General features: G+C 49.9%; 54 protein-coding genes (1 of these 54 running past the window's edge). 26 read left to right on the forward strand and 28 right to left on the reverse strand.

What is annotated here, in order from left to right:
• Positions 1-70 precede the first annotated feature (70 nt).
• Positions 71-1,078 (forward strand): proprotein convertase P-domain-containing protein, encoded by a 1,008-nt coding sequence (locus C2M35_RS08270; RefSeq protein ID WP_158677945.1) that lies wholly within the window; start codon positions 71-73, stop codon positions 1,076-1,078.
• On the opposite strand, the gene C2M35_RS08275 is transcribed toward C2M35_RS08270, so the two are convergent.
• The 12 genes from C2M35_RS08275 to C2M35_RS08330 form a co-directional block, all read right to left on the reverse strand.
• Positions 1,075-4,284, reverse strand: a complete 3,210-nt coding sequence (locus C2M35_RS08275) for an HD domain-containing phosphohydrolase (RefSeq protein ID WP_105265064.1) — start codon at positions 4,282-4,284, stop codon at positions 1,075-1,077. The genes C2M35_RS08270 and C2M35_RS08275 overlap by 4 nt on opposite strands.
• A gap of 117 nt (positions 4,285-4,401) precedes the next feature.
• On the reverse strand, positions 4,402-5,193 hold the full coding sequence (locus C2M35_RS08280; protein WP_158677946.1) for a substrate-binding periplasmic protein: 792 nt from the start codon (positions 5,191-5,193) through the stop codon (positions 4,402-4,404).
• A gap of 180 nt (positions 5,194-5,373) precedes the next feature.
• The gene (gene asd, locus C2M35_RS08285) at positions 5,374-6,483 is read right to left on the reverse strand and encodes an aspartate-semialdehyde dehydrogenase (protein WP_105265066.1); all 1,110 of its coding nucleotides are present in this window, start codon (positions 6,481-6,483) and stop codon (positions 5,374-5,376) included.
• A gap of 242 nt (positions 6,484-6,725) precedes the next feature.
• Positions 6,726-9,425, reverse strand: a complete 2,700-nt coding sequence (locus tag C2M35_RS08290; protein WP_105265067.1) for a TonB-dependent receptor plug domain-containing protein — start codon at positions 9,423-9,425, stop codon at positions 6,726-6,728.
• Between the two features lie 96 nt (positions 9,426-9,521).
• Positions 9,522-11,123, reverse strand: coding sequence for a hypothetical protein (locus tag C2M35_RS08295; protein WP_105265068.1), 1,602 nt, complete (start codon positions 11,121-11,123; stop codon positions 9,522-9,524).
• A 253-nt stretch (positions 11,124-11,376) separates the two neighbouring features.
• On the reverse strand, positions 11,377-12,690 hold the full coding sequence (locus C2M35_RS08300) for a tetratricopeptide repeat protein (RefSeq protein WP_105265069.1): 1,314 nt from the start codon (positions 12,688-12,690) through the stop codon (positions 11,377-11,379).
• A gap of 46 nt (positions 12,691-12,736) precedes the next feature.
• The gene (locus C2M35_RS08305; protein ID WP_105188932.1) at positions 12,737-13,342 is read right to left on the reverse strand and encodes an energy transducer TonB; all 606 of its coding nucleotides are present in this window, start codon (positions 13,340-13,342) and stop codon (positions 12,737-12,739) included.
• Positions 13,343-13,352: 10 nt separating this feature from the next.
• Positions 13,353-13,763 carry an ExbD/TolR family protein gene (locus C2M35_RS08310; RefSeq protein WP_105201368.1) on the reverse strand — a complete coding sequence of 137 codons (411 nt, stop codon included), beginning with the start codon at positions 13,761-13,763 and terminating at the stop codon, positions 13,353-13,355.
• A gap of 48 nt (positions 13,764-13,811) precedes the next feature.
• Positions 13,812-14,339, reverse strand: coding sequence for a MotA/TolQ/ExbB proton channel family protein (locus C2M35_RS08315; protein WP_105188934.1), 528 nt, complete (start codon positions 14,337-14,339; stop codon positions 13,812-13,814).
• A 3-nt stretch (positions 14,340-14,342) separates the two neighbouring features.
• The gene (locus C2M35_RS08320) at positions 14,343-15,662 is read right to left on the reverse strand and encodes a MotA/TolQ/ExbB proton channel family protein (protein ID WP_442792753.1); all 1,320 of its coding nucleotides are present in this window, start codon (positions 15,660-15,662) and stop codon (positions 14,343-14,345) included.
• A 61-nt stretch (positions 15,663-15,723) separates the two neighbouring features.
• The gene (locus C2M35_RS08325) at positions 15,724-16,479 is read right to left on the reverse strand and encodes a DUF3450 domain-containing protein (RefSeq protein WP_105201370.1); all 756 of its coding nucleotides are present in this window, start codon (positions 16,477-16,479) and stop codon (positions 15,724-15,726) included.
• 255 nt (positions 16,480-16,734) lie between these two features.
• A complete protein-coding gene (locus tag C2M35_RS08330; protein ID WP_233998006.1) occupies positions 16,735-17,127 on the reverse strand; it encodes a DUF3592 domain-containing protein in 393 nt (130 codons plus the stop codon).
• A 272-nt stretch (positions 17,128-17,399) separates the two neighbouring features.
• Between C2M35_RS08330 and C2M35_RS08335 the strand changes: the two genes are divergently transcribed.
• On the forward strand, positions 17,400-18,329 hold the full coding sequence (locus tag C2M35_RS08335) for a coiled-coil domain-containing protein (protein ID WP_105265071.1): 930 nt from the start codon (positions 17,400-17,402) through the stop codon (positions 18,327-18,329).
• Between the two features lie 248 nt (positions 18,330-18,577).
• Here the strand turns inward: C2M35_RS08335 and C2M35_RS08340 are convergent, their stop codons facing one another.
• Positions 18,578-19,849, reverse strand: a complete 1,272-nt coding sequence (locus C2M35_RS08340) for a sugar MFS transporter (RefSeq protein ID WP_105201372.1) — start codon at positions 19,847-19,849, stop codon at positions 18,578-18,580.
• 234 nt (positions 19,850-20,083) lie between these two features.
• Between C2M35_RS08340 and C2M35_RS08345 the strand changes: the two genes are divergently transcribed.
• A complete protein-coding gene (locus C2M35_RS08345; RefSeq protein WP_105201373.1) occupies positions 20,084-20,533 on the forward strand; it encodes a hypothetical protein in 450 nt (149 codons plus the stop codon).
• Between the two features lie 75 nt (positions 20,534-20,608).
• Here C2M35_RS08345 and C2M35_RS08350 read toward each other — a convergent pair whose 3' ends face one another.
• The 3 genes from C2M35_RS08350 to C2M35_RS08360 form a co-directional block, all read right to left on the reverse strand.
• The gene (locus C2M35_RS08350) at positions 20,609-21,106 is read right to left on the reverse strand and encodes a YcgN family cysteine cluster protein (RefSeq protein WP_105201374.1); all 498 of its coding nucleotides are present in this window, start codon (positions 21,104-21,106) and stop codon (positions 20,609-20,611) included.
• A 48-nt stretch (positions 21,107-21,154) separates the two neighbouring features.
• Complete coding sequence (locus C2M35_RS08355; protein WP_234000039.1) at positions 21,155-22,144, reverse strand: lytic murein transglycosylase; 990 nt, start codon at positions 22,142-22,144, stop codon at positions 21,155-21,157.
• Positions 22,145-22,235: 91 nt separating this feature from the next.
• Positions 22,236-22,517 (reverse strand): YcgL domain-containing protein, encoded by a 282-nt coding sequence (locus C2M35_RS08360; protein WP_105214042.1) that lies wholly within the window; start codon positions 22,515-22,517, stop codon positions 22,236-22,238.
• 181 nt (positions 22,518-22,698) lie between these two features.
• Between C2M35_RS08360 and minC the strand changes: the two genes are divergently transcribed.
• Genes minC through minE form a run of 3 tightly spaced genes read left to right on the forward strand, consistent with a single transcriptional unit; the run spans position 22,699 to position 24,486 of the window.
• On the forward strand, positions 22,699-23,409 hold the full coding sequence (minC, locus tag C2M35_RS08365; protein ID WP_105201376.1) for a septum site-determining protein MinC: 711 nt from the start codon (positions 22,699-22,701) through the stop codon (positions 23,407-23,409).
• 5 nt (positions 23,410-23,414) lie between these two features.
• Positions 23,415-24,224 carry a septum site-determining protein MinD gene (minD, locus tag C2M35_RS08370; RefSeq protein WP_105201377.1) on the forward strand — a complete coding sequence of 270 codons (810 nt, stop codon included), beginning with the start codon at positions 23,415-23,417 and terminating at the stop codon, positions 24,222-24,224.
• A gap of 1 nt (position 24,225) precedes the next feature.
• Positions 24,226-24,486 carry a cell division topological specificity factor MinE gene (gene minE, locus C2M35_RS08375; RefSeq protein ID WP_105201378.1) on the forward strand — a complete coding sequence of 87 codons (261 nt, stop codon included), beginning with the start codon at positions 24,226-24,228 and terminating at the stop codon, positions 24,484-24,486.
• 69 nt (positions 24,487-24,555) lie between these two features.
• Here minE and C2M35_RS08380 read toward each other — a convergent pair whose 3' ends face one another.
• Positions 24,556-25,731: a tetratricopeptide repeat protein gene (locus C2M35_RS08380; protein WP_105265072.1), complete on the reverse strand. Its 1,176-nt coding sequence runs from the start codon at positions 25,729-25,731 to the stop codon at positions 24,556-24,558.
• A 249-nt stretch (positions 25,732-25,980) separates the two neighbouring features.
• Between C2M35_RS08380 and C2M35_RS08385 the strand changes: the two genes are divergently transcribed.
• Positions 25,981-26,460 carry an acyloxyacyl hydrolase gene (locus C2M35_RS08385; RefSeq protein WP_105265073.1) on the forward strand — a complete coding sequence of 160 codons (480 nt, stop codon included), beginning with the start codon at positions 25,981-25,983 and terminating at the stop codon, positions 26,458-26,460.
• A gap of 174 nt (positions 26,461-26,634) precedes the next feature.
• Here C2M35_RS08385 and C2M35_RS08390 read toward each other — a convergent pair whose 3' ends face one another.
• The 4 genes from C2M35_RS08390 to C2M35_RS08405 all read right to left on the reverse strand — a co-directional run bounded on the left by C2M35_RS08390 (position 26,635) and on the right by C2M35_RS08405 (position 31,200).
• Positions 26,635-27,252 carry a DUF1294 domain-containing protein gene (locus C2M35_RS08390; RefSeq protein WP_105265074.1) on the reverse strand — a complete coding sequence of 206 codons (618 nt, stop codon included), beginning with the start codon at positions 27,250-27,252 and terminating at the stop codon, positions 26,635-26,637.
• 13 nt (positions 27,253-27,265) lie between these two features.
• Positions 27,266-28,408, reverse strand: a complete 1,143-nt coding sequence (gene rnd, locus C2M35_RS08395; RefSeq protein ID WP_105258697.1) for a ribonuclease D — start codon at positions 28,406-28,408, stop codon at positions 27,266-27,268.
• Between the two features lie 47 nt (positions 28,409-28,455).
• Complete coding sequence (gene fadD / locus C2M35_RS08400; RefSeq protein ID WP_105265075.1) at positions 28,456-30,120, reverse strand: long-chain-fatty-acid--CoA ligase FadD; 1,665 nt, start codon at positions 30,118-30,120, stop codon at positions 28,456-28,458.
• 213 nt (positions 30,121-30,333) lie between these two features.
• Positions 30,334-31,200: an alpha/beta fold hydrolase gene (locus C2M35_RS08405; protein ID WP_105265076.1), complete on the reverse strand. Its 867-nt coding sequence runs from the start codon at positions 31,198-31,200 to the stop codon at positions 30,334-30,336.
• An 81-nt stretch (positions 31,201-31,281) separates the two neighbouring features.
• On the opposite strand from C2M35_RS08405, the gene C2M35_RS08410 reads away from it, so the two are divergent.
• Positions 31,282-32,574: an alkaline phosphatase gene (locus C2M35_RS08410; RefSeq protein ID WP_105214060.1), complete on the forward strand. Its 1,293-nt coding sequence runs from the start codon at positions 31,282-31,284 to the stop codon at positions 32,572-32,574.
• A gap of 27 nt (positions 32,575-32,601) precedes the next feature.
• Here the strand turns inward: C2M35_RS08410 and C2M35_RS08415 are convergent, their stop codons facing one another.
• The 3 genes from C2M35_RS08415 to C2M35_RS08425 all read right to left on the reverse strand — a co-directional run bounded on the left by C2M35_RS08415 (position 32,602) and on the right by C2M35_RS08425 (position 37,751).
• Positions 32,602-34,752: an EAL domain-containing protein gene (locus tag C2M35_RS08415; RefSeq protein ID WP_105265077.1), complete on the reverse strand. Its 2,151-nt coding sequence runs from the start codon at positions 34,750-34,752 to the stop codon at positions 32,602-32,604.
• Between the two features lie 399 nt (positions 34,753-35,151).
• Entirely contained in the window at positions 35,152-35,838 is a 687-nt protein-coding gene (tsaB, locus tag C2M35_RS08420; RefSeq protein WP_105258698.1) for a tRNA (adenosine(37)-N6)-threonylcarbamoyltransferase complex dimerization subunit type 1 TsaB, read from the reverse strand.
• 2 nt (positions 35,839-35,840) lie between these two features.
• Positions 35,841-37,751: an ATP-dependent DNA helicase gene (locus C2M35_RS08425; RefSeq protein ID WP_105201389.1), complete on the reverse strand. Its 1,911-nt coding sequence runs from the start codon at positions 37,749-37,751 to the stop codon at positions 35,841-35,843.
• 168 nt (positions 37,752-37,919) lie between these two features.
• Between C2M35_RS08425 and C2M35_RS08430 the strand changes: the two genes are divergently transcribed.
• The 11 genes from C2M35_RS08430 to C2M35_RS08480 all read left to right on the forward strand — a co-directional run bounded on the left by C2M35_RS08430 (position 37,920) and on the right by C2M35_RS08480 (position 46,806).
• Entirely contained in the window at positions 37,920-38,321 is a 402-nt protein-coding gene (locus C2M35_RS08430; protein WP_105201390.1) for a hypothetical protein, read from the forward strand.
• Between the two features lie 486 nt (positions 38,322-38,807).
• On the forward strand, positions 38,808-39,707 hold the full coding sequence (hisG, locus tag C2M35_RS08435) for an ATP phosphoribosyltransferase (RefSeq protein ID WP_105258699.1): 900 nt from the start codon (positions 38,808-38,810) through the stop codon (positions 39,705-39,707).
• Positions 39,708-39,713: 6 nt separating this feature from the next.
• A complete protein-coding gene (gene hisD, locus C2M35_RS08440) occupies positions 39,714-41,009 on the forward strand; it encodes a histidinol dehydrogenase (RefSeq protein ID WP_442792752.1) in 1,296 nt (431 codons plus the stop codon).
• A 26-nt stretch (positions 41,010-41,035) separates the two neighbouring features.
• Positions 41,036-42,106, forward strand: a complete 1,071-nt coding sequence (hisC, locus tag C2M35_RS08445) for a histidinol-phosphate transaminase (protein WP_105265092.1) — start codon at positions 41,036-41,038, stop codon at positions 42,104-42,106.
• A gap of 26 nt (positions 42,107-42,132) precedes the next feature.
• Positions 42,133-43,194 (forward strand): bifunctional histidinol-phosphatase/imidazoleglycerol-phosphate dehydratase HisB, encoded by a 1,062-nt coding sequence (hisB, locus tag C2M35_RS08450; RefSeq protein ID WP_105265078.1) that lies wholly within the window; start codon positions 42,133-42,135, stop codon positions 43,192-43,194.
• Positions 43,191-43,781: an imidazole glycerol phosphate synthase subunit HisH gene (gene hisH, locus C2M35_RS08455; RefSeq protein WP_105265079.1), complete on the forward strand. Its 591-nt coding sequence runs from the start codon at positions 43,191-43,193 to the stop codon at positions 43,779-43,781. The genes hisB and hisH overlap by 4 nt, the downstream gene beginning before the upstream one ends.
• A 9-nt stretch (positions 43,782-43,790) precedes the next feature.
• Positions 43,791-44,525, forward strand: coding sequence for a 1-(5-phosphoribosyl)-5-[(5-phosphoribosylamino)methylideneamino] imidazole-4-carboxamide isomerase (locus C2M35_RS08460; RefSeq protein WP_105265080.1), 735 nt, complete (start codon positions 43,791-43,793; stop codon positions 44,523-44,525).
• Positions 44,507-45,286, forward strand: coding sequence for an imidazole glycerol phosphate synthase subunit HisF (gene hisF, locus C2M35_RS08465; protein WP_105265081.1), 780 nt, complete (start codon positions 44,507-44,509; stop codon positions 45,284-45,286). Before C2M35_RS08460 ends, hisF begins: the two co-directional genes overlap by 19 nt.
• A complete protein-coding gene (gene hisIE, locus C2M35_RS08470; RefSeq protein WP_105265082.1) occupies positions 45,277-45,885 on the forward strand; it encodes a bifunctional phosphoribosyl-AMP cyclohydrolase/phosphoribosyl-ATP diphosphatase HisIE in 609 nt (202 codons plus the stop codon). Before hisF ends, hisIE begins: the two co-directional genes overlap by 10 nt.
• Positions 45,886-46,028: 143 nt before the next feature.
• Positions 46,029-46,535: a hypothetical protein gene (locus C2M35_RS08475; RefSeq protein WP_105188961.1), complete on the forward strand. Its 507-nt coding sequence runs from the start codon at positions 46,029-46,031 to the stop codon at positions 46,533-46,535.
• A 73-nt stretch (positions 46,536-46,608) separates the two neighbouring features.
• Positions 46,609-46,806 (forward strand): hypothetical protein, encoded by a 198-nt coding sequence (locus tag C2M35_RS08480; protein WP_105214073.1) that lies wholly within the window; start codon positions 46,609-46,611, stop codon positions 46,804-46,806.
• Positions 46,807-46,809: 3 nt separating this feature from the next.
• On the opposite strand, the gene C2M35_RS08485 is transcribed toward C2M35_RS08480, so the two are convergent.
• Both C2M35_RS08485 and C2M35_RS08490 read right to left on the reverse strand, forming a co-directional pair.
• Positions 46,810-47,586 carry a class I SAM-dependent methyltransferase gene (locus C2M35_RS08485; protein ID WP_105265083.1) on the reverse strand — a complete coding sequence of 259 codons (777 nt, stop codon included), beginning with the start codon at positions 47,584-47,586 and terminating at the stop codon, positions 46,810-46,812.
• A 71-nt stretch (positions 47,587-47,657) separates the two neighbouring features.
• Positions 47,658-48,545: a LysR substrate-binding domain-containing protein gene (locus tag C2M35_RS08490; RefSeq protein WP_105265084.1), complete on the reverse strand. Its 888-nt coding sequence runs from the start codon at positions 48,543-48,545 to the stop codon at positions 47,658-47,660.
• Positions 48,546-48,673: 128 nt separating this feature from the next.
• Between C2M35_RS08490 and C2M35_RS08495 the strand changes: the two genes are divergently transcribed.
• Positions 48,674-49,654, forward strand: a complete 981-nt coding sequence (locus C2M35_RS08495; protein WP_105265085.1) for a TDT family transporter — start codon at positions 48,674-48,676, stop codon at positions 49,652-49,654.
• A gap of 111 nt (positions 49,655-49,765) precedes the next feature.
• Here the strand turns inward: C2M35_RS08495 and C2M35_RS08500 are convergent, their stop codons facing one another.
• On the reverse strand, positions 49,766-50,326 hold the full coding sequence (locus C2M35_RS08500) for a fasciclin domain-containing protein (protein WP_105201401.1): 561 nt from the start codon (positions 50,324-50,326) through the stop codon (positions 49,766-49,768).
• Positions 50,327-50,500: 174 nt separating this feature from the next.
• Between C2M35_RS08500 and C2M35_RS08505 the strand changes: the two genes are divergently transcribed.
• A complete protein-coding gene (locus C2M35_RS08505; protein WP_105201402.1) occupies positions 50,501-51,337 on the forward strand; it encodes a glycosyltransferase family 25 protein in 837 nt (278 codons plus the stop codon).
• Positions 51,338-51,457: 120 nt separating this feature from the next.
• Here the strand turns inward: C2M35_RS08505 and C2M35_RS08510 are convergent, their stop codons facing one another.
• The gene (locus C2M35_RS08510) at positions 51,458-53,230 is read right to left on the reverse strand and encodes a M61 family metallopeptidase (protein ID WP_105265086.1); all 1,773 of its coding nucleotides are present in this window, start codon (positions 53,228-53,230) and stop codon (positions 51,458-51,460) included.
• Between the two features lie 192 nt (positions 53,231-53,422).
• Between C2M35_RS08510 and C2M35_RS08515 the strand changes: the two genes are divergently transcribed.
• The 5 genes from C2M35_RS08515 to C2M35_RS08535 form a co-directional block, all read left to right on the forward strand.
• The gene (locus C2M35_RS08515; RefSeq protein ID WP_105201404.1) at positions 53,423-53,749 is read left to right on the forward strand and encodes a hypothetical protein; all 327 of its coding nucleotides are present in this window, start codon (positions 53,423-53,425) and stop codon (positions 53,747-53,749) included.
• Between the two features lie 25 nt (positions 53,750-53,774).
• Positions 53,775-55,118 carry a nucleotide 5'-monophosphate nucleosidase PpnN gene (gene ppnN, locus C2M35_RS08520; RefSeq protein ID WP_105201405.1) on the forward strand — a complete coding sequence of 448 codons (1,344 nt, stop codon included), beginning with the start codon at positions 53,775-53,777 and terminating at the stop codon, positions 55,116-55,118.
• A gap of 14 nt (positions 55,119-55,132) precedes the next feature.
• Positions 55,133-55,936, forward strand: a complete 804-nt coding sequence (locus C2M35_RS08525) for a 5'-3' exonuclease H3TH domain-containing protein (RefSeq protein WP_234000038.1) — start codon at positions 55,133-55,135, stop codon at positions 55,934-55,936.
• A gap of 60 nt (positions 55,937-55,996) precedes the next feature.
• Positions 55,997-56,389: a DUF3192 domain-containing protein gene (locus tag C2M35_RS08530; RefSeq protein WP_105201407.1), complete on the forward strand. Its 393-nt coding sequence runs from the start codon at positions 55,997-55,999 to the stop codon at positions 56,387-56,389.
• Between the two features lie 308 nt (positions 56,390-56,697).
• Positions 56,698-57,671, forward strand: the 5' portion of a protein-coding gene (locus C2M35_RS08535; protein WP_105214090.1) for an isocitrate dehydrogenase. 34 nt of this gene lie beyond the right edge of the window; only the first 974 of its 1,008 coding nucleotides appear in the window; its start codon is at positions 56,698-56,700; its stop codon lies off the right edge, out of view.

Genomic DNA, 57,671 nt, shown 5'->3' on the forward strand with positions numbered 1-57,671 from the left:
TATCTCTAGAGCGTAAATCAACAAGAGAAAATAGGGATTGTATTAATGTTCGAAAACCCGGAGCTTTATTGTGGCTAATCTTTCAACCCTGATCCGCTATCCACTGATAGCAACCGCAACCCTAGCTTGTATGCTGGCAAGCGACGCTGACGTTTATGCGGCACACAATATCGATATCAATGACAGCTATGCCCTACACACCACAGGCTCGTCAATCGGCTCACAATGGCAACTTAGCAATCCTCTTTTTTCAAACAACCCATTGCGTCTCGCCTCTCGCACCCAACTGCCCTATGCGGCAAAAAGCATAGATACCTTGGTTGGTGAGAGCATATCCGGTGGTACACCAACGGCCAATGCCGCTGCCAAAAAGGATAAGCTGGACCCTAAATTTAATTTGCAGTGTGCCAGTTCGGTGCTCACCATCAACGCCGGTGATACCGCCACATTCAACTGTAACAGCCGTATCCTTGATGGTTTTAGCGGTTCCTTGCGACTGTCACTTGCTTCTTCGTTACCTGGGGCCAAACTATCGCACCGCGAAATCAACGCCGGCATGCCCTTTACCCTGGAAGTGCCAACCAAAAACAAAACCCAATGGGGCGATTATGTCTTTACCCTCACCGCCCACCAGGATAGCCAGTTAAAACAGCAGTCGGTGACCTTAAAGATTCTGCCTCCAGGCGTGCAACCCTACAGTTTTAACAACGACGAGCCGATGAGCATAGTCGACAATGGTGCCGTTGCTCAAGAAAGCGAGATCTTTGTGCCGCAACAGATGAGCACCTTTTCATTGGCCGTGGAATTGGCGGTACGCCATACCTGGCGCAGCGACCTGTCCATCCAATTGGTGTCACCAAGCGGCAATGTGCATAGCCTGCATAACCGTAATGGCGGCTCAGGTGATGACATAAATCAAATCTATAAAATAGACACCTTTAACGGCGAAAATGCATACGGCCCCTGGCGCCTGCGTATTATCGACAAGGCCCCAGGTAATGTTGGTGAGCTGCGCAACTGGAAACTGCATTTAGACGGCTTCAGCAGCCTGCCTCCTGGACAGCGCCTACTGCGCTAATCGCTCAGGTAGTCATTAATATCTATGGCATCAATTTGCTCGGGCAGTAAAAACTGCTCCGCATAGGCCAAATAAACGTTTTCGGTTAGGAACAAATTAAACAGATCCCGATCGATATGCTCATCGGCCACCATCCTCTTCATGATCTTAAGCGCCTGGGACAAGGTTTTCGCCTGCTTGTAAGGCCTGTCATTGGCCGTTAATGCCTCGAAGATATCGGCAATGGCCATGATCTTTGCCGGTATCGACATTTGCTCGGCGCGCAGTCCTCGCGGGTACCCCTTGCCATCGAGTTTCTCATGATGACCACCAGCATATTCAGGTACCCGAGCCAGCTCCTGGGGTAAAGGCAAGGTTTCTAACATGCGAATGGTGGTGGTGATATGCTCGTTAATAATGTATCTGTCCTCATCGGTTAAGGTACCGCGCGTGATACTCAAATTGGTGAGCTCGCCGAGGTTTTGCTTATTTTCCGGAACCTTCATATTAAAGCCAAAACCCTTGTCGCGAGCGGCGATATCGCGTTGGCGTTTATAAATGTGCTCAGGTTTATCGCCTAACACGGCTTCAAAGCCCGGAGTAAAGGGGGCAAAGTCTTCCATATGACGTTGCTCCGCCGGTGACAATCCCACTCGATCGCTTAGCGTGCGATACCAGGTGCGCTCACTGATCTTGTGTAAACGGGCGATATCTTCCTCGGCCATAGCCTCGCCGCCAATATTGCAGCGGGCGATAAACTCGAAATCATCCATGATCTCTCGACGCTGGCCTTGCCACTTTGACGCCAGTTTCTTTTTGTCCTCTGGAGATGCTTGTAATGCGTGTAAATAGCTTATTTCGGCGTCACGTAACAGCACCTCAAAACGCATACGTAATTCATGAATGCGGTTGTAGATACACTCAAGCTTTGAGCCCTTATCAACTATGTGCTCGGGCGTGGTGATCTTGCCGCAATCATGAAGCCAGGCTGCCACTTCAAATTCGCGCCATTGCTCCTGGGAGCGAAAGCGAAAGTCGGCGAACACCTGGGTTTGACTCTCATGAGCGTGGCGCGCCAGCATCAGAGCCAGCTCCGGCACCCGGGCACAGTGGCCGCCGGTATAAGGAGATTTTTCATCTATGGCCTGGGCTATCAACTGTATAAAGGAGTCAAGCAATTCTTTTTGCCCGGCCTCGAAGTCACAAATGGACTCGGACATATTGACCAGAGATTGCGACAGCTGGTGGATTTCTTCTATGTGTGAGGAGACATAATGCACTTCGTTATAGTTGCGATGACTGATCTTTTGGTTTTCTTCGATCAATCGTTGGATCGGGCTGGCCATGGCTCGGGCCAATTGGGTGATCAGCAGAAGCACCAGAGCTAACACCGCGAGAGTGATGATAATAGCGTTACGCACATAGGTGTTGAGCTGAGCAAAGGCCTGACGCTCGCTCACCAAAAATGCCAGATACTCACGGCTGTTGCTCTTCATCAAGCCAGTGATGGCGCTAACATATATCAGGTGTTGTTCGCCGTTAAGGCTAATGCTGTGCAACTTATTATGGCTGTTAACGTCTTTTGCCAGGGCAAGTATTTTTGGCGATGGTACCTGGGTTAAGGCCTGGGTACCTTGGTGATCTTGGCCGTCAAAGCGCAGCCATTTTTGCTCTAAAGCGGTTAGAATTCGCGGTTCCAGCCCTGCTTGCGCCTTATCTATCAGGGGAATGAGCTCGGCCAAGTCCCGGCGCACAAAATGATGTAAACCAAACTCGGTTCGGCCCTTAAACTCTTCCACTTCGGCACTGCGATGCAGGGTATCGATAAAAAAGTACTTTTCGATATATTGCAGCACCACTTTTAGGTCGAACACTGCATCCACCTCACCGCGCTCCAGGGCACGCATGGCCGTCAGCGTATCCTTGTATTCGATAAACTGCGCCTGCGGCAACTGTTGACGTAGGAAGCGGGTGATGGCGTAGCCTCTTTGCGCGGCAATGCGCTTTGTCGCCAACGACGCTAACTGCGGCCTTGTTGCCAGATCAAGGTTTGCGGTAGCAAACACCACTTCTGGAAGATAATAGGGCTGGGCGTAGGCACCAAACTCTAAGCGTTGTTCGGTTTTCATCAGCCCCAGCAGCATATCCAGTTGCCCCTGTTTTAACTGCTCTATCAGCTCGGGAAAGCTATAGCCATTGATCAATTCAAGCTCCAGACCGAGCATGGCGGCGATCAGCTGCAAGTGCTCCAGGCCATATCCCCTGGGTTGCCCAGACAGGTTGTATTCAAACGGCGGATAATCATCCATCACCCCTACCCTTAGGGTGCCTATGCTTTGCAATAACCTTTGCTCATCGCCTGACAGTGAGAGTGTGGCGCCTGGCGCTATAATTGGCTCTTCTTTGCCCAAACGCTGTGCCCTAAGCACGCCATTGTCGTCGAACATATAGGCTTGAGCGCCCTGCCCGTGCCCCTCGATGGCCATATATTCGGCCAGAGATGACAGCAATATATTGGTACCAAAGACATCGCCGCGCTCACTTTTAATGCTGTAGCTGCTGCCCGGCTGACGTACAAAATTAAACAGATAAGGCGGCATCTTATAGACCTTATCCCTGGTGGCGAGCTTAAACCAAGGGCGGGTACTGGCGTTGTACTTACTGCCATGAACTTCGCTGTGGCGAATGCTTAGATCACTATTGAGGTAAGAAAGCGTTTGTTCGCGTGTGCCACCGCGTGTGCCACCGCGTGTGCCCCCGCGTGTGCCCCTTTGTTCGCTGATGCTAAGCAAGACCCAGCGGTCACTGGGCGCCGCGCCCCATAGCTGGCGCAAGTTCCGGGCCGACTCTAAGTTCGACAGCTCAAGATAATCGCCGTTGGCAAACCCGATAAATAAGGAAAAGACCTTGGGATTGCCCTCCAACAAGCTACTAAAAGCCAACAATTGCTGCTTACTCAGGTGTACGGCACTGAGCTCCCGGTTACCGAAACTATGCTTTAGACTACGAGCCAGGCCCAGGGCACTTTGCTCCTGCAGCAGTGCCTGCTCGCTGCTATTAGCGGCAATACCCTGAAACTTTTCCTGGGCGCTGCTCTTGGCCAGGTTGTTACTGAATACAAACTGCAGACCAATGGCCACCAAGGCGGTGAAGGCGCAGGCCACGACAAAGGAGGTGATCAGGGTGACACGTATGGTGAAACGGGTTCGTTTGGGAGCAACATCCATAAGTTTGAGCAGTCACACGATAAAAAATTAGCTAGTTCAAGCTTAATACAAATTTGGATTTTTTCTTTAAGATCAGAGCGTCCCAAGGGGATTTGGGCTGAAATCAGGGCAAAAGGATTAGTGCGAGTGGTTTATTTGGCTTGTGCTGTATTTACCTATGATCTCCTCAAGTGCGCCGCTGGATTGCAACTGGCCTAGCAGCCTGTTGGTGTACATCATGTTTATTTTACCGTTATCGTTACGGGGAAAACGAAACTGATAGGGCGCGATATGAACCGCAAAGCTCGACTTTATCAGGCCCTTTGTCAGCTCGGGATGCTTGACGGCCAAATAATCGAATACCAGCGCCGACATCACCACCGCCTCAACACCACTGTGCTCGGCGTCCTGCAGCGCTTTAATCATATTCAAATCACTGTAAAAGTTTTTTCGCCTTAACTTGGCTTTAGCGAACAAAGGCTCCAGGCTCGGATAGGTATATTCATAGCGTCCCGCTACCAGCAGGGCCTGCTCCCGAGCTTGGGAAAATGCCACGAGCTCATCCAGGCTCTTAAACGCCTGCTCTGAATTGGCGCGCATCACCAGAATATCCTTAACCTCGGCAATAGGCTCACTCCAGTAATAGTTATCACCGTCTTTACACCAGGTTTGCGAGTCAAAAAGGAAATCCAATTGTCCTTCGGCGAGGAGTTTTAAGGAATGGCGGGCATAGGGAGTAGCAACATAGGCGTGATCGCTGGTTCGGTTCATGGCCTTAAGCATATCGGGAATAATGCCCTGCATGAGCTCACCGGTAATGCTAAAAGGCGGAAAATGTTCCGGAAAAGCGCCCTTGAGTTCATGGGCAAAACTGGTGTGAGTGGCCAGTACCACCAGCGACAAAAGCAGCGCTCTTAACACCTTAGTCATCCTTTCCTTCTTGCCTTCGAGAAAGCGCATCAATTTACCAGTCATAAACAGAGTATATCCCTATGTATCAGACTGTTACCTAGATTTATGCTAGGCGACAATGGGCCGATTGTCCACCGCCATCGGGCATTATAAGGCACTAAAAAAGCGGCGCATAGGCCGCTTTTCAGGATTCATTGTTTATCCGCAGATGATCCGCAACATGCGACGCAGCGGCTCGGCGGCGCCCCACAAGAGTTGGTCGCCTACGGTAAAGGCGCTGATGTACTTTGGCCCCATGCTCAATTTGCGAATACGGCCTACCGGAATACGCAGGGTCCCCGCCACATTTACCGGCGTAAGCTCCTTGCTCGATGTCTCGCGGTCGTTAGCAATTACCTCAACCCAGTCGTTATGGGCACCAAGGATCTCTTCAATCTCGCTGACGCTGATATCTTCGCGTAACTTGATGGTTAGCGCCTGAGCATGGCAACGCATCATGCCGACACGCACACATAAACCATCGACGGGAATAGGCTGTTTGCTGGAGCCTAGAATTTTATTGGCTTCAACCTCGGCTTTCCATTCTTCCTTGCTTTGCCCCGACGGCATGGGTACATCAATCCAGGGGATCAAGCTGCCAGCCAGCGGCACACCGAACTGGTCGCAGGCCAAGGAGCCGTCTTGCATTTTAGTCGCCACTTTTTTATCTATATCGAGAATAGCGGCACTTGGGTCTTGCACCTGGTCGGCCACCACATCATGGAGTTGCCCCATTTGCACGAGCAGCTCTTTCATGTTGCGGGCACCGGCACCGGAGGCCGCCTGATAGGTCATGGGGCTGACCCATTCGATCAAATCGCGTTCAAACAATCCGCCCAGGGCTAATAGCATTAAGGAAACGGTACAATTACCGCCGACAAAGGTTTTAACGCCCTGCTCCAGGCCTTGCTCGATCACATCCTTATTTACCGGGTCGAGCACAATAATGCTTTCATCGCTCATACGCAGTGCCGAGGCGGCATCGATCCAATAGCCCTGCCAACCCTTATCACGCAGGCTTTGGTAAACTTCATGGGTGTAGTCGCCACCCTGACAGGTCAATATGATGTCCATTTGCGCCAGCGATTCAAGATCATAGGCACTTTGCAATGGCTTAGGGGTACCGGCAATGTCCGGTCCCAACTGGCCGGTTTGCGAGGTGGTAAAAAAGGTCACGTCAATATGTGCAAAGTCCTGCTCTTGTTGCATGCGCTCAAGCAGTACGGAGCCAACCATACCGCGCCAGCCGACTAGGCCTACTTTATTCATTACTTTTTCCTTTTGAAAAATAAGTTCAACATATTGCGTGAGTCCCCTAGATCCAGAGCTAAGCTCTGAGATGAGTACAGACCTAGGTATGGGCTGACAATAACACTGCTTAGCGCTTTACTCTAGTGGCAGGACTACAACTTAAATTTATTTCATATATTGGGCGGTTTTTTACGCCTGTGACAAGGCTAGGGGCATAAAAAAACCCGGAACTTCCGGGTTTTTAATTTAAGAGTTAAGGGTTAGAACTCGTAAGAGTAACTCAAGCTAAACTCAACGCCTTCGTCCTTAGAACGAACGATAACGTCAGATTGCGTTACTTCAACGTCTTCATCTAGCAGGTTCTTCACCTTAAACTTCACTTTAGAATTAAAGTCTGGGTAGAAGGTGTAAACCAAATCCAATGAGTGGAACGGTTGCTCATAAGCATCATCACGACCATTCACACCGGCTGCCAGAATACGCTCGCCAAACACGTTGTACACCAAGGAAGCACTGTGCATGCCATCGAGTGAATCATAGTTCAGCTGCATATTGACCACGTATTCCGAGTGACCCGTCATACGCTTGGTAGGATTGGTCAAGGTACCCGCAAAGGCCGGATCAATCGAGGCTTCCGAATCACTCAAGGTGATGTTACCACTGGTGAATAGGCCATCGGTAACAAAGGTCAGATCCTGTAACCACTCCGCTTCGATACCATAGACTTCCGCGGTTTCACCGTTTACAAAGGTAGCTGAATAATCTTCATCACCAATCTTTAAGATGGTTTCGATTGGCGCATCGATATCCTTATAGAAGGCCGCCACACTTACCGAGTTACCGGCTTCGCCGTAATACTCGTAACGTAAGTCGAAGTTCTTGATTGGGCTACTCTTTAACCCGGTACGACCAAAGGTACGTATGTCCGTTAAAGGGTCATAATAGGTGACCGGTACGATTTCACGGAAATCCGGGCGAACCACGGTTTCACCGTAACCGGCACGCACCTGGTAGCTGTCGCTGCCGATATAAGTAAGTGACAGTGCTGGATACCAATCATCTTCGATAATGGTACCTGCTTCGATTTTTTCCGGATCGTAATAGGTATTAAGATCGTCGGCATCGAAGATCAGGCTCGAAGTACCGATTGAGCTTTGCTTAAACTCTTCGTAACGTACACCACCGCTGATACGCAGCCAGTGATCATAGAGCACATCGAATGAGGCATAACCGGCATCGATTTTCTGCGCGGCAATATAGTCATCCGCATCAGGCGCTGTTGGCTCGTTAAAATCAACCAGGATAGCGTTATCGTCGATAAAGCCATCGCTTAGGTATGAACTGTTATCAAGCGGACTTTGTGAGCCATCGTTGATTTCAATACCGGCGCCGGCACTGTTGTTGATGGCAAAGCTTGAGGTGTTGAAAACACGGGCACGATCAGAGAAGTCATAACCGGCTTTAAGCTCAACGTCCATTGACTCAAAGCTCAGCGGCAGCGTGAGGTTACCGCCATATGATTTAACGCGTTCTTCCATGTCGGTGTAGGACATGATCACACGGTTATCATCACCGGTAATTTCAGAGCCTGTATAGGCGCCATTGCTGTCATAACGGTCGCGGAATTCAAAGTCGACATTGGTTGGGATGTCCGTAGTCGCTTTTGACTCTGTGTATTGCCAATCCGCGCCAATGCCCCAGTAATCCATAAAGGTATGCTGGCCGATAAACTGAGTCACGTTAAGCTGACGCTCTTCGTAGTTAAACTCATGATTACGGTTAGCGATGCCGTCACCGACTATGGTGTAGGTCGAACTACCCGCCGGGCTTTGTGAAATAGCGATTTCAGACTCGTCTTCGTTATCGACGATGTACATCTGCTGTGCCGACACACTGTGCGTGCCCAAGGTGTAACCAAGACTGAAGGTACCATTGTAACGCTCGTTCTCTATGGTCACTTTTGAGTCTTTAAAGGTCTCAAAGCATGAGCTTTTAACATCGTCGGCACTTTCGAGCTTAGTACTACAATCGCTTTTTACTTCCTTGGCGATAACAGAACTAAAACGCTCTTCGAAATCCCACTCATTGGTATAACCACCAGAGAGCATAAAGCCGATGTTGCCGCCAAAGAATGACTCTTCAAAGCTATCTCCCCAATGAGCTTTAACATTGTACTCTGGGTCAAGAGATTCATCTTTTAGGGCATAATCACGGGGCAATGACTTTAGCAACATATTGTTAATTGCCGTGGCCTGCTCGGCGCGAGAAAGGTCGCCGTCAACCAGGTTATCGCGGTCAACAATATTGCCAATGCTGAAATCACCATGGTAGCGCACAATCGCGTCTTTTAACGCTTGTGGTACGCCATTTTCATTGCGGTTATAAGTGTAACCATCGTCCGCGGCCGTGTTGTAACCAACACCCAGTTCGATACCTGCGGTAAACTCGCTCGGGGCCGACTTGGTACGAATATCGATATTACCGCCACCAAAGGCTGCCGGCATATCCGGCGAATACGCCTTTTGTACCGCCATACTTTCGATAATGCTGGCCGGGAAAATATCCAAAGGAATAACGTTACGGGTTAAGTCCGGGCTTGGAATATAAGCGCCGTTTAAACGTGCACTTGAGTAACGCTCACCCAGGCCACGTACGTAAATAAATTTACCATCAACCAGGGTCAAGCCGGTTACTCGGCGCAAGGCCGAAGCCGCATCGCTATCACCTGTGCGTGATAATTGCTCGGCACCCAGAATATCGGCAACGAAGGCTTGGTTTTTACGCTCTTCGATCACCGCTGCCGCACTGCCTTGCAAACGCGTACCAACGGCAACCACTTCTTCTAGTTCTTGGTTGTCGGCGCTCTGCACTTCTTCTGCCGCCACTAGGGCGCTAGATTGTGCCAATAAGCCAAGGCCAACAGCCCAAGCTAATTTATCTAGCCTATGTTGTTTTGCCATGTTCTACATCCTAATCAGTTTATACAAAACAGGCGCCCGATGCTTGTTATGCAAGCCCCAAGGCGCCTTCGCTTAAATGTTCAAGGGGTGACTAAATTAGTCTGCAGATGCCGCTGTAAGAGCCGCTTCTACCCACTTGTACCAGCTTGAGTCTGTATCTTGATCAGATACCGCGCCGATGTAGTCAACTGAATCGAAGAAAGCACCTAGTTCGCTTAAGTCGTTCGCAGTTACAGTTACGTCTGTTGATGCTGTGTTGGTCGCAAAACCGTTGTCAGCAAGTAGCGCTACGTCATCGGTTAGGATTTGGCTAGCACCGCCGTTTTCGAACCAAGTCGCCTTGCTTTGTGCTGCAAGAGGGCCACCAACAAAGGTGTCAGAGTCAGCAAAGTTTGACGAACATGCCATTACTGAGCTGGTGAAGCTGATCTTGTCTGCTTCTTTTTCACCATCGCTTGAGAACTCGATACAGCTGGTGTTAACAGCGTTTTGCTTAACGATAACAGTATTGAATAGGCGCGCGTTGAACTGGTCGTCGAACTTAAACGCCTGTGAAGGGTCATCATCACGTACCGAGCTAGCATCAGTAGTTACTACAGTTACGTTAGCAATCGTTGGGTTAGAAGGTGCAACCTGGGCAGAAGATGAACCTTTCACACCGTCAGATTCAAAGCCGTTGTTACCCATGTTTACCACGGTACCATCGTTTAGAGTCACTGTGCCGTGCTTAACGAATAGGTACTGAGCCGCACCCTGCCAGCCAGCGTCAAAGTCGAATGAATCGTCTTGCGTGTCTGTTACTACGATGTGCTTAAGCGTTGTTGCACCACCGAAGATTTCAACACCATCGTCGAAGCCCTGGTGAATGTGAATGTAGTCAAACGCAGAGCCTGAGCCTACCGCGTTAAGCGTTAGTGAGTTAAGGTCATCACCTTCACCACCTACACGTGGACCTGAACCGGCATACCAGATTTTCGCCCACTTGATGCTACCACTTGAATCGGCATTGTTGTTACCCCCGTAGTAGCTGGTGATACCTTCAGAAGCAACGTTACAAGTACCGCCATCACGCTCAGCGTCGGTACAGTGGTCGGTGATACCCTGACCATTGATGATGATGCCACCCCAGTCCGCGTAACGTGCGCCGTTACCTGCGCTATCGAAACGATCGAAAGCGTTAGCTGAAGTGAAAGTGATTGGTTTTTCTTCTGTACCTATGGCTTGGATTTTCGCGCCACGAGCGATACGGATAATGGCTTCACCAGATTGGAACGCAAGCGTTGCACCCGGCTTAACTGTCATTGTTGGGCCGTTTGCTGGAACTTCAAAGCCATTTGAAGTATCACCATCTGCACCGATTTGTAGTGCATCAGCAAAAAGGTGAACACCACCTTCAGGCAGCTCTTCAAAGGTAATGTTGCTGGTGATAGAGATTGTTTTGCTTGCGAATGAGTCATTGTATACACAGTCATTACCGCTAGCTGTACCTTCTACCGTACCCGCAGCTGTTTCATAGCTAGCACAAAGAATTTCGTCTTCGCCAGTACCGCCAGAGTTATTATTTGAGTTGTTAACACTGTTGTCGGTATTGGTGCTGTTATCGTTAACCGTAGGGGTGATCTCAATATCGCCACCACAAGCTGCAAGTGTTACAGCAGAAGCCACAAGGCTGACTTTGAAAAAGTCTGAAAGTTTCATCATAAACTCCGTAGTTCAAAAATTTTATATTGTTAGCGCAGTTATTTAGCTGATGGTTAAGATACGGAAGGTTTATGACACTCGGGTGACACAAATTTAAAGAAATGGTTACATTATTAATTTTTATAAGTCATTGTAAAAACGAAAAAAGCCACCCTAAGGCGGCTTTGGTGTTGCGATTATATTTCAAGAAAACGTTATTTTTATTCTAAAACAAAGAAATAAAAATAAAATAATCAAACCCATTTATAGATTATAAAAGCGCTTGTTTTAATGTCTCTGCGTGTAACTTCTCGTTTTTCACGTATTTGATCCATTGTTGGGCTAAACGCTCAGAGCGCTTGTGCTTTTCAGCCTGCTCGAATGCCAAAATAGAGGCATCGAAGTTTTGCAGGTTAAATTGCGCCATCCCCAGGGCCACATAGGCGTTCGACTCAAAGTCCAGACCGCCCTTATCCAGGGCTTCACGGGCGGCATCGGCTGCCTCGGAGAACTGCTCAAGGTTGATATACACCTCAGCCATGCGCTGATCATAAATACCCGACCGCTCGGCTGCTGCGGCTTTCTCAAAGAAGCCGATGGCCTTGCGCTCTTCCTTCGCCTGTACATAGGCTTCGGCGATAAAGGCATTGTTTTTGACATTGTCTTCAACCACGCCCTTGGCCTGGGCCTGTTTCATCACCTTGGCCGCTTTGTAGGGCAAGCCGTTAAACATATAGATTTGTGCCAGGTTGCGAAGGTCGCCCTTGGTCTTTAAATAGCCCTGCTGGTACGCCGCCTCTATGGTGTCCAACTGATCTTTTTCGCGCCCTACTTCGCCGTACATACCACTTAGCTGTACCCAGTATTCCGGCTTGTTATAGAGAGCGATCATTTTTTCAAGTACGCCGACCACCATTTCCGGCTGCTGCAGCGAGTAATACAGGGCACGTTGCAAGACCAGCCAGTTTTCTTTCGGGGTTTTGCCGTCTTTTTCCGCCAGGGTAATGGCCGTGTTGATGGCACCCAGGGCGTCATCATACTTGTTCATCTGGTAGAAGGCCTGTGACTTAAGCACATAATAGCTGTCTGGCTTGGGCTTGGTATTGACCTTATCCCATCTATTCAGATAGGCAACCGAGCCTTGGTAGTCTTCATTGGCCATCGACAACTGCGCCAACGAGAACAAGGTGCTCAACTGCAACGACTCGGGAATGGCGTCTTCGGCAACCACCTGCTCAAACGCCTTAATGGCGTCGGGCAAACGGTTTTCGTTGTAATAGATAAAGCCGTAGAAGTTATACATCATGGCTTTTTCATAGGCGTTCATGCTTGATGAGCGCTCTTTCACCGAATCCAATGCCGCCAGACCGCCGGCCACATCGCCGTCATCGGCCATTTTTTGCGCCCGCGCCAGTTGGCTGTACACCTTATCGCGCAGCGCCGGTACGCGCTTGGTCTTTTGCTCGCCTTGCTCGGCATGGGCAGAGGCCAGGGCCACACCCGGGATCATGCTGGCCATGCTCGGCAGCACTAAGGTTGCCGATGTTAAGCCGGCAAAAAGAAACAGTGAGTTCAACTTGTTCATAGTAAACCTCTAAAATCGCAACCTGTGCCCCGCAGGGCACAGTTTATTAACCATTAATCTCGAAGCTGATGCGGTTTTGTACACCGCCTACTTCCACCGCTTCGCCATTGACGATGCGCGGCTTATATTTAAACTTGAGCGCGGCATCCATGGCGGCACGGTCAAAGATTGACTCGGGCTCGGCCTTAAGTACCTTGGGGTCGCGCACCGTGCCCTGCTTGGTTACGGTGAATTCAACGATCACATAGCCTTCAATACCCCGCGACAGGGCACGACGCGGATACACGGGCGACACCTTAACGATAGGCAGGTATTCGCCGTCGCTGCTTTCCAGTGCCAAACCATTACCTAGGTCGACATCGGCGCTGATATCGGCGCTAAAGTCGAAGTTGGCATTGCTGGCATTGGCGTCGCTACTTTGTGTTTGCGGTGACTCCAACGGCGGTGGTGGCTCTTTGGGTGTCGGTGGCTTTTGCGGCTTGCGCTCTTTTTTCTCCACCGTTTCTTCTTGCTTCAAGCGCACGAAATCAAGCACATTGCCTTTGGCCGGTTCGGTCATCGCACCTTCACCGCCGTTGATCAGCGCCTGCATGCCCAAAAACAGCATAAAGGTCACGACTGCGGCGATAATTAAAGCGATTAAATAACGCATCTATCGCTCCTTAGGCTTCTTGCGCGGCGATGGATACATCAAACACACCGGCGGCGCGGGCGGCGTCCATTACCTTGATCAGGGTGTCCGTGGTGGCCTTTTTATCGGCCTGGATCACTACACTGCCCTGTGGGTTTTCCGCTTTTAGGCGCTCGATATTGGCCTGCACCGCACGTACGTCTACCTGACGCTTGTTGATCCAAATCTCGCCTTCATCGGAAATGGCCACCAAGATGCTGGCACGTTCCTTCTTCACCGCGGTGGCGGCTTCAGGGCGGTTTACATCGATACCCGCTTCTTTAACGAAGGAGGCGGTAACGATAAAGAAGATAAGCATGATGAAGACCACGTCGAGCATGGGTGTCATGTTAATTTCTTCGGCTTCGTCTTCTTGAAAAATTTTACCTAATGGGGCTCTCATTTTACTCTCCTTGCCTGCGCCAAAGCGCAGGCAGATAATCATCGCAACTTAGTGGTCCAGGACCATCTTGTCTTCTAACAATTCGACTTCTCGTTTGGCGCGGCGCTGTAAAAAGGTCGAGGCAAATACCCCGGATAGCGCGCCAACCATGCCGGCCATGGTAGGGATGGTCGCTTTGGACACCCCCGAGGCCATGGAGCGAGCACTGCCGGTGCCGGTAACCGCCATGACATCGAATACCTCGATCATGCCGGTAACCGTACCTAACAAACCAAGCAGTGGACACAAGGCCACCATCACGTTGATCAAAGCCAGGTTTGTGTTTAGTTTCATCCCTGCTCTTGAGATCATCGCTTGGCGAATTTGCTCGGCATTCCAGCTATTGCGCTCCGGACGGTTGTACCAATCGGACCGCACCGATTTTTTGTACTTCACATAACCACCGAAGAAGTACATAAAGCGCTCAAGTATTAGCAACCACATGGCGAAGATGAGGATGCCGATGACCAGGAGAACCTGGCCACCTGTGTCGAGAAAATCACGAATTGCATTGATCCAATCAATCAATAGCACCATGATTTACGCTCCTTTTTCGCTGCGCTCAGCAATCAGGCCGGCACTTTGCTCTTGTAGAATCAACAGCAGGTTCTTAGAGCGCGTATTCAGTAGCGTGTATAGGAATACCGTTGGGATGGCCACAACCAGACCCAATACCGTAGTTACCAGGGCTTGCGAGATACCGCCGGCCATAAGTTTAGGGTCACCGGTACCAAACAAGGTGATGGCCTGGAAGGTGTTGATCATACCGGTTACCGTACCCAGTAGACCCAGCAGTGGGGCTACCACAGAGATGATCTTGATAAGCGTCAGGTTACGGGTGATCTTCGGCATTTCACGCAAAATGGCTTCCGATAGCTTCAGCTCTAATGTGTCGTGGGCAACATCGGGATATTGATCTTTAACCTTCATCACGCGACCAAGCGGGTTGTCATCACGCGCTACGCTGTCTTTAAGCTGGCGACGGATTTTGCCACCGATAAGCATAAGCGAGATAAAGCGCTCAAGGGCGATGATCAGTGCCAAGGCACCTACCGCAAGGATCACATAACCTACCGTGCCACCTTGGTGTACACGCTCTTCGGTATCAGGGGCTTGTACCAATAGGCCCAGGATAGAACCACCGGTTGGGTCCAGGGCGAACTGCACAAAACCGTCTTTTGACTGTTGTAGCTCGGCGGCACTTGAGGTGTAACGGGCAACCGGCTGACGCGTTAGCTCAGACAAGGTATTGGTTACATTGTTGTATTCAAGGTATTTGCCATCGGCAACCAGGTTAAAGGCACCGACACGCAATACTTCTTTGTTCTCTTTGGCGCCACCGGCGACGATCACTTCGGTGTTAAAGCGTGATACCTTGCCCTGCTCTGTCATTTCGCGCTGTAGTTCGAACCACACCTGCTCGATGTCTTCGATAGAAGCAAGCTTGGAGGTTGAGCCCATTTGCTGCGCCAGCTCGTCCATAAACACATCACGACCTTGCAGCTCTGCCGAAACCACAGATGTGGCAAACTTGTTCGAGCTGTCACCGGCTACCTGTTGCAGCACACCAAATAACTCTTTAAGCGTACCCATGCGGTTTTGCAGGGTGTCGCTTAGCTGCGCCAGTTTTACTTCATTGTCTTCAAACGCGGTTTCTAAACGCTCAGACTCTTGTAGTTTGGCGTTACGTGTTTGCTCGGCGCTGCGCAACATTTGTAGTTGCTCGCTTTGACGGGCCAGGAAGGCCTTTTCACGCTCCTCGTTTTCTTGAGACTGAGCAATCTTGCCCTGCTGTAGGGTCTTTAATAATGCGTCCAGGTCCATGGCGTCATTGGCCATCGCCGCGTGCGACATTGCCATAGTGGCCACTAATGCGGCGCTTTGGGTAAATTTTTTCACTAATTTCATCGTCAATACCTTCTTATTCCGCAGCTTGAACAGGCAGGGTTAACATGTCTGGGGCTAACTGCTTACGAGCAATGCGTAAGCCTTTGCTGATTTGGCTAATGCTTGAGTCCGGCAGGTTAACAAAGGCTTTTTGCTCTTTGTCCCAGGCACCGGCTTGCTTGCCATCGCGGGTAAGGTAAATAAGCTCAAGACGACCGATGCGTAGGAAGTCCACTTCACGCTCGGTGCCATTGACATCCAATAAACTGGTGTAGGCTTCAATGGTACGGCCATAGTCCACTTCCACCTGGTAGGCTTCCAGGACACGACGGAATTTTTCGCTCGATGTGACATCGGCGCGATCCATCATTTCGCTCAACTTGGCAATGCGCTCACTACGTTCTTGTGTAAGGAAAGGCACATCCAGAGCAACAAACTGCTCAAGGCCTTCGATCATGCGCAGCATCAGCGGCGTGATTTGACGCTCAATCACCGATACCTGATCCATAGAGGCATTGATATTGGCCATTTCTTCGACCTGATTGGCCACTTGCTTGGTTAGCTGAGCGTTGTACACGCTAAGGCCATCGATCTCTTTATTGAGTGCCTTGAACTTTTGCAAACGGGTTTGCATGTTGTCGGCAATCGTGTCTATTTTTGTTTGAGATTGCGTGGCTATTTGGTTGATCTCACCACTTTTTTGTTTAACTGTCTGAAGTTCATTGGCCATTACCTGTGAGCTGCTCGCAGCCACCAGTGAAGCCAATATCAGGGGTTTAACGCCTTTCATCGCATACACCTTATTTTGAGCTTAATGCTGTACCGGATTTCCGGCACGAATGTAAGATGGGCGAAAGTCTAGAGAACAAAAGTGACAGCCGTGTTGCGCAAATAATACACTTTAGTTACAAATGTCATACAAATGTCTTATACGAATTTATAATGGCAGGACGGGTGCGCTATTTCCGTATGGGGGACAACTTCTGGCGCCGTCAGGCACTGAGCGGCGGAAGTAGATTTAGGCGCTTTACTGAGGCGGCTGTGCTTAGCCACCGAGTCCAAAGTATAAGGCAGGAGCCGAAAGGCCAACAAAGATAAGGCCTAGCAGGTAGCCATGGCCCTTGGCCAGGCGGCCATTGGCTTCATCCCCCCGTAGGTATAACACCTCGGCCATATGCCCCACGGGGATCACTTTGCTGTTAAATGACGCTTTTGAGATAACCACAAAACGCTGGCCATTGACTGAATACTCAAAATGCGGCCGATATTGCATGCGTTTGTGTCCATCCGAGTTCTTGCTGAGATACTCATCATAGGCAATTATTTTGCCCTGTGTTTTAAGCGCACTTTTATTAAAACGGTAGTAGTCGAAGAGGATATACGCACCAACGGTAGCAAAGATAAGACCGCCAAATAATGGCACCGGATTAATATTCATCACCTTTTCCCTTTATTATCACGATCAAATTTATATCATTATTTTACAAGCATATGAATTATAGGGGATAACTAGTTATTTTATAATTTAGTATCGTGACAGTGATTTGCACCCTGCTCTCCTTGCCACTATATTCTCTGAGGCTTAGCTCAGGCCTAGAGCTGAATCATTTAAAGACGTATACACATAATCGACGTATTTCTTTATGAGCAGCATTTTCGTTGTTGCGCCTTTGTTCGTTGTTAAAGAAACCAATTCCTAAAGGATATGCAATGAATAAATTAACTATGGTGAGTGCTGCCCTCTGTTTAGCTATGGGAACTTCTGTCTACGCAACTCCTGGAGAGGGTGAGCAAGGCAGTTCCAATGGCCAACCCTTTCAAACCATCAACGAGCGCATCGATATTCTTGAAATGGAATTAGGCGATGCCATAGCCCTTATTAACAACCGCCTGAATCTCATTGAGCAAGAGCAAATCGAACAGAATATAAAGATCGCCTTTTTAGAATCAAGCATTGCCGCCTTGGAGGTACGCGTTACCACCAATGAAAACGATATTGCCACCTTGACGGTGATTCAAGATTTGCAGGGACAGTTGATTGATGCCTTAAGAACCGATCTGACGGCATTAGAAATTCGCGTAGCGCAAAATGAAAATGATATCGCCGCCTTGGTTTTAGCGGATGCGGCCATGCAGGCACTGATCACCGCCATCCAAGGAGAGTTAGTCACTATCAATGCCCGCATTGATGCAAACGACGCCGATATTGCGGTACTGCAACAACGTGCTGACGCCCTTGAGCAACAGTTAGCCCAAGTCAACGCCGAGTTACAAACAAAACAAGCTCGGGTAACGGGTATCTGCGCAGCGGGTTCATCGATTCGTGAAATAGATGCCAATGGCAACGTGACCTGTGAAGCGGATGACGCCAATGCGACCTTCGAGACCTATAGGAGCAGCGGTACGGTGGACGTTGATAGCAGTATTTTCCTTACCAAAACTGTCACTAACAACAGAAGTTGCCTTAGCGGCTATCGTGCCGTAGGCGGTGGCCACTCGGTCAATGGCTCTCTTGGTGTAGGTAACGTTCGTGCGTCCTTCCCAACATCTGACACCAACTGGCGAGTGATTGGCTATTTCGACTCAGCAGGCTCACGCACCCTCACCACTTATGTGGTTTGTGCTCGCATCATGCCATAAGACACGTCATTACCAAGCAACGCTCCGAGTACAAGAAGACCGCAAACGCGTCATACTCAGTAAAATGCCGGTACATTTTGTACCGGCATTTTCGTGTGCACTTATTAGCTCCCCGCTTTCGCATAAATGGAACGTTCCATTTAATTGTGGCACTATCAACCTATGAATACGTATTCACAACCGGGTACAAAAAAGCCGACAAGGTTAAACGCTTGTCGGCTTTTTAAGCACATACGCTGGGCTCAAAATCAACTAGCTATCTTGGCGCGCCACTGTCCTAGCAGCTTCGGCAGGCTCATGGCGTACCAGGCAATAAATACATAACAGACCAGAGGCACGTAGAAGCTGGTTTGCAGGCCTATGGTATCGGCCATATAGCCTTGCAGTAAGGGCACCAAAGCACCGCCGACTATGGCCAGGCACAGCCAGCCTGAGCCACGGCTGGTTAACGAGCTCAGTGAGTCGATAGCCAGGGTAAAGATGGTCGGGAACATAATTGAGTTAAACAAACCAATGGCCAGCACAGACCACATGGCCAATTTGCCGCTACTGTTAATACTGATCACCAATAACAAAATGGTGGCGCAGGCGTTGAATAGCAGCGCCTTATTGGCGGCCACTTTTTGCAATACCGCCGAGCCGATAAAGCGCCCGACCATGGCACCGCCCCAGTAATAGGCTAACAGGTGCGCCGCATCATGCTCTTCCAATCCGGCAATATGGGCTTCACCAAAATAGTTCACCAGGAAGCTGCCAATGGCTACCTCACCACCGACATAACAAAAAATGGCCAGTACACCGAATACCAGGTGTGGCGCCTCGGTCAATGAATGATCCTTGGCTTTGCAGTCATGCTCTTCGCTGTGTGATTCGATACTAGGTAACTTAAGCACCGCAAACACCACAGCAATAGTTAACAATGCAGCGGCCAGCATAAGGTAAGGCACCTTAACACTGTCGGCTGTGGCGGCTTCAGCAGCCAGTGCGGCACTGCCGCCAAAGAGTAAAAACTTACCAACGATAGGGCCGACCGTGGTGCCAAGCGAGTTCAAGGCCTGTGCCAGATTTAAGCGGCTGGGTGCGGTTTTCGCCGGACCTAAGGCGGCAACATAAGGATTCGCAGAAACCTGTAAAATGGTTACACCCGAGGCCAACACAAACAAGGCGCCTAAGAACAACCAGTACTCATGTACCGCCACCGCAGGGTAAAACAGCAAGCAGCCGGTTGAAGCAATTATCAAGCCGCTGACCACGCCATTTTTATAGCCAAAACGCTTTACCAGATAACCTGCAGGCAAAGACATAATAAAATAGGCACCAAAGAAGCAAAACTGGATCAGCATGGCTTCCGTATAGCTGAGATCGAACACAGCTTTTAGGCGCGGAATAAGAAGGTCATTTAAAACCGTAATAAAACCCCATAGGAAAAACAGGGTGGTCATGGCTGCAAGAGGCAAGGTGTAATTGCTGTTTTTTTCTGCCGTTGCAACGTAAGCCTGATTGTTGTTTATCTCACTCACGAATCATTCTCCGTCTACTTGTTGATTTTGATTCTACACAGCAATTTAACAAGGTCACAAAAAAATAACTGGAACGTTCCATTTTAAAAATACAGGACTTGCATCCTGTATTAACCTAAAGCCTAGCCGAGCGCAAATTTGCTGCAGGCTAAAAAACAAGCAATTACAGCTATGCCACCTATACTTGAAAGCGTTTCTTTGCACCGATGCAAAAAACGCAACAGGAGACATAAGATGAACAGATATGCCTTATTATTAAGCGCCATGCTTACCTTTGCCGCCAGCAATGTGCAGGCTGAGCTCGAAGTCTATAAAGATTACGACCTGGGCACATCGATTCTTGAGGTCACCACAGTCAAAGTGGATCCCAATATGGGTGATGTTTACTTAGAAGGGCTGCGTGACACCTGGGTCAAAGCAGTAAAAATGCAAAAAGAGCTTGGATACATTAAAGATTGGAAAATTTATGCCAGTGATTTACCCATCAGTGGCGATTTCAATTTAGTGTTGGTGGTGTGGTTTGAAAATGCCGCCGACCTTGAACCAAACAAGGAAAAGTATCAGGCTTTTATGAAGAAATGGGGCGAGGAAAACCAAGAGAACTCTCGCAAAATTTCCAAAGAATACCCCAAAATCAGATCGCTGACCGGTCAATATCGCATGCGTGAAGTCATTATGAAGTAGGTTAGCATGTCTCGGAAGTGAAGGCCTGCTCCAGCAGGCCGCTTTTCTTTAGCAAAAGGCTTTTAACTCTGTGCCTTAATCGCAATCATAGGTGGGCCAATCGGCGATATGATCTTCAAATTCTTCCAAAGGCACATCCGAGTCTTTAACCGTTTTATTGCGCACGCTTATCCCCGCCGCATGCATTTTTGACTTTTTGCCCTTGTTTAACAGCGGGTGCCAACTGGCAAGCCCCCGTCCCTCTTGTAGGCGACGGTAGCTACAGCTTTTAGGCATAAAGAAGATGTCGGCAATATTGTCCTTGGTCAGCTTAACGCATGAAGGCACTAAGGTTTGACGCTGCTCGTACTGCGTACAGCTACAGGTTTTATTATCCAGATACTGGCAAACGATATTGGTGAAGATCAGCTCTTCGCCGGGACGCAATTGATCCGTGGGGCTAAAGTCATCTTCATCCTCACTGTCGATAAAGGTGTTCAGACAACACTTGCCACAACCATCACAAATGGCTTCCCATTCCTTGTCGCTCATTTGCGCCAAGGTTTTAGTCTGCCAAAATTTATCATCTACCATAAAAAACGCCCCAATTAATCGGGGCGTAGTATAACAAAGTCGACAGCCTTAGTTAATGGCCGGATAGCCGATACGATCCGATAAATAACCGACGCTGGTGGCGAAATAATATGAACGATTCCAGTTCATCAGTGCCTTGTAATTGTCATAGGCCAGATACATGCGACCATTGATATCGTCGGGCATGACCAGAGCAGCGGTGATATCACGCTGTGGTAAATCCTTACCATCCATGCGTCTTAGACCTAACTCTTGCCACTGACTTAGAGAGCGCTCCGAGTCGGACCAGTGCTGCAGCCATTGTTTATGAGTGCGAGTACCGCGCTGCAACACGGCTTGGGTATCGAAATTCGCCGGCAACTTTACTTGGCGACCCCAGGTCAGCTCGTCATTCCAGCCAACGCTCTTCAAGTAATTAGCGATAGAGGCAAAGGCATCTTCTTCGGTAGTCCAGATATCCTTGCGGCCATCGCCGTTATAATCCACCGCGTAGGCATTAAAGGAGGTTGGCATAAACTGGGTCTGCCCCATGGCACCGGCCCAGGAGCCCTTAAAGTGTTCCAGGTCGATATGCCCTTCTTTAAGGATATCGAGTGCCGCCCATAACTGGCTCTTATACAGGGCTTCTCGACGGCCATCAAAGGCTAAGGTAACCAGGCTGGAAATCACCGGATGGCCACCCTGAATGCGACCGAAGTTACTCTCAAGACCCCATAAGGCAACGATAAAGCGCGCTTGTACACCGTATTCTGCGGCTATCTTTTCCAAGGTATCCTGGTGCTTTTTATAGAGCTCGCGGGCTCGGTCGATTTTCCACTGAGGTACACGCTTAGGTAAGTAAGTCTCTAAGGTTTCCTTCACCTCGGGCTGGTTTTTATCGGCGCTGATCACCTTGGGCTTAAACTTGATGGTGGCAAAGGCGGTATCAAGCAGCTCCTGGCTGTAACCCTTCTCCAGGGCTTCACCTTTTAACTTAGTAACATAAGCATCGAAGGCAGCTTGTTGCTCTTCAACACTTTTTATCTGCGAGTTTGCCAGAGTGGGATAAGATAGCGTCGCCGCCACCGCCAGGCTTAAGCCGGACAAGGTTGCGGGTTTAAAGGCGCTGGCTAAATACTTGCTGATTTTTTTAATCACTCTCTACTCCATTTTGTTTTCTTAGTTCGTCCAACATGTTTTCGGTTGGCGGGGGTAGCTGTAAATAAAACCCCTTCTCACTTAATTCATCCTTAACCTTAGCAATATCCGCCAAGGCTAGCTGTGTTTTTGTGGCCAGATTCAGCAAAATCACAAATTGCGGCTTACCGAACATGTCCATAAGCGGCTGTGGAACAGCAGAAAAATCATCTCGTTTTGGCAAATAAAGGTAGGTATCTGGTTTTTTCTTACTCTTATATACTGCGCACAGCATGGTTAGGGCCTTTAAGTTGTTGCGAAACACACCTTGACACTATACCATGAGAGCTAAATCATGTGGTAAGTTTAGTGGCCAATGCTCAACACCAAGGCCTAATCAAAGTCAGCCTCATAGCAAGTTTGTACCGACTTTTCTTGGTGATAATTAATAACAGGCCACACAAGTATGAGCGCTTATGTCGGAACAATTATTCGAATTAAAAGGGAACCTCTTCACGCTATCGGTGTTACGTCTGTTAACAGCTGATTTGGTTGCATTGAGCGAGCAGCTTGATGCCAAAATTTCCCAAGCACCAAAATTCTTCGCCGGTGCCCCTATTGTTGTTAATCTTGAAGCGCTTGATGGCGCCGAGCTCGACTTTTCTCAACTGCACGCCCTGTTACAACGTTTAGCCTTTAATCCCGTAGGCGTGTGCAGCGGTACAGATGAGCAACATCAGCAGGCCAAAGCGGCTGGTTTTTCTGTGCTTAATTACGCCAAAGACAACCAAGCGGCCAAGGCGCCAGCCAAAGCCACGGTTTCGCCCGCAGTTGCAGCGCCAGCAGCGCCGGAGCCAACCATGGTGGTTGAAGGCACAGTACGCTCCGGGCAACAGGTCTATGCCAAGGGTCGGGATCTTATCGTCCTTGGTGCGGTAAGCCACGGCGCCGAAGTCATCGCCGATGGTCATATTCATATTTACGGCACCTTGCGTGGTCGTGCCATAGCCGGCGCGCAGGGTGATAAAAACGCCACAATATTCTGTCAAAAGCTCGAGGCCGAACTGGTTTCCGTCAATGGCAGTTATTGGATCAGTGATTCACTGCAAGGTGAACTATGGGGGCAAGCCGCCTGCATTCGCCAACGCCAAGACTCACTTCATATATCAGCTTTGGTTAAAGGATAAAACTCATGGCAAAAATTATTGTCGTTACTTCTGGTAAAGGCGGCGTAGGCAAAACAACCTCTAGCGCTGCAATTGGTACTGGCCTAGCCCTTAAGGGCTTTAAAACCGCGATTATCGATTTCGATATCGGCCTGCGTAACCTGGATCTGATCATGGGCTGTGAGCGTCGAGTGGTTTATGACTTTGTCAACGTTATCAATGGCGAAGCCAATCTTAACCAGGCACTGATCAAGGACAAGCGTGTCGATAAGCTGTATATATTACCGGCGTCGCAGACCCGTGATAAAGATGCACTAACCAAAGAAGGCGTTGAAAAGGTTCTCAACGACTTAAAGAACGATTTCGATTTTATCGTGTGTGACTCGCCAGCGGGTATCGAAGCCGGTGCCATGATGGCCCTTTACTTCGCCGATGAAGCCATAGTTACCACCAACCCGGAAGTTTCTTCGGTACGTGACTCAGACCGCATCCTTGGTATCTTGCAAAGCAAGTCACGCCGCGCCGAAGAAGGCCTGGAGCCGGTTAAAGAGCACCTGCTACTGACCCGCTACAATCCAGAGCGTGTGCAGCGCGGTGAAATGCTGTCGGTAGAAGACGTTAACGATATTCTTGCCATCGACCTGCTCGGTGTTATTCCCGAGTCACAGGCGGTACTTAATGCATCAAACCAGGGTCAGCCTGTGGTACTGGATAACGAGTCTGATGCCGGCCAAGCTTATCTTGATGCCATTAACCGCTTGCTTGGCGAACAAGTTGAGTTCCGCTTTTTGGATGTAGAAAAACGCGGCCTGTTCAAACGGATTTTTGGAGGATAATGTGTCTTTACTCGATTATTTTCGTTCGCAAAAGAAAACCAGCGCCTCGATGGCGAAGGAGCGACTACAGATCATAGTCGCCCATGAACGTTCGCAGCGCGGTACACCGGATTACTTGCCACTACTAAAACAAGATATTCTTGATGTGATCCGCAAGTACGTGGCCATAGACGCCGATGCCGTACAGGTACAGCTGGAGCAAAATGAAGACGATTTAGCCGTATTAGAGCTAAACGTTACCCTACCCGACGAAGACAGATAATCGTTTCGGGTGCAAAAAAAGGAAGCCAAAGTGCTTCCTTTTTTATTGCCCGACTGTGGCGGCTTTGGCTTATTCCGCGTCCTCGGCCGCTAATTGCGACTTATATGCCGCAAGGCGCTTTTGCAAATTATTCTGATGCCACAGCACCATGTTCTTGGATTTCTCGACCGCCGTTGTTTGCAGTGCTATGGCCTTGTTAATTTGCCCAAGGCTTTCGTAGGCTGAGGCCAAGTCCGCATAGGCATAGGCGGAGTCCGGATACAGATCAATTACCTTATGATAAATGGCCAGCGCTTCGGGCGCGTCATTCTCAAGCTTAGATTTGGCCAATGCTTTCAACGAGCTTTGCGCCGAAACATCAAAGCCATATTTGCGTTTAGACAAGTCTTGATAATAAGCAATAATGGCGTCAACGCCCTGCTGTGAAATGACCGAGTCTGGCGCCAGCGGAGTATGGTAATCGGCAAATAACAGCTCTATAGCTTCGACAAGAGTCACAATCGGGCGGCTCATATAATGGCGCTTATCGTCTAGATTGGCATGCCATTGAAGCTCGCTCGGCGCATAGTCAGTAAGCGCTTGAGCAAATGCCTGAGTGTTTTCTCTGTGCGCCTGTTCATAGGTATGCTCGCCTATGGCCAAATACACAAAGCGCATTTTATCTTTAAGCTTAGGCAGTTGGGTTTTCGCGCTTGAGCTTACCGCCAAAAAGTCATCCGCTAAAGAGGGTGTCGCAATAATATAAGCGTCGAACAACTGCGGGCGATTAAGCAACACATAGAGGCCAAATGCACCATTGCCCATAAAGCCACTAAAAATCCTAAAGTCATGAGTGCGATAGTTTTTGTCTACCTGAGCCAATAAGTGAGATTCGAAAAACGTCAGTAGCTCATGATCATCCGGGTCGTCAGCTGTTTTTTCAAATAAAGCGGCATATTCCTTGTGGTAGGTCGCAGGAGTTACCACTATGGTTTCCAGCCAGGGCCACTGCCCATTATGGCTCAGCCAATCCTGTATGCCACTGAGATGAGGCTGGCTACGAGGATGCGGGTCAAACAACACCAGGTAGCGCTTATCCGGCTCACTTGCATAACTGGCCGGTAAGGTAACATTAAACTGCATCGGCTCTTTAAAACCCGCATAGGCGACAGTGAGCTTTTCTATTGGCGTCAATGTGGTGACATCCAAGGCCCAGCTTTTAGCTGCCACAAACAGCAAAATGCTTACTAACAATAATCTAATCATCTGATACCCCTGCTCTTTATTATTTTTGACGTTTAAACATACAGACTAGAATTCACCTAGTCGAGTAATTAATCAACACAGAGCTTTAAACCGATGAGGCCCATCTTGTCTTTCAACGCTGGACAAGTTGCCCAATAGCGACAACACTAAATTAAAGGACCAATCTGGCTAGTGCGGTATTAGCCGATAGTAAACGCATGGAAAAAGGACATTTGGCTAAAACCTAATAAATTTACGGATACCGCTTTGATGAAACGAACTATCCCTAGTGTTGCTTTACTCGCTTTAGTTACCTTACCAGCGTTCGCCGATGATGATACCTCCTCGGTGAGCATAGGCATTGCCAGCTGGGCAGTTTTTGATCAATTCGACATATTTGCTGTACATGCAGATTATGAACACAGGCCCTTGCAGGGTTTATGGGATCTGCAGCCCCGAGTACTGGTTATCTTGGCCGAGCATGATCAAAAGTATTACGGTATAGGCGCCGCTAAGGCCTTTAAAATCAATGATGATTGGAGCTGGGGCGTTGCCAGCCATGTGGGGTACGCCCATAATCTGGACTCGCTCGGCTATGACCTAGAGTTTTATAGTTATTTATTCACCAAGTATAAAATCACCCAAGAGCACAGAGTTCGCGCAGAAGTAGGCCATATTTCCAATGCTGGATTTGGTGAGACTAACCCGGGCTCAGAAAGCATAGTAATGAGCTACTCATATCACTTCTAAATAGCTTGTAGGTCGGGATTTTATCCCGAAAAAGATGCCCACTTGTTAGCATGTCGGCGCAAAGCACCGACCTACAGGTTAAGCAATGTTGTAACCCTTTTGCCGCTAGGGCTGTTGTAGGTCGGGATTTTATCCCGACAAAAAATGCACCTATTGCCGATGAAAAACATCGCTCTACAGAGCGTTAAGCTTGCTTAGCCAGAGCTGTCCCTCACTGCCGCATAACCAAGCCACGGCGGCAAGATTCACCAGCACACAAAACCAATAGCCAAACAAAAACGAGCCTTTTTTAGACTTATGCCTGAATTTGTTTTGTGCCATAAAAGCACCGGGCCAACCGCCAAGTAAGGCAAATAGATGCAAGGTACTTTCCGGTGTGCGCCATTGATTGTTCTTGGCCTTGGCTTTATCACGACCATAAGCGATAAAGGCAACTAGGCTCAGAACCAGGTAAAGCAGGATAAACCACAGGGGTAACTTGCCCAGCACGATTGCGACAGCAATAAACAAACAGCCTATCGTTACTGTGATAGTGCCAATTGTCCTCGCTTGTCCGGGCTGCTTTGTTGCCTGACGTTTATGATCCGAAGCAAAACTGATATCCACCGCTTGCCCCCGTCCTTGCTTGTCACGGGCGCCTTGGTAGACGATTAAATCGCCATTTTGCGGTCGTCGGTTACGTTTTTTAAAGGCCTTGATATGTACAAATAAGCGCTCGCCGCCGCCATTAGGCTGCACAAAACCAAAGCCTTTATCGTCATTCCATTGTTCAATCTTTCCCTGATACTTCATCTGTTCTGTTTCCCTACTTTTGTGCTCCAGGTATCCATTTTTCCAATGCTTCACTTAAGTATTCACTACGCCAAGGCTGCAAGATATCCGGCGCCATTAAAATTTGACGCTCATCGTCCGTCAGCTTCCAATTCCAGCTAATAAGCTGGTTGATTTGCTTTTTACTGGCAAAGACATCGGCGGGAATCTGAGTGGCTTTACTCACCGCGGTGATCTTTTGCTTAATCTCCTTGGCCGCCTGCTTATAGCCCCGATAGTCCATCAAACGCATCACCCGCGGCGGTAGTTGCTCGTCGCTAAGTTCCTTGGCGCGCTCAATACAGGCCAGCATTTCCCGGCCCGAGCGATTCACTTCCATGGCATCCACGCCTGGAATATTGCGCATGCTGTTCAAAGAGCTGGGACGACGTTTGGCAATTTCCACCATGTTTGCTTCTTTGACGATAAAATTCAGCGCCAGGTTCTTACGCTGGGCTTTTTCTCGTCGCCACATGGCCAGCTCACGCAGTGCCGCCAAATCCCTTGGCGATAATTGCCAGGCACCCTTCACGTCGCGGTACAAAAGATCATCAGGGGTAGAAAAGGCGCGCTTTTGCGAAATAAGTTGAGACTCGGCAATAACAATATCGAACCAGCCCTTGGCATTGATCTCTTCAACTATTTGCTCGAAACAAGGGAGCAAGTGGGCAACATCGGCGGCGGCATAAGTCAGTTGGCTTTCGCGCAACGGCCTTTGCAGCCAGTTGGTGCGCGACTCGCTTTTATCAATTTCAATCCCCAGACGCGCATTGACCATGGCGGCAAAACCCATGCAGTTGCCTGAGCCTAAAAGCTGCAGGGCAAATTGGGTATCGAATAAGGGGGTGGGCACAAAGCCGGCAAAGTTTTGGAATACTTCGATATCTTCCGAAGGCGAGTGCAAGACCTTTAACACCTCGGGCTTTTGTAATAATGCCCACAAGGCACTGAGGTCTAGCTCCGCCAGGGGGTCGATCAACGCCAGATGCTGACCGTCAAACACCTGTAAAAGTGCTATTTCTGGGTACAGTGTACGCCTGCGCATAAACTCGGTGTCTACGGCGAGCACCTTAGCCTTGCTGATTGCGCCGACAAAAGTGTCCAACGCCCCTTGCTCAGTAATTAACTGATATTCCACCTGTACTCCTTAAAAAACAAACCGGCTATTTGCCGGTTTGTTCATCGCTATTTTTGTTCGTCTTTTAATGCGCGTCGCAGTATTTTCCCGACGTTGGTCTTTGGCAATTCATCACGGAATTCAACCAACTTGGGTACCTTATAATTAGTCAGGTTATCACGACAATGCTTTATTATATCTTTTTCCGTTAAAGACGGATCTTTTTTAACGACAAATACTTTAACTTGTTCACCGCTGACCTCGTGGGGCACGCCCACTGCGGCCACTTCCAGCACGCCTTCGTGATCGGCGATAACTTCTTCAATTTCATTCGGGAAGACGTTAAAACCAGAAACCAGGATCATATCTTTTTTACGGTCAACGATATAGAAGAAGCCTTCGTCATCGTAAGTAGCGATATCACCGGTGGCAAACCAACCATCCTTTAAACACTCGGCGGTGGCATCGGGACGATTATAATAGCCCTTCATTACCTGCGGGCCTTTCACCCAGAGTTCACCGGGCTCGCCCTTAGGCGCTTCTTCGCCATTATCCAGCATCAATTTAATGTCGGTGCTAGGAGCAGGCAGGCCGATTGAGCCATTGTAGGCTTCAAGGTCGTAAGGACTGACGGTCACTAAAGGCGAACATTCGGTTAACCCATAGCCTTCCACCAGGCGGGTGCCTGTCACTTTCTGCCAGCGCTCTGCCACCGGGCGTTGCACCGCCATACCGCCACCTAAGGACATTTTTAGGCTTGAGAAATCGATATCGGCAAAACCATCTGTGTTAAGCAGACCATTGAACAGGGTATTTACCCCGGTCACCACGGTAAACTTGTTGCTTTTCAGCTCCTTTACAAAGCCCTTCATATCACGCGGGTTGGTGATCAACAGGTTCATACCACCGTACTTCATAAAGGTCAGGCAGTTCGCCGTTAGCGCAAAGATGTGATACAGCGGCAAGGCGGTAACCACGATTTCTTTACCGCGCTCTAAAATATTATCCAAACAGCCGGATACCTGCTCCAGGTTGCCCACCATGTTGCCATGGGTCAGCATCGCCCCTTTTGACACACCGGTTGTACCACCCGTGTATTGCAAAAAAGCCAGGTCATCCAAGGTCACATGCGGGCGTTGATAAGTAGCCGCATTGCCGTTTTTCATCACCTCGGTGAAAGCAATGGTGTTTTTGAGCTGATAAGCCGGCACCATCTTCTTGATATATTTGACCACAAAGTTAATCAGATGCTTTTTCAGACCGCCGACCATATCACCCACTTCGGTGACGATCACATGCTTAACCTGAGTATGCGCAATGGCTTTTTCCAGGGTATGGGCAAAGTTGGCAAGAATGAAAATGGCGTCCGCCTCTGAGTCATTCAACTGATGCTCAAGCTCGCGCGCAGTATAAAGCGGGTTAACGTTGACCACTACACAGCCGGCGCGTAATACGCCAAGAATACTCACAGGTGTTTGCAGCAGGTTGGGCATCATCACCGCGACTTTAGAGCCGGGTTTAAGACCTAGGTCGTTATTAATGTATGAGGCAACCTTCTTGGTCGCTTCGTCAAGCTGCTGATAGCTAAGCGCCACACCCATGTTTTTAAATGCGGGTAGGTGGGCAAAATCATTAAAACTTTTTTCAAATAGTGTCAGTAAAGAGTCGTAATGAGCGGGGTCTATGGTTTCTGGACAACCCTTCGGATAACGCTTAAGCCAGATTTTCTCCACACTAGGCTCCTATTAATTTGTTCTTATAATGGTTTATCTTAGAAGTCATGAGTCTCGGCGTGATCAGGCACGACGCCAAACTGATTGTGCGTCTAGCCCCCCTCTTCGGAAGTGACTTATCGCACTACTAACCTTAATCTAAGTTGTAATTTTTAACAATTGAGCAAAAGCTCTAATTTTTGCGATATTCCCATAATTACGGCAAAGTTACAATTATCTTGCGCCACTTTGACGCAAGTGTGCACCAATAAGCTGCGCGCACTCAGACGCGCTCTGCATATGACAATGGTGGCCGCCAGCTACTACTTTAGCACTTAACTGACTGTAATGATGAGCAAATTTATGCTCATTTTGGTGCACCATAGAATAGCCTGCGGTGCCTTTAATAAGCAGAGTCGGCACCTCTATAATATCGAGCAGAGCATGGGCCTGAGCCTCACTGTAGCGAAAAGCGGAATAATGCTTAATACGCGGGTCGGTGCGCAGCCGCACTCCCCCTTTGGGGCCTGGCTCCATATTACGGGCCATCAACTCATTGCCTACCGACTCATCAAAATCGCTTATTGCCAGGCGTCGGGCTATTAAGTCAGCGGCACTTGGGTATTCACGTATCTTTTCGCCCCGAGCCCGTTGTGCTAAGGCGCGTATTAACAGAGCCTTGGCCTCTTCGGGCTCGGCATACACCAGGCCGATACCTTCAATCAGGGTCAAGCTACTGATGTGCTCTCCAAAGCAGGCCGCATATAAAGAAGCCACCATGGCGCCTAAAGAATGGCCGACAAGATGTACCCTTCGTGCCTGACACTGACTTATGATCTGATGTAAATCATCCACATAATCAATAAAGTAATAGTGTGCCTGGGGGTGGCGCCACTGGGATAAACCATGCCCGGCCCAGTCAAAGGCATAAAATGGCAGGTTCAAAGATAACGCCCGCATCAAGGGTGCAAAACTGCCGCTGTTATCCTGCCAGCCATGACAGGCGATCACTACATCGTCCTGATGCAAGCCCATGGCCTGTTGGCTATTGCTCAGGCCGCACAGGGTCAGAGCGCGGGTATTTATTGAAAATGTATGCAAAACAGCTCCATTTCACCGCAAGGCGGTTTATTTTCATAATCTAGGGTATAGAATGGCGGCAACTGACAATAGGACTTTGACATGAAACCAACATTTTCTTTGGCTGCCCTTTCCTTCGCCAGCTTTTTTGCCAGCGCCGATGCGCCAACACCAAAAAATATAATATACATGATTGGCGATGGCATGGGACCTGCCTACACCACAGCTTACCGCTACTATCAGGACGACCCAAGCACAGCCGCTGTTGAGGCCACCGTCTTTGATTCTATGCTCACAGGTATGGCGCACACCTACCCGGATGATGACACTGTGGTGACCGACTCTGCCGCCGCTGCCACCGCATTGGCCACAGCAACCAAGACGTATAACGGTGCGGTTTCCGTAGACGCCCAAAAGCAAAAATTAAAAACCATGCTCGAAATCGCCAAGGAAAAAGGCATGACCACGGCTTTGGTGGTGACATCGCAAATAAACCACGCGACGCCCGCCAGTTTCACCGCTCATAATGAAGCCAGATACAATTATGACGCCATAGCCAACGACTATATCGATAATAAAATCAACGGCAAACTACCGGTAGATCTTATGCTTGGCGGCGGCACCCAGTACTTTATCCGTGAAGACCGAAACTTAGTCAATGAGTTTATCGCCGCCGGTTATCAGTACAGCGACAGCTTTGCCCAACTAGAGCAAATCGAACAGGTACCGGCCCTGGGTCTGTATGCCGCCAAAGGTCTGCCCTTTGCCCTTGATAGTGACCCGCTACGTTTATCTAAGATGGCTCATAAGGCCCTGTCTTTGTTAGAGCAAAACGAGCAGCCATTTTTTATGATGATCGAAGGCAGTCAAATCGACTGGTGCGGCCATGCCAATGATATCGCCTGTACCATGGCGGAAATGCACGACTTCGCCGAAGCCATCAAGGTCGCCAAGGACTTTATAGCTAAAAACCCAGATACCTTATTAGTGGTTACTGCCGATCACTCCACCGGTGGTTTAACCATAGGAGCTAAGGGTCAGCGTAAATGGCAGGCGGATGTGATTAAGGGCGTACAAGCCACCGCCGAGGTGATCGCCGAGCGCCTCATGACCAGCGACAATATGCAGGAGCAATGGCAGGCCGACACAGGCATGGCCTACACCAAAGATCATGAGGTGTTACTCACTCACGCTAAACAAGTGGATGAAGAGGCACTGGTGTTGACGGTGAAAAAACTGATCAACGAGGCCAGCTTCACCGGTTGGACAACGTCAGATCATACCGGCGTAGATGTGCAGGTGTTTGCTCATGGTGTGGGTCGCGAGCAATTTAACGGCTCACAAAATAATGTTGATATCGCCACAAAGTTAATATCATTTATTAACAAACAATAACAATGTTGATATCTATGTAATATTGGGTTACTGTTGAACTTGCTTGTTAACATAGTTTAACAACCCTACTGAAAACTGAAGACTCAAAAGCCGCTCATAGAGCGGCTTTTTTACTTTTGGTGGCAGGTAAATCCTGTTTGATTGGCACAGGAGTCGCTGAACCCTGCTCGGCAAACTTAAGTATTCCTGCTCCAACGTCAGTGGGCGATCAAAGTAATAGCCCTGTAACTGCTTGACCGGTAAAGGGGTAATAAAATTAGCATGGAAGTCTGTCTCTATGCCCTCGGCCACTACCTCAAAACCCAGCTTATGACACAATTGCGTCAGGCTTTGATAAAGAATAATGGCCGGATCATTCTCATCAGTGGGTAACAGGCTGCGATCGAACTTAATGGTGTCGACATTGAGTTTACTGAGCAAACTCAAACAGGAGTAGCCGGTACCAAAATCATCCACTGCGCAGCGGATCCCCTCGCTACGCAATTTCGCCACTATCTCCTGAGTACGGCTAAAATCATCTACATAAGAAGACTCCAAAATCTCCACTTCCACTTGTTCCGGAAACTTGCTGAAAGCGCGGATCACCCGCTTGTAGCGACGATAGATCAGGTTGCGCGGAGAAATATTAAAGCTGATTTTAGGCGCCAACTGGTAGCGATGAAATTGCTGCAGATCCAACTCCAATTGGTCAATTACAAAGCTGTCGACCACATCCATCATTTGAAAACGGTCCAGCACCTCGATAAACCAGGGGCTGATAATGGTGCCATCGCTTTGTTTATGGCGCAGCAGCGCCTCAAAGCCAAGGATGCGCTTGCTCCGCTTACAGATTTTGGGCTGATAATACAGACATAAGGCACCCTCTTTCAGGGTTTCTATGACCTCGGTCAGGCGCTTTTGCTCGGCAAATTTTTCGCTGTCTCGTTTGGCAAAATGAGTCTCCGCCTGGCGCTCGAGTTGGCGCCCGGCACTCACCCTTTTAACCAGCATATCCAGTTGTCGACCACTGACATTGTGCTCTCTATTGGCCTTTACAAAGGGCAGATAGATTAACGTGCTTAACGCAATAAGCAGCGCCTGCCAAAGTACCCCAGTTATACTGCCGGTGGCCAAATAGCCACTCATAAACACAGGTGTAAACCAGGGAATATCCGCCCCGGCAACCAGAGGCAACCAGCCTTGGCCGATCATCAGGTTACTCAGCAAGGCATTAACCAAGGGCACCAGGATAAAGGGCACAACAAAATAGGGGTTTAACACTAAAGGCAAGGCGTAAACCAGGATTTCGCTAAGGTTAAACAGGGCCAGCGGCGAGCCGAGCCTGGCAATACTGGCTTCATGAGTACCCCGCCCCTGCATTAGGCAGGCAATCAGCAAACCCCAGATACAACCGGAGCCACCGAGCAAAACAAAGGCATTGAGATAACTTTGCCCGTCCATAGCAAAGCTCAACATATAGTCGCTCATCTGCGGCGCTGCCATAATCTGATAGGCATGGTCGCCATGAATGCCAAATAACCACAGCACATGGGCGCTCAACAGCTGCATGGTGAGCTTTTCGTTGCCGCTCCACTGACTCTGCAGCTCGTTGAGCTGACTCAGTGCCGAGCCAAGCATGGAATCAACCATGGGGAATAGCATAAAGGTGGCAAGCACCACCAGAATATAGGGAAACATTAAATTCAAGTGCTTGACCAAAAACAAGCTGATATTGCCAACGGGCATAATACGCAACCAGCGCGCACGCAAAATGGCACGCATGGTAGAGCAACAAAAAATGGGCATTACTATGGTGTAAAACACACCGGCACGATTGTTAATCCCTATGCTGCCATCATCGAGCACATAAATATAACCTGTGGCCAGGGTAAAACAGGTAAGCACCAAAATAGGCACGGCTATGCTGTTTAGCTTGAGGTTTTTGGCCAGGTAATAACTAAAGGAAAGCAAGGTGGTCAGGGGAAACAAGGTCCAGACCAAGACATTAAACGTGCTCAAAAATGCATAGCGAGCGCCCAGGTCTTCATAATTCAACCAGTGCGTAACCAGGGTTACCAAAGCTGCCATCACAAAAAATGGGATCAGGGCAATATACCCCTCTCGCAAGGATAAAATGACCGTATTGGCGGCTAGTTTGGCTGCTCCACGGGTAAACACGGCAAATACGCGTTGGTGCACAATAGTACTAACTTATTATTATTTTTTATTTGTTCTTAAAGTAACCCTTTATGGTGATATTGTCCACATATTAACAATGTATTATCACAATTCGCGAAATGTAAATATGCTTAAGTGATAACCGTTGCCATCGGTGAAAAGCCGACGTTTTGAACTTACATGCACAGAGGGTCCAGGGCTTGTACTTCTGCACGGCCTTGTAAGAAGACATATTCAGGGTAAGGAACAATGGCGACGCTGTTACGCGCCCCACTTTATTGGTGCACAAGAATGCGCGCACCTGGGGTTAAAGCTGATGCGCACTTGGTGAAGCTTGGCTGATAGGGCAAATGATCTGTGTTGGCTTATGACAAAAACCAGTTTTTAACAGTGATCAAGAGCCCCTGGTTAGCGCAATAATTATTCTCGACCCGGTAACTTCTTCCAGGTTACTGTGTCGCGTACATACACTGGCTGCGCCGACGCCGCATCGGCGACATTGCCCTTGGCGAATTCACTCGCCAACAGAGGCAACATATAGCGGCTATCGGGCAAGGTGATCTCCTTATCCACTTCAACCTGGCTCAAACTTCCGGCCAGCTCAGTATAGGTTTGCCACCCCGTGCCCACGGCCACTGCAGCGCTAAATGGGCTGGTCACGGCAGCAGGTTCTAGCACCTGTTGTTCACCAACTAACTGAGCTAAACCGTCTTTTTCCTCATAGGCACCAAGATATACCTCACCCATGCGCGCATCTATGGCCGCCAATATTGTGCTGGCACCACGCTCGCTAATTGCCTGCTGCGCCATCATAGCCAGCGATGAAACACCTATCACCGGAGTCTTGGTAGCAAAAGCCAAACCTTGGGCAACAGAAACACTGATACGAACCCCGGTAAAACTGCCTGGACCCTGACAATAACCAATCACATCCACATCCTGAATATCGCAATTTGCCTGTTTGAGCAGCGCATCGATTTCATCGAGAATACGCTGACTGTGCTGCTGCGGGCACACTTCAAAAAAGTGATAGAGTTTATCCTGATGCAATAAGGCAAGCGATAAGGCTTCGGTCGAGGCGTCAAGGGCTAGGATGGTTTGGCTCATAGTTACTCTATAGTTTGTAAAAAGGCGGTCACTTGATTCATGTCGCGACAACGACGCATATTGGGCAGGCTTTGTAAAAACACCTGGCCATAGTCTCGAGTCACAACGCGGTTGTCACATAATACTAAAACACCACGATCTTGGCTATCGCGGATCAAACGACCAACCCCTTGTTTTAGGGCGATCACCGCCCGTGGTAATTGAATTTGCGCAAAGGGATCGCCGCCACCACGTTCACATTCCTGCATGCGTGCCTGCAACAGGGGATCATCCGGGGCAATAAAGGGCAGCTTATCGATCACCACACAGCTAAGGGCACTGCCGCGCACATCCACCCCTTCCCAAAAAGAAGCGGTGCCCATTAATACCGCATTACCATGGCGGGTAAAACGTTCCAGCAACAAGCGCTTCGACATCTGCCCTTGAACAAAAACAGGATACTCCATTTGCTGGCATAACACCTCGGCCACCATGTACATCACCCGGTACGAGGTAAAGAGCAAAAAGCAACGGCCCTTGGCCGCCTTAATCACCTGCTGGCAAATTCCCACCAAGGCACGCGGCATTTCCGGGGAATTGGCAGGTGGTAAATAGCGAGGCAAACAAAACAGCGCCTGTTGCTGATAATCAAAAGGACTGGCCAACATCAACTGATGCGATGGTGACAAGCCCAGGGCATCGCTAAAATGGGTCAAATTATTGTTGACCGACAGGGTTGCCGAAGTAAATACAAAACCGGCCTCGCGCTCGGCCAGCATGGCTTTAAACTTGGCGGCAATATTTAAAGGCGTGATATGAATACTGACGTGGCGGCGGCTGGCCTCGTACCAGTAGCTATAACCGCTTGGGGCAACATCGAACACCCGTTCGAATTGTGCTATCAGGCTCATCAATCGCTCTAACAAGGGCTCCACCAGCTCACTGCGCTCCAGACCAAGCTTAAGCACCTGGTTTAAAAACTGCAGATCTTTACTGACTCTGTGCACCGCATCACACAAGGACTTGTTGCTTAAAGCCTGCCGCCAGTCGCCGCGTCCGCCGTCATGGGGTAATTGCAGGCGCAAGTCCAGGGTTGCCGCTTCAAGCTTATCCAGGGTTTTACCCAGTTGCAGCATATCCCGTAATTCGGTGCGATAGAGCATGCGGGCGTCGGTGATAAAGGCAAACACCTTTTTCGTTGATACACTTTCGCCAAAATAATCGCTGGCGATATCCGCCAATTGATGGGCTTCATCGAAGATATAACCATCGGCGCCGGGCAATAATTCGGCAAAGCCGCTTTCTTTGACCGCCATATCGGCAAAAAACAGGTGATGGTTAATGACCACAATATCCGCCTCGGCGGCACGCAGGCGGGCTTTGCGAATAAAGCAGGCATCGAAGTCCGGACATTCCTTGCCCAGACAATTATCTGCGGTGGAAGTAACATAGGGCAGCACCTTGGCATCGTCCTCTATGCCGGGGCAGTCGGCAATATCGCCGCTGCGGGTTTCCCCGGCAAACTTAGCCACCATGGCCAGTTGATGCATAATGTCAGTGTCATCGCTGGGCACATGAGCGACATGCTGGTTCAAACGATAATGACACACATAGTTGCTGCGCCCCTTAAGCAGGGCTTTTTTCTTGGCACTGCCAAGGGCCTTGTAGACCGTGGGTAAATCGCGGTGATAAAGCTGCTCTTGCAGGGCCTTGGAGCCGGTGGAAATGATGTATTTGCCCTTGTTGGTCAGCGCCGGCAGTAAATAAGCAAAGGTTTTGCCTGTGCCTGTTTCCGCCTCAACCACCACCTGCTCAGCATTTTTAAGCGCCGAGTCACACACTCTGGCCATATCAATTTGCGCCTGGCGGGGACGATAGCCCTTAAAGGCCAGCGCCAAGGGGCCTGTGGGTGAAAAAAGCTGCTCTATGCTCATAGTAGGATTAAATTAAAGGCGCCAGCAAAGACAAAATAGGCGCCGATCATAGCCGAAAATTAAATCTACTCCAACTTGCGTCTCAAGACTTGGCTTTGTACCTGTTTTTATGTACCCTAGCGCATGTTCAATTTATAAACTAACAGTCTGAACTAAAAGGATTTATCTATGAACAAAATGACTATCACCTGTGCCCTTGCAGCGGCAATCACTTTAGCTGGTTGTGGCAGCACTCCTCCTCGTGTGGCGCAAGAAAAAGTGGTGACCATCAATGGCGCCGAGATGACTTTTGGCGGCGTCTACAATGTCGATAAAAATAACTTGGAATTAAGCATTAACGGCGAGCCGGTGATGAAAGGTCGCTTCGCTCCTTATACCCCGACGCTTAACCTAAGCACAGATTATCAAGGTGAAGATATCAGCAGCTATTGCTACTTTGGCTCTGTATTACAAGAGCGCGGCGGCAAGTTTGGCATGATAGCCGGTATGATCCAGGCCTCGCAGCAAAAATCTGGCGACAAATGTGAGATCAAAGTAGCCGGTGAAATCAAAGAGCACCTGTACTTCTAGGCGCTAGTTACGCCCAGACATCAAGGCGAGGAGAAACATCCTTGCCTTACTCCCGCCCCCCATGTACATCAAGTCGCTTTCTCTCATTAAAAAACCTTAGCAAACTGCTCATCCTTAACCTCGAAAAGATCAAATAAACCCTGGCATTACACTACTTATCACTTTGATAATACTGGTTATATTGCCAACGGTTATAGATTAGACTTTAACGCTATAAAAAAATTAGTTGCAACAAATGCAAACTCTGTGCTTATCTATAAGCGAACTCAATCACCTTATTTCAGTTTAGCAACAACACGAGCGCAAACATGACTTATACACTGACAACTACTATTCATCATCATCGCCACATCATCGAATAGCCTGTCAGGTATTTCGCTGGGGGGTTATTCCTAAAAGGAACCTCCGGCGCGACTAAAAAACCAGATTCATTTTCGCCCCGAGGATCCCTCGGGGTTTTTAGTTTTTTAACTTAGGAAATGAATTATGAGCAACACCAACCGTTTACGTATCGCAATCCAAAAATCAGGGCGCTTATCTAAAGACTGCCAAGAACTGCTTAAACAATTGGGCATCAAATTAAATCTGCGCGAACAACGCCTTATCGCCCACGCTACCAATATGCCCATAGATGTACTAAGAGTACGGGATGACGATATTCCGGGTTTAGTCATGGATGGCGTTTGCGACTTGGGGATTGTCGGCGAAAACGTACTCGAAGAAGCCCAGGCCGAGCGTGCCCGCGGTGGCAACAAAGGTTCAGTGAAAAAGCTGGCCAAGCTCGATTTTGGTTACTGTCGTCTGGCGCTGGCCTGGCCACAGGAGCTTGGTAAACAGGATAAATCCTGGTTTACCGGCAAACGCATTGCCACCACCTACCCCGAGATCCTAAGCAAATACCTGGAGCGCGAAAACATAGATGCCAGCGTGGTGATGTTAACCGGCTCGGTTGAAGTCGCCCCACGTGCAGGTCTGGCCGATGCCATTTGCGATCTGGTCTCGACCGGCGCCACCTTGGAGGCCAATGGCCTGATGCAGGGCGACACCATTTTAGAGTCCAACGCCTGCTTGATCCAAAACGAAAATCTGGCGGATGCAGACAAGCTGGCGCTAATCGACAAACTCATGCCTCGCCTTCGCGGTGTAAAACAAGCCAAAGAAAGCAAATACATCATGATGCACGCCCCTAAAGCCAGGCTTGATGAGGTCTGTGCCCTGTTACCCGGCACGGGTCAACCTACCCTACTGGCTTTGGCCGGCAGCGAAGAGTATGTGGCCCTGCACATGGTCAGCAGCGAGACTCTGTTTTGGGAAACCATGGAGTCGCTAAAAGCCCTCGGCGCCAATTCCATCCTGGTTATGCCCATAGAAAAAATGATGGAGTAACGGCCCGTGATTGACTGGAATACCCTTAGCCCAGCAGCACAAAAAGTGATGCTACAGCGCCCGGCGGTGAGCGCCGCCGATGACGTACGCCCCGTGTGTGAGGAAATACTCAAGCGCGTACAAAGCGATGGCGACAGCGCACTTCGCGACTATGCCAACCGCTTTGATGGCCGTGCAACCGATGCACCGCTGCTTTGCAGCGACCTTGATTTTGCCGACGCCGAGCAAGCGCTCGATACCGAACTAAAGGATGCGATAAAACAGGCGTACAATAATATTCGCCGTTTTCACTTGGCCCAGGTGCCAAAGAACATCAGCCTAAGCACCCAGCCCGGAGTGGCCTGTGAGTTGCGCTACCAGGCCATCGACGCCGTCGGCATATACGTGCCAGGCGGCAGTGCGCCATTGCCTTCCTCGGTATTGATGCAAGGTGTGCTGGCGCAAATTAGCGGCGCGCAGACTGTGGTGCTGGCCACCCCGGTCAAGGGCGATGCCACTATTGCCCCGGCCATCCTCTACGCGGCAAGCCTCTGCGGCATTAAGCAGGTACTGCAAATCGGTGGCGCACCGGCCATTGCCGCCCTGGCCTACGGCACGGAGACCGTGCCCCAGGTGAATAAGATTTTCGGCCCGGGCAATGCCTATGTGACCATGGCCAAGCAATTGTGCGCCCAGCAGGTGCCCGGGTTGGCCATAGATATGCCCGCCGGACCTTCGGAAGTGTTAGTCATCGCCGATGCACGCGCCAATGGCGAATTTATTGCTGCGGATCTGCTATCTCAGGCGGAGCACGGCCCAGACTCTCAGGTTATTCTCCTTAGCGACAGCGCCGAGGTGATCGCAGCGACAGAAAAGGCACTGGCAGAGCAATTAAAAACCCTGCCACGCGCCCAGATTGCCAAAGCAGCCCTTGAAAACTCAGCACTGTTCAAGGTGCAAAGCATTGCCCAGGCCGTGGAAGTCTCCAATTTATACGGGCCCGAGCACCTGATCCTGCAACTTGGCGAAAGCGCCGAGTTCTTGCCTAAGATTAAGAATGTCGGCTCGATTTTTGTCGGCGATTACACCCCTGAATCGGCCGGTGATTATGCCTCTGGCACCAATCACGTCTTGCCTACATACGGCTACTCAAAGGTGTATTCAAGCCTGAGCCTGCTTGATTTTTATCGCACCTATACGGTGCAAACCGTCACCAAAAGTGGTTTGGCCGATTTGGCAAAAGCAATTATTCCCATGGCTGCAGCAGAAGGGCTCGACGCTCACGCCAATGCCGTTCGCATCCGTTTAGGAGAAAAACAGTGAGCACCGACGTAAAACAAAGCGATACCCTGACGTTGCCACAAGGCCTACTGCCGAAAAATATTGCCGACCTCAGTGCCTACAGCTCGGCAAAGAGTGAAAAGCTCAGCGGCTCAACCTGGCTCAATGCCAACGAAAGCCCCTATAACCGCGAATATCAACTCAGTGGTCAGGCTCTCAACCGCTACCCGGATCCGCAGCCGCAGCAGGTGATCCAGGCCTACGCTGACTATGTGGGCTTAGCGCCAGAGCAGGTGGTGATGACCCGAGGTGCCGATGAAGGCATAGAGCTGCTGGTACGCACCTTCTGTCAGAGCGCAAAGGACAGCATCGCCATTTTTGCACCCACCTATGGCATGTATAAGGTCACCGCCGATACCCATAATGTCGCACTTAATACCCTGAGCCAGGACTTATTGCTCCAAGGCGAGGTGGATGAGATTTGCACCCAGGTTGGCGATGCCAAGCTGGTGTTTATCTGTAACCCCAATAACCCCACCGGCGCCTTGGTAGGCCAAGATAAAATCGCCGCCATTGCCGCGCGTCTAACAAACAGCGCTCTGGTGGTGGTTGATGAAGCCTATATCGAGTTTTGCCCTGAGCAAAGTGCTGTTTCTTTGCTCAATGACTATGCCAATGTGGTGGTGCTACGCACCCTGTCCAAAGCCTTTGCTCTGGCGGGTCTGCGCACAGGTTTTACCCTGGCCAACACCCAGGTCTTGGCACCACTGCGCAAGGTCTTAGCGCCCTACCCGGTTTCCACCGTGGTGGCCGACATCGCCGCACAAGCGCTGAGCACTGCAAACATAGCGTCAATGCGCCGTCAGGTGGACACTTTAAATGCCCTTAAATCACGCTTGCAACAATGGCTGGAACAAAGCGATGCGGTCACACGGGTGCTCAAAGGGGAAGGTAACTTTGTCACCTTGCAGCTAAAAGACAAAAACGCCATTGCCATTGCCTATCAGCGGGGCTTGGTCATGCGCCCCTTTACCCTTTATGGCCAGGACGATTGGCTGCGTATTTCCATCGGCAATGAGCAGGAGCTCGGTGAGGTCAAAGCCTGGCTGGACTCATTAACCGACTCCACTGCAAACTAATAACAAGGCACTTTTTAGGAACTAATATGAGCAACCCCTATTTATTTATTGACCGCGACGGCACTCTGATTGAAGAGCCTATCAGCGATAAGCAAGTCGACAGCCTAGAGAAATTAGCCTTGTTACCCGGTGTTATCCCAGCGATGCTCACCCTGCAAGCGGCCGGCTATCGCCTGGTGATGGTGTCTAACCAAGATGGCCTGGGCACGGACAGTTTCCCGCAGGCGGACTTCGACGCGCCGCACAACAAAATGATGGAGCTATTTACCTCCCAAGGCATTCACTTTGAAGACGTGCTGATCTGCCCGCACTTCGATGGCGACAACTGCCAATGCCGTAAACCAAAAACCGGTTTGCTGGTCGACTTAATGCGCTCAGGCAAGGTGGATATCGCCAACTCCTATGTCATTGGTGACCGTCAGACCGATATTCAATTGGCCGAAAACCTCTGTATGCAGGGGATCTTGTATCAGGATAACTGGGCGCAAATAGTCACTCGCTTGACTACCGCCGACCGCCAAGGCGCCGTCAGCCGCGACACCAAGGAAACGCAAATTGCCGTGGCGCTGAACCTGGATGCCAATAAAAGTGGCGAAATCAGCACTGGGCTGGGCTTTTTCGACCATATGCTGGATCAGATCCGCACCCACGCCAATATTTACCTGGATATTAAGGCCAGTGGCGATTTGCACATAGACGAGCACCACCTGGTCGAAGATGTGGGCATCGCCTTGGGTCAGGCGCTACGCCAGGCTCTCGGCACCAAGTCGCAAATTGCCCGCTATGGCTTTGCCCTGCCGATGGATGAATGTAAGGCCGAAGCGCAAATCGACTTATCCGGACGCGCTTCGTTTGTGTTAAATGCCGATTTTAGCCGTGAAAAAGTCGGCGATATGGATGTACAAATGGTCGAACACTTTTTCAAAAGCCTCAGCGATAACGCCGCCCTGTCGCTGATTTTAAGTGTCACGCCTGGGAATTGTCACCACCAGGTTGAGGGCCTGTTTAAGGCCTTCGCCAGGGCGCTGCGCATGGCCATCAGCAAAGACAGCTCGCAACAAATGGCCAGCTCCAAGGGGGTTTTATGATAGCCATAATCAACACCGGCTGCGCCAATATCAATTCGGTGCGCTTTGCCTTTGAGCGTTTGCATACTCAGGTTGATGTGATCACCGACGCCGAGCAACTAAGCCGCTATGAGCGCGCCGTATTACCGGGAGTGGGCCATGCCAAGGTTGCCATGGCGCGCCTGATTAACGGCGGCTGGCAAGAAGCCATTAAGGAATACCAAAGGCCATTACTGGGCATATGTTTGGGCATGCAGTTGCAGTGCGAGCACACGGCCGAGGGCGACACCCCCTGTTTAGGCATTATTCCCGGCAAAGTCGGCGAGCTTGAGGTGGGGAATTTAAGTGCCCCGCACATGGGCTGGAATACCCTAAAGATCACCAAAACGCACCCACTGACCAAGGGTGTTCAGGATGACGATCAGGTGTACTTTGTGCACAGCTTCGCCCATGGCTGTAACCAGGCAACCCTGGCCACCAGCGAATACGGCCAAACGTTTTCGGCCATGGTCGCCCAGGACAACTACGCCGGGATGCAATTTCACCCGGAGCGCAGCGCCAAAGTGGGCGCGCGCTTACTGCAAAACTTTATTGACTGGCGGCTTTGAGGACGCATTATGATTATTCCAGCATTAGATGTATTACAACAACAAATCGTGCGTTTATTTCAGGGCAAATACGACACCGCCCAGTTCTATCCCTTTGACTTGGCCGAACGGCTAATGGAATACCAGCAACAAGGCGCACAAAAGCTGCACCTGGTCGATTTAGAAGGGGCGCGAGATCCAAGCAAAAAGCAATGGCGACAAATTCAGGCAGCCACCAAGGCGCTCAACGTCGGCTATCAGGTCGGCGGCGGTATTCGCACCGGCCAGGATGTCGAGCAGTGGCTCACCGCCGGCGCCGCACAGGTGGTGATTGGCTCAAAAGCGGTCAATAACCAAGAGCAAGTGGCAAGCTGGATAAACCAATACGGTGCTCCGAAATTTGTCATTGCCCTGGATGTGAATAACACCGAAAAGGGCTGGATGCCCGCCACCCATGGCTGGTTGGAAAGTGGTGATGTCTCCTTGTTTGAGCTTATCAACTTTTACACCGAAATTGGGGTGAAAGACTTTTTATGCACCGACATCAGCAAAGACGGCACCATGAGCGGCCCTTCCTTTGCTTTGTACGAGCAACTGCAGGCGCATAACCCCAGTCTGCGCATTCAGGCCTCCGGTGGCGTCAGCTCAATAGCGGATATTCGTCGCTTAAAAGAAATTGGCACCCAAGGGGTGATCTTGGGCAAATCCCTGCTTGATGGCGCCTTTACGGTTGAGGAGGCACTAGCATGTTATCAAAACGCATAATCCCTTGTTTGGATGTGAAAGACGGCCAGGTCGTTAAAGGCGTACAGTTTAAAGGCCATGAAATCGTCGGCGATATTCTTGAGTTGGCCAAGGCCTACAGCGATGCCGGCGCCGATGAGCTGGTGTTTTATGAAATCAGCGCCAGTGTAGAAAAACGCCTGCTTGATGTGAATTGGGTCGAGCATATAGCCCGACATATCGATATCCCCTTTTGCGTTGCCGGCGGCATCAAGTCCGTCGCCGATGCGGCGCGGGTGCTTGAAAGCGGCGCCGATAAAATCAGTATCAACAGTCCGGCCATTGCCCGTCCCGAGCTTATTCGCGAGTTACACGACGAATTTGGCAAACAATGCGTGGTAGTCGGCATCGACAGCTTTTTCGATGCCCAAACAGGCGAGTATCTGGTCTATCAGCTTACCGGCGATCCCAACAGTTCATCGCGCACCCGCTACAATACTCTGGAATGGGTTGAGCAAGTGCAGGCCCTCGGCGCCGGTGAAATCGTACTAAACTGTATGAACCAAGATGGTGTGCGCAAGGGCTATGACATTGAACAATTAGCCAAAGTACGGGATATCTGCCATGTGCCCTTGATTGCCTCCGGCGGCGCCGGAAAAATCAGCGACTTCAGTGAGGTTTTTAAAGAAGCCCAGGTAGATGGGGCCCTCGCCGCCAGTGTATTTCATAAGAACCTGATAAATATTAACGAATTAAAACAACACCTAGCCTATAACAAGATAGCGACTCGATTATGCGAATAGATATTAGCAATGTAAGCGATGTGAATTTTGCCAAGTGCCCTTTGATCCCCGCCCTGGTGCAGGACTTTATTACCGGGCAAATTCTTATGCAGGGGTTTATGGATCAGGCGGCGCTTACCCACACCCTGGAGCAAAAGAAAGTCACCTTTTACTCGCGCTCCAAGCAGCGCCTGTGGACCAAGGGCGAAAGTTCCGGCCACTTTTTACAGGTTGAAGCCATCTACACCGACTGCGATCAGGACTCGATTCTGATCATGGCCTACCCGCAAGGCCCCACCTGTCACCTCGGCACCCAAAGCTGTTTTGGCGATGCCAAGCCGAGTTTGGGCTTTTTAGCCGAGCTGGAGCAGATCATCATCGACCGAAAGGATGCTGATCCAAAAACGAGCTACACAGCATCACTGTTTGCCAAGGAGCTTAGCCGCAGTTGCCAGAAGGTAGGCGAAGAAGGGGTTGAGGTCGCCTTGGCGGCGATGAAAAACGACAATAACGAGCTCACCGATGAAGCCGCCGATCTCCTGTATCACTTAATTGTGTTGCTGCAGCGCCAAGGCTTATCCTTAGGAGATGTGGTAGCGCGGTTGCAGTCTCGGCATTAGCCGGGTCAGCGCCCCAAAAAGGCCGCACTTGTAAGTAAATAGCTGTTTAGGTGGGCAATTATTCACTCTCTGGGTGTTTTACATTGCCACACCGCCCAGAGATTTTGTATGCTTAGGCTACTACAAATAAGGATCTGTTTGCCATGAAAGCAATTTACCCAGCATTAGCGGCCGTTATTCTCCTCGCCGGCTGCGCCAGCCCAGCGCAAAAACAGCAACAAACCTATGTCGATAACCTTTCATCCTGCGACAAAATCCAAGCCTTGATGTCGGCCTATGACAATCAGTTTGATGGTTTGAAAATGGCACGCACCCAGTCCAAATTTATCGACAGCTGGCAGGCCCGTTATCACCTGGTTGGCGACAGCTGCCAGATCAGCGCCCTGCACGAGCGCACCTATGCCTATAGCTGTCAGCAAACCTACGCGGATAAAGACGGAGCCCTGGCAATCCACCAAAAAGCATCGGATTTTACCCGCCAATGCCTGGGCGAAGGCTGGTATGAGCAACAAAAAGAGTCTGAAAACTCACTGCGCACCACCTTCGTAAAAGACGACGAGACTCCGTCTGTGTCCATCCATACCGGCAAGTCGCTGTCGCGCAAAACCCCTTGGATGACGTCGTACGATATCGGCAAGGTAAAGAAATAACGCTTAACTACAAAGCATAATAAAGCCGAAGTCAGTCTTCGGCTTATCAAAATAACAAAGGAAGTGTTTCAGGATGAGAAAGGATATCTACAATAACGGCAAGCATGCATTAGCCATTGCTGCAGGCACGGCCATTTACCAAACCATAGTTGCCACGCACACACCCATCGATTTCTATCGCCCCATCTATATCGGCCTTATTGCCTTTATTCTGCTTAGTATTGGCAGCATCATTAAAACACTGCTACTTCAGCGAGCGTCGCGACCATAAGCGTTATTCCGCAATTTTACGAGCCTTGACCCCATACACCAAAGGCACTTGCTGGCCGTTATGTAATTTCTGATAACCACGACCGGGCACCGGCAATAACCCCTCAAAACAATTGTAGGGACTGTAGGGATATTCATTAAAGGCTTCGATACGCAGGCCAGCATCTACTAATGCGCTCAGCACCTCGCTGAGCGAATGCGACCAGCACACGGTCGTTAAGGTGGCGCCATCACAATTTTCAGTGTAGGTGCCTTCTTCCTCCACATCGGGCTGCTCACTTGGAAAATAGGCGTAGCCGCTAAGCACATCGTTAATGGGATGAAACTCTACCAGATGAAACTCGCCGCCTACTTTCAAGGCTGCGGCTATGATCTCGGCCCACAGGGTTAAATCTGGTAACCAGCAAATGGTGCCGTAGGAGGTAAACACCAGATCGTACTGCTGGGTATTTTCCTGACCAAAGCGATAGATATCCGCTTCGATAAACTGAGCGTCCAGCCCTAAGGCATGCTTCAAGGTGTTGGCCTGGGCGATGGCTTGCGAGGATAAATCGACCCCGGTCACCTTTGCCCCTAAGCGTGCCCAGGACAGGGTATCCTGACCAAAATGACATTGCAGGTGGAGCAGGGACTTACCGGTCACATCGCCTACCTGTTCACGTTCAATGGGATTAAGGGAACAGCGGCCATTTTTAAAAGCCTCAACGCCGTAAAATTCAGACGCTATATGCACCTGAGTTCTTTTATCCCAAGCGGCCTTATTAATTTGCAAATAATCCATGGTGTTTCCTGTTGTTATATTTTCACCCGTTTGCTTGCCTCAAATTAGCTCGCTATCGACTCAAGAGTTTTTTACTGTGCGGACCAATTCTCACAAAAGCGAATAAACTGCTTAAGTAACGGGCTTTGATATTTTTCTTTATGGTATAACAGCCAATAATCCCGTGTAAGTCTGATTGGCAAGTTCAATATGCTCACCCGCTCTAATTGTTCGGCCTGGCTCAAGGCGCGGCGTGACAAACAGGTAATGCCGAGCCCGGCGGCGGTGCTGTTAATGATTGCCGAGGTGCTATTGAGCTCAAACGCCAGTTGCCACTGGCTTAACCGGGCGCCAAGGTGATTTAGAAAGTATTCCCGGGTACCTGAGCCGGGCTCACGTAACAGCCAATGCTGCTGCTCCAGATCCGCTAGCGTGGGCGCCGACAACTGCGCCAGCGGATGCTGCGGATGGCAGGCCACCACCATCTCATCGCCCAGCCAGGGAATACTATGAAGCTCACCATGATGAACCCTGCCCTCTACCAGGCCGATATCGAGCTCAAACTCACATAACTTCTGGCATATCTGCGCGGTATTGGCTATATACAAGGTCTGCTCGAGATGACCCGAGGTCGCACGAAAATCTCGCAATAAAAACGGCGCGACCTGATTTCCTAGGGTATCACTGGCACCGATGTTTAACTTGCCGGTGATCGCGCCCTGCTGACTAAACAAATGCTCAATATCCTGGCTGCGCGCCAGCAATTCATCCGCAAGGGGCAATAAGCGACGCCCCTGCTCATTGATCAGTAAGCGGTTATTGTGACGATCAAAAAGTTGCTGTCCCAGTTGCTTCTCAAGCTCACTCAGCGCCATGCTGACCGCCGGCTTAGATAAACATAGCTTGTCGGCGGCGCTGGTGATGCTGAGTTCCTGAGCCACGGCCACAAACACCCGCAATTGTCGTAACGCAATATTCATGCGCCCCCTGTTAAGTATTACTTAAAGATATGCTCAATATTTTAAAATATATTAAACCAACAACTCCCCTTACACTAGTGCCCAAATCGCGCGACTCGCCGATGGAATAAACACTCAAAGGGCTAAGCATGACCATAAGTGAACAACAATCCTGGTTAACCAAGGTACCAACACCCTTATCAGGGTTAGCCCTGGGGATAGCCTCATTGGGCTGGTGTTGGGAGAACGCCGCCGCTTTGAACGGCCTGGCGCAAGCCTCGGGGGCCTTAATCGCAACGGCGTTATTGCTGCTGGTACTGGCCAAGTTTCTCACTCATCCCCTCACCTTGCGGGAAGACTTGCGTCATCCGGTGACAGGGAGCGTGTTGCCCACCTTTACTATGGCCACCATGGTGGTATCGAACGCCTTGGGCGCGCTCACCCCTGCGCTCGCTCAAGGACTCTGGCTAGTGGCCGTGCTGTTGCACTGCGTGTTCTTCGCGCTGTTTGTGTACCACCGTTTAAGCGACTTTCAACTTCAGCACATGGTGCCAAGCTGGTTTATCCCGCCCATCGGCATTATTGTTGCTGACGTCACCTTTCCCGGCGGCACGCTGCGCCCTTTAGCCGAAGCTTTACTGATTTTTGGTATGGCCATGTATGCCCTGATGCTGCCGCTTATGCTCTATCGCTTGCTCTTTAATGAACAGGTTGCCGATGCCGCCAAGCCCACCCTGGCCGTGCTAGCAGCCCCTGCGAGTCTGTCACTGGCCGGTTATCTTTCCTTGGCTCACAGTCCGTCACCGCTGGTAATAGCTGTGTTGCTCACCCTGGCGGTACTGATGACATCCGTGGTGTATCTGGCATTTTTTAAGCTCCTTCGCCTGCCCTTTAGCCCAGGTTACGCTGCCTTTACCTTTCCGCTGGTGATAGGTGCCACCGCCCTGTTTAAAGTCGCGGATTGGATGACAGTCACAGGCTGGCAAGCAAGAGAAATTGGCTGGGTAATATCCTTAGCCCAGATTGAATTAATGGTAGCCACCTCGATTGTTGTGTATGTCTGTGGCTGCTATTTACACCATTATCGCCCCCAGGCAAGCGAGGTGAAATCTAGCGCAACGCCCATTTAATGCCCGTCATCGGGAAGCGCCATAGCGCTAATAAACGTGGGTGGTGAACAGCACTAAAAAAAGCGCTCCTAAGAAAAGGAGCGCTTTAACTGAGGACAGTGATTACCATCACTAAGGAATGAGTACGGTGTCAATGATGTGCACCATGCCGTCTGCCAAGCGATTGTCTATGTTCACTAGGCCGGCTTCAGAACCATTGGCAATGATCAGGCCACTGTCGAACATAATGGTGTTGCCATCGAGCATGGTTAACTGTTTCGCTCTCACTACCGAGCGAGAATTACGCACCCCATCGGTCACATGATAGGCAAGCACCCCGGCCACCCCTTCAACACCCAACAAATTTACCACGGCGTTGTAAGCATCCTCGTCATTGTCCGTGTTGGTGAGGTTGTAAAATGCCTGGTCGTTTGGCGCAAATACGGTGAAGTCGGTGCCATCGAAAATTCCTATGGTGTTGGTATCGATCAGCGCTGCAACCAGGATATCGAAATCACCACCATTATCGTCAAAGTCAAACGGGCTGCCAGAAGCGCCAACGGCAAATTCAACTATGCTGGCTGGCGACTTATCGGCCCATTTGGGGGTATCGGCCATTGCGGGCGACGCCAGGGTGGCGCTCAGCGCTGCGGCAATAAGGGTGGTGTGTAAAGAGCGGGCTAGAGAATTCATGGTCTGAGTCCTTATACATGTCTGATAAAGGGAGATTCACATTCACTACAGCCATCTCTACGTGTCTATTATTCAATCAGATCACATTTTTCTTTTAGACCTGCTTCCCCCCCCATAACACTATGGACACTCAGACCTTTAACGTAACCACCCTGTCATCTCGAATACACAGCTATGACTTATTCCTATCCCATACTGGCGCCAAGACAATCGGTGGAGAGCATGATGATCCCCATTTATGTGATTAACCTTAAAGGCAGTGACAATAGACTGCAACGGGCGACGCAACAACTAACCGCACAAGGGTTAACCTTTGCACGCATTGATGCGGTGAATGGCCGCCAACTATCTGCAGCGCAAAAGCGTGAAGTGGTGGATGACAAAGCCAATCGCAACAAGTTCTACCGCCCTTTAAGCGATGGCGAAATCGGCTGTTACCTTAGCCACAAAAAATGTTGGCAAACCCTGCTCGATAGCCAAAGCGAGTATGCCTTGGTGCTTGAAGATGACTTTTCCCTGGTCGGGGATCTTAAGTCCAGCCTGGCGTCGGTGTTAAATCACAAGTTCCCGGTAGACATCATCAAGCTTTGTAATTATCAAGGGCGAGAGCGCACCAACAAGTTCAGCACCGAGCTGGATAGCACACACAAATTAGTGATCCATGATAAGCCGTTAAGCGGCTGCTGTGCCTATGTGATCAGTCGCTTCGGCGCAAAGCAGATGTTGGCTCATGCAAATAAGATTTATCGTCCGGTGGACACGGACATTCAGCATACCTGGGAGACCGGCGTTTATGTTGGTGCCCTTCATCCCTACCCCATAGCCCAGGACAACTATTTTGACAGCGATATAGCCAGTAAGGGACGAAATAAGCCCAAGGCCTATCCGCTGCAAAAGCAGTGGCTGGCCTTGCACAATTGGACGCCTGCTTACAGGGCACGACGCCATTTGGTTGCCCTGCTCAGAAAGCAGGGCCGTAGAGCTTACCCTATCTCTGCAACCACCGCCTAAGTGCGTTTTAAAGGAATAACCCTAGGTGTCGGTGCTTTACGCCGACACCTCAACAAAGTTGCATATGAAATAACCAAGACACCCACTTTAAAACAACCTTTAAGGTGGGTGTCCGCGTAATTAGTCGCCTAATTCAACGCCCATCCAGGCTTTGAATAGCGCCTGTTGCTGCTGTGTAGGTGCCTTCACCGGCTGTACTTTGGCATCCTTATCATAATCCTGCCCAAGGATAAGGTTCACTTGTTGTAAACGGTCGCGACGGAAAAAGCTCACCGATACCTTATCACCCGCATTATACGCACTTAAGGTGGTCGCCAGGTCGGTACTGATGCGACGACCATCAATGGCAAGGATCAGGTCGCCTGCTGTCAATCCGGCCTGCCAACTTGCGCCGCCACGACGCACATGATCCAGCTTAAGTAAGCCCTTGTCCGTGCTGGTATTTACATCCAACGAGGCAATCTGTTTAGCATCTTCAGGATACACGCGCTCCAAGCCCACGCTAGTGAGTAAGGCGTCAAAGTCCAAGTTCATAGGCGCTTCTACATTGTCGGCCCACCATAAGGAGTAATCCTGACCGCTCAGCTCGTTCAAGATGGCAATCACGTCTTGCTCATTAAAGCCCTTGGGCAATTTATGCCTGTTATAGAGCTGGCGGTGTACATCGCGGTAACTCACCTGGCCGTTGGAATCACTCAGGAGTTTTAAATCCAATGCCATAGACAGCAAGGAGCCCTCCGAGTAAATATTGGTGCTGTAGTTGCGACCATGATCACCGCCTTGATTGATCCATTTGTCAAAGCTGGTATGGGCGGCACTTTGCACCTCACGTCCCGGCGTCTTAAGGTGGGTGTTAATACGCTTACCCAGGTCCTTAAAGAATTCCTTCTTGGTCATTAAGCCCGAGCGTAGCAAAAGATGATCTTCCAAATAACTGGTGGAGCCTTCCGCCAGCCATAATAAACGCGTGTAATTCGGCGCAACATAGTCATAGGGCACCATGCCTTCGGGGCGATAGGCTTTGACGTTCCAGGTGTGAATAAACTCATGCGCGGCGGTGGCAATAAAGCCCAAATAGTCTTCGCGCTTGGCAAACTTATCACGGTGGCGCTGAATAATGGTGGAGTTAAGATGCTCGGTGGCACCGCGCGCGCCAGAGGTGGCATGTACCATAAATACATAACGCTCATAAGGGTAGTCATCCCAAACCACATGACCGGTTTGTACCAGGGTTTTCAGGTCGGCCACCATCTGTTCGCTGTCGTAATTGCCTTCGCCCCAAATAACCAGCTCATAATCGCGGTTATCGACCGAGAAGGAGTGCAGCTCATTGATACCCGTTTCTATGGGGGAGTCCACTAAAACATCGTAATTTGGAGCAACAAATTGATGTTGGTTCTTGCCCTTGTTCATTCCCGACACCGAGCGCCACCCCATAGGTACTTCCAGCTGTACACTCACAGGCTCATTGCGCGTCGCCTCGCTGTACATAAAAAAGCCGGAGGCATCGATAAAGGCATGGGTGTCATCGATATGACGGGCACGTAAACCCAATTCATTGGCATAGACCTGATAACTCAAGGTCACGGCGGTGGGCTCGTTTAAGAAAATACGCCAGGTGCTTTTATCAATTTTTTGCCATTTCAGAGCTTGGCCCTGCGCGTCGGTGGCGTTGAAGTAACGCACGCCGTTAGCCAAATTGAGGATGTCGTAACGCCCGGTGCGCCAGGCCGGGAACTTGGCATCTATATGACTTTGCCCGGTTTTGGCAAAGCTGACACTGACATCACCTAAGTGATGAGCACCCTGGTCGATGGAAATTTGATAATTTGTGGCGGCCTTTGCCACCGAGGAAACCAGCAGCATAGCCGCCGCAACTAGGATTTTTTTCACTGCACACCTGTTGTCTTGGTAGTTTGCGCGCAGCCTAACAAAGCACCGGGGGCGCCACAAAGTTTTGCGTTCAACTGCCGGAAAACTATTGCTTATTCACCCAAAGACTTTGCCCCTACACAAACCAAAGCTAAGCCATTAACCCCTAAATTTTCGACAAAACCTGATACATAATCAGTATTTGCAATAATTATGTTGTACACTGGAAAATATAATAACGAAAAAGGATTGCAGGGCGTGTCACTACAGTTTGAGACTATAAAAAGAAAGTCACATTCAGCTATTTCAGAACACCAGACCATAGAAATGACGCGGCAGGAACAAGCCGTCACCCTTGCACAATTTATCGCGAAGTTATCGCTCACCTGCAAAGGAATCGCTCGCGAGCTGGATTATCCATTAGCCAGTATTCGTGAGCAGTTGCAGCCCGACGACCGTATTCAGGAACTCGGCTCCATTATTTCCGAGCTCACCGCCCTAAAAGCCTTCGGCCACGATCCTTTAGTGGTCAAGAAATAGCCAAGTTTAAGTAAAGGAGTAGGCTATGAAAATACAGCTCAACCCAACTGGGGTACTCAACTTACTTTCGCAATTGGAAGTAGATTTACTGGAACAATCAACCACCGACCGCTATCGGTTGTTTCGCAACTGTGCGTTGGCGGTGCTTAACGTGGGCAGTCATACCGACTCCAGCGCCGAGATTTATGACAGCTATAAAGACTTTAATATCAGTTTGGTGGTGCGCGAGCGCGGCATTAAAATAGAACTAACCAATCCACCGCAGACGGCGTTTGTCGACGGTGATATTATTCGCGGTATTCACGAACATATTTTTTCTGTTATCCGTGATATTTTGTTTATTTGTCAAAGACATCACACTATGCACGAAGCCGATCCCAGAGCCATCACGCACATGGTCTTTGATATGCTGCGCAATGCCAACGCCCTGGAAGTAAACACCGACCCTAACATGGTAGTGTGCTGGGGCGGCCATTCCATTAATGAAGTGGAATATCATTACGCCAAGGAAGTAGGTTATCAGCTTGGTCTGCGCGGCCTGAATATTTGTACCGGCTGTGGCCCAGGTGCCATGAAGGGGCCGATGAAGGGCGCCACCATAGGCCATGCCAAACAAAGGATCTCCAACCCACGTTACTTGGGGTTGACCGAACCGAGCATTATCGCCGCCGAGCCGCCCAATCCTATCGTCAATGAACTGGTGATCCTACCTGATATCGAAAAGCGCCTTGAGGCCTTTGTACGCGTGGCGCACGCCATTATTATTTTCCCTGGAGGCGCCGGTACCGCCGAAGAACTGCTTTATTTGCTCGGTATCTTGCTGCATCCGGAGAACGACAAACAACAATTGCCGGTGATCCTCACCGGGCCCGCAGAAAGCCGTGCCTATTTTGATGAAATCGTTACCTTTGTCGGCGATACCTTAGGTCCGGAAGCGCTGGACAAATTCGAGGTGATCATCGACGATCCTGCGCTTGTCGCCCGCACGGTGAAACAAAGCATGCAAGATGTGCGCGACTACCGCCGCCAGCATGGCGATGCCTATTATTTCAATTGGACGCTGCGTATCGACCCCGAGTTTCAGGCACCCTTTGTGCCCAACCATGACAATATGGCGGCATTGAACTTGCACCTCAACCAACCCAAACAGCAGTTGGCAGCGAATCTTCGCCGCGCCTTCTCGGGCATAGTAGCCGGTAACGTTAAGGACGAAGGCATTCGCGCCATAGGCCAGCATGGGGTGTTCGAGCTATGCGGTGACCCTGAGCTTATGGGTAAAATGGATGCCCTGCTTAGCGCCTTTGTGGCTCAGGGTCGAATGAAGCTGCCCGGCAGTGCCTATATACCCTGTTACACCATCCAGACTTAGGCCCAAACCTGACAATGCAATTATTACTGATCGATGCGCTGAACCTCATTCGGCGCATATACGCCGTATGTGAAAGCCAATACGGTGCCCAAAGTGAACAAGCCATAGAGCAGGCCATTATCCGTGTGGAGCGAGCATTAGCCAAACTAAAGGCCCAGCACAAACCCCAGTATGCGTTGGCCGCCTTTGACGGCGACAGCAGTTGGCGCTATGAGTTTTTCTCTGCTTACAAGGCCTCTCGTAAACCCATGCCTGAGGCACTGAGCAAACAGCTGCCGCGCTTTATGAATGCCATTAACACCCAGCAAATAGCCGTGGTGCGCGCCGTCAACGAAGAAGCGGACGATGTCCTCGCCACCTTGGCCGCCAAGGCCAATAAACAAGGTATCGAGGTGGTGATAGTCTCCACCGATAAGGGCTACCTGCCACTCATTGAGCAGGGGGTTATGGTGTTCGACTACTTTACCCAAGCCGAGCGTACCGTCGCCGAGGTGCAACAAAAATACGGTATAGATGCCGCGCGCCTGTGGCAGTATTTCGCCCTGGTGGGCGATAAAACAAATGATATTCCCGGAGTCAGCGGCATAGGCGCCAAGTCGGCACAGGCACTGCTAAGCCAATATCCCAGCGTCGCCGATGCCCTACACACTGAGCCCGATGGTAAGGTTCAGCAGCTTTTAGCTCGGCATTTGCCAGACTATGTACGCGCCTTGGCCCTGGTGTCACTGCGTACAGACATAGATTTGGGTATCTCCTTAAAACAATTACGCCTAAGCGCGGATGCGCCACAAATTACGCTGCATACATCGCAAATTTAGCATTGCCAAAATGAACTAGGTATACTGGCCCAAGGTGTTCGGCTTTAAGGGTAAAAACTGATGTGGACTAAGGTCTTAAAATACATAATTCTCGGTATCGGCGTATATGCGGCAATAGCCACCTTGGTGATGAGCCTGTACAAGGATGATCCCGGCTCCATGGTGTGGCAAGACAGAGAGGCCTATAACAAACGTTTTATTGCCAAGCTCGACTCCACCTCGCCTATGCATATCGAAGAAGTGCTGGCCACCTTGGGCACCCCAGATCTTACCTTTGTAAAGCGCCGCGGTGAGGATATCTACCAGATAGTGTTTTATCGCACCCAGCATGTAAAAGCCGATGGCATTACCACCAAAGACGAGTGCACCGGGTTATTGTTTAAAAACAAAAAGCTGCTCGTTTGGGGGCAACAGGCCGAGCTGGCCTATGACAAAGTCGACTTACAATCCTAAGCAGGACCAAGGCGAGCTGAGCACCTAAAATTGTGTGTTTGCATTCTTCCCTATAACTAGATTCAGCCCTTATTTTTAATAGCTGAAAAGCGGCTGTAACCCCCAGTACAATTCATCTTATTTATAATGGAAATAACATATATTTAAATGCCATATACTGGAAAATTAGGGGTTTAACTGCTATAAATCGCCCTGAATTCTCACGTAAATTTCCGCCACCCTCATCAGCTTTCTAATTACCCACAACAGCTTTGTGCGGCTATGCTATTGGTGTCGGACTCATCTATCAGTTTTAAGGAAATTGTTAAATGGCTAAGCAAACCATTACTGTCATCAAAGGCGATGGCATAGGTCCCAGCATTATTGATTCAGCTCTGGAAATTCTAAACGCCGCCGGTTGTGACTTTGAATACGAATTTGTTGATGCCGGTCTGGCCGCACTGGAAAAAACCGGTGAGCTATTACCGCCAGAGACGCTTGAAGCCATTGAACGCAACAAGATCACCCTAAAAGGCCCATTGACGACTCCGGTTGGCGAAGGCTTTACCTCAATCAACGTCACCCTGCGTAAGCAATTTAACCTGTATGCCAATGTGCGTCCGGTTAAATCATTTGCCGGCACCAAAGCACGCTATGAAGACATCGACATCATCACGGTGCGTGAAAACACTCAGGGCATGTACTCGGGTCTTGGCCAGGTAGTATCGGACGATGGCAACGAAGCGGAAGCCATGTCAAAAATCACCCGCGAAGGTGCAGAGAAGATAGTCACTTTCGCTTATGAACTTGCCCGTCGCGAAGGCCGTAAGAAGGTGACCGCGGTACACAAGGCCAACATTCTAAAATCGACTTCCGGCCTGTTTTTGAAAGTCGCCCGCGAAGTAGCAGAGCGTTACCCGGATATCGAGTCGGCTGAGATGATCGTTGATGCCGCCTGTATGAAGCTGGTTATGAACCCGGAAGAGTTCGACGTAATAGTTACAACCAACCTGTTCGGCGACATCCTCTCTGATCTGTGTGCCGGTCTAGTAGGTGGTTTGGGTATGGCACCAGGTGCCAATATCGGTGAAAATGCCGCTATTTTCGAAGCAGTTCACGGCAGTGCGCCGGATATCGCCGGTAAAAACCTGGCCAACCCCACCTCGGTGATCCTTGCATCAATTCAAATGCTTGAATACCTGGATATGGGTGAGACCGCAGAGCGCATTCGTGCGGCCGTGGCCGATGTGATCAAATCAGGTGACCGCACCACGCGCGATCTAGGTGGCGAACACGGCACCAC

It is taken from the genome of Pseudoalteromonas sp. T1lg76 (genome assembly GCF_002964725.1).
Classification (GTDB): Bacteria; Pseudomonadota; Gammaproteobacteria; order Enterobacterales; family Alteromonadaceae; genus Pseudoalteromonas.

What these genes read in the sequence shown, in the direction of transcription:
- C2M35_RS08275 (WP_105265064.1), bottom strand. Translation starts at nt 4,284, where the DNA reads ATGGATGTTGCTCCCAAACGAACCCGTTTCACCATACGTGTCACCCTG.
- C2M35_RS08280 (WP_158677946.1), bottom strand. Translation starts at nt 5,193, where the DNA reads ATGACTAAGGTGTTAAGAGCGCTGCTTTTGTCGCTGGTGGTACTGGCC.
- asd (WP_105265066.1), bottom strand. Translation starts at nt 6,483, where the DNA reads ATGAATAAAGTAGGCCTAGTCGGCTGGCGCGGTATGGTTGGCTCCGTA.
- C2M35_RS08290 (WP_105265067.1), bottom strand. Translation starts at nt 9,425, where the DNA reads ATGGCAAAACAACATAGGCTAGATAAATTAGCTTGGGCTGTTGGCCTT.
- C2M35_RS08295 (WP_105265068.1), bottom strand. Translation starts at nt 11,123, where the DNA reads ATGAAACTTTCAGACTTTTTCAAAGTCAGCCTTGTGGCTTCTGCTGTA.
- C2M35_RS08300 (WP_105265069.1), bottom strand. Translation starts at nt 12,690, where the DNA reads ATGAACAAGTTGAACTCACTGTTTCTTTTTGCCGGCTTAACATCGGCA.
- C2M35_RS08305 (WP_105188932.1), bottom strand. Translation starts at nt 13,342, where the DNA reads ATGCGTTATTTAATCGCTTTAATTATCGCCGCAGTCGTGACCTTTATG.
- C2M35_RS08310 (WP_105201368.1), bottom strand. Translation starts at nt 13,763, where the DNA reads ATGAGAGCCCCATTAGGTAAAATTTTTCAAGAAGACGAAGCCGAAGAA.
- C2M35_RS08315 (WP_105188934.1), bottom strand. Translation starts at nt 14,339, where the DNA reads ATGGTGCTATTGATTGATTGGATCAATGCAATTCGTGATTTTCTCGAC.
- C2M35_RS08320 (WP_442792753.1), bottom strand. Translation starts at nt 15,662, where the DNA reads ATGGCAATGTCGCACGCGGCGATGGCCAATGACGCCATGGACCTGGAC.
- C2M35_RS08325 (WP_105201370.1), bottom strand. Translation starts at nt 16,479, where the DNA reads ATGAAAGGCGTTAAACCCCTGATATTGGCTTCACTGGTGGCTGCGAGC.
- C2M35_RS08330 (WP_233998006.1), bottom strand. Translation starts at nt 17,127, where the DNA reads ATGAATATTAATCCGGTGCCATTATTTGGCGGTCTTATCTTTGCTACC.
- C2M35_RS08335 (WP_105265071.1), top strand. Translation starts at nt 17,400, where the DNA reads ATGAATAAATTAACTATGGTGAGTGCTGCCCTCTGTTTAGCTATGGGA.
- C2M35_RS08345 (WP_105201373.1), top strand. Translation starts at nt 20,084, where the DNA reads ATGAACAGATATGCCTTATTATTAAGCGCCATGCTTACCTTTGCCGCC.
- C2M35_RS08350 (WP_105201374.1), bottom strand. Translation starts at nt 21,106, where the DNA reads ATGGTAGATGATAAATTTTGGCAGACTAAAACCTTGGCGCAAATGAGC.
- C2M35_RS08360 (WP_105214042.1), bottom strand. Translation starts at nt 22,517, where the DNA reads ATGCTGTGCGCAGTATATAAGAGTAAGAAAAAACCAGATACCTACCTT.
- minC (WP_105201376.1), top strand. Translation starts at nt 22,699, where the DNA reads ATGTCGGAACAATTATTCGAATTAAAAGGGAACCTCTTCACGCTATCG.
- minD (WP_105201377.1), top strand. Translation starts at nt 23,415, where the DNA reads ATGGCAAAAATTATTGTCGTTACTTCTGGTAAAGGCGGCGTAGGCAAA.
- C2M35_RS08380 (WP_105265072.1), bottom strand. Translation starts at nt 25,731, where the DNA reads ATGATTAGATTATTGTTAGTAAGCATTTTGCTGTTTGTGGCAGCTAAA.
- C2M35_RS08385 (WP_105265073.1), top strand. Translation starts at nt 25,981, where the DNA reads ATGAAACGAACTATCCCTAGTGTTGCTTTACTCGCTTTAGTTACCTTA.
- C2M35_RS08390 (WP_105265074.1), bottom strand. Translation starts at nt 27,252, where the DNA reads ATGAAGTATCAGGGAAAGATTGAACAATGGAATGACGATAAAGGCTTT.
- C2M35_RS08410 (WP_105214060.1), top strand. Translation starts at nt 31,282, where the DNA reads ATGAAACCAACATTTTCTTTGGCTGCCCTTTCCTTCGCCAGCTTTTTT.
- tsaB (WP_105258698.1), bottom strand. Translation starts at nt 35,838, where the DNA reads ATGAGCCAAACCATCCTAGCCCTTGACGCCTCGACCGAAGCCTTATCG.
- C2M35_RS08425 (WP_105201389.1), bottom strand. Translation starts at nt 37,751, where the DNA reads ATGAGCATAGAGCAGCTTTTTTCACCCACAGGCCCCTTGGCGCTGGCC.
- C2M35_RS08430 (WP_105201390.1), top strand. Translation starts at nt 37,920, where the DNA reads ATGAACAAAATGACTATCACCTGTGCCCTTGCAGCGGCAATCACTTTA.
- hisG (WP_105258699.1), top strand. Translation starts at nt 38,808, where the DNA reads ATGAGCAACACCAACCGTTTACGTATCGCAATCCAAAAATCAGGGCGC.
- hisB (WP_105265078.1), top strand. Translation starts at nt 42,133, where the DNA reads ATGAGCAACCCCTATTTATTTATTGACCGCGACGGCACTCTGATTGAA.
- hisH (WP_105265079.1), top strand. Translation starts at nt 43,191, where the DNA reads ATGATAGCCATAATCAACACCGGCTGCGCCAATATCAATTCGGTGCGC.
- C2M35_RS08460 (WP_105265080.1), top strand. Translation starts at nt 43,791, where the DNA reads ATGATTATTCCAGCATTAGATGTATTACAACAACAAATCGTGCGTTTA.
- hisF (WP_105265081.1), top strand. Translation starts at nt 44,507, where the DNA reads ATGTTATCAAAACGCATAATCCCTTGTTTGGATGTGAAAGACGGCCAG.
- hisIE (WP_105265082.1), top strand. Translation starts at nt 45,277, where the DNA reads ATGCGAATAGATATTAGCAATGTAAGCGATGTGAATTTTGCCAAGTGC.
- C2M35_RS08475 (WP_105188961.1), top strand. Translation starts at nt 46,029, where the DNA reads ATGAAAGCAATTTACCCAGCATTAGCGGCCGTTATTCTCCTCGCCGGC.
- C2M35_RS08480 (WP_105214073.1), top strand. Translation starts at nt 46,609, where the DNA reads ATGAGAAAGGATATCTACAATAACGGCAAGCATGCATTAGCCATTGCT.
- C2M35_RS08485 (WP_105265083.1), bottom strand. Translation starts at nt 47,586, where the DNA reads ATGGATTATTTGCAAATTAATAAGGCCGCTTGGGATAAAAGAACTCAG.
- C2M35_RS08490 (WP_105265084.1), bottom strand. Translation starts at nt 48,545, where the DNA reads ATGAATATTGCGTTACGACAATTGCGGGTGTTTGTGGCCGTGGCTCAG.
- C2M35_RS08495 (WP_105265085.1), top strand. Translation starts at nt 48,674, where the DNA reads ATGACCATAAGTGAACAACAATCCTGGTTAACCAAGGTACCAACACCC.
- C2M35_RS08500 (WP_105201401.1), bottom strand. Translation starts at nt 50,326, where the DNA reads ATGAATTCTCTAGCCCGCTCTTTACACACCACCCTTATTGCCGCAGCG.
- C2M35_RS08505 (WP_105201402.1), top strand. Translation starts at nt 50,501, where the DNA reads ATGACTTATTCCTATCCCATACTGGCGCCAAGACAATCGGTGGAGAGC.
- C2M35_RS08515 (WP_105201404.1), top strand. Translation starts at nt 53,423, where the DNA reads ATGTTGTACACTGGAAAATATAATAACGAAAAAGGATTGCAGGGCGTG.
- ppnN (WP_105201405.1), top strand. Translation starts at nt 53,775, where the DNA reads ATGAAAATACAGCTCAACCCAACTGGGGTACTCAACTTACTTTCGCAA.
- C2M35_RS08525 (WP_234000038.1), top strand. Translation starts at nt 55,133, where the DNA reads ATGCAATTATTACTGATCGATGCGCTGAACCTCATTCGGCGCATATAC.
- C2M35_RS08530 (WP_105201407.1), top strand. Translation starts at nt 55,997, where the DNA reads ATGTGGACTAAGGTCTTAAAATACATAATTCTCGGTATCGGCGTATAT.